The following is a 55,708-nucleotide window of genomic DNA, read 5'->3' as shown; positions in this document are numbered from 1 at the left end:
CACGCAGCCCGTCGCAGATCCCTTGGATGCGTGCATCATCCAGCATCAAGCGATCCATCATCGCAGGGCTCAGCCCTTTGTCGCGGCCGAAATCTAGGTCTTTTGCATTCGCTTCAACAATCTCAGCGCGACGCGCCCAAACCGTGTCAGCCGCCACCATAAGCGCTTTTTCCTTGGCCTCGGCCGGGGCAAAGGCCAGCTCTGCGCTTGCGGCTTTGGCGCGTAGGCCAATGTCGTTCATCAGGGCGGGTATATCTGCGATATCTTTCATCAGATTTTTCCTTTGCAAGGGTTACGAGGCCAGATGCTTCTGGCAGAGAGTAAGTAATAGTTAGATTGCCATGTCGTCGCGATGGATCAAGGCCGTGCGCCCAACATACCCAAGGATCGACTCAACAGCGGTGCTGTGCTGACCCATGATATTTAGAGCCTCCGCCGCCGTATAGGCACACAATCCTTGCCCAAGCTTCCGCCCATCCGTGGCGTGTATTTCAACCGGGTCACCGCGCTCAAATTGACCAGACACAGCCGTCACACCCGCAGGCAACAGGCTGTTGCCACGCGACAACGCCGCCTCGGCGCCGGCATCAATCGTCAGGATACCCTGCGGCTTCATCGAGCTGATCCAACGTTTGCGCGCCTGTTGTGGCGTCACTTGCGCTGTAAACCAAGTGGCCCGCGCACCGTTTTCCAATGCTTGCAAAGGACGCTCAACAGACCCTTCGGTGATCGCCATCGCACAACCGCCAGCCGTCGCCGTTTTGGCCGCCAATAGCTTGGTGATCATGCCACCTTTGGAAAGCCCCGATACACCCTCGCCCGCCATCGCTTCGATCTCGGGTGTAATCGTATCAATGACATCAAAATATTGCGCATCTGGATTTGTATGCGGATTGTCTGAATAGAACCCGTCCACATCCGACAACAGAACCAACTGATCTGCGCCGGTCGTCAACGCGATCTGCGCCGCCAAACGGTCGTTGTCGCCATAGCGAATTTCATCCGTGGCAACGGTGTCATTCTCGTTCACGATGGGCACAACGCCTAATTTCAACAAATGCCCCAACGTGGCCCGTGAATTCAAATACCTGCGCCGGTTCGCGCTGTCTTCTAGCGTCACCAGCACCTGTGCTGTCGTGATCCCATGAGGTGTTAACGCTTCTTCGTATGCGCGCGCCAACCGGATCTGCCCAACAGCCGCCGCCGCTTGTGATTGCTCAAGCGGCAAGTTGTTTGTGGGCAAACCCAAAACACCGCGCCCCAAAGCAATCGAACCAGAGGACACGATTACAACATCCGTGCCGCGCGATTTCAGCCATGCCACATCCAGCGCCAAAGCTTGCAACCAATCCTTCCGCAACGCCCCGGTCGTCCGATCCACCAGTAAGGCAGACCCGATTTTGACAACCAGACGTTTTGCAGAACTTAAGGTTGCCAAGGGGTTACGTCCTCATCCTGAGTCTTTAGGCGAACTCGATTGTCGTCGATTTGCGCGCGCAACGCCCGCAACACATCAACAACATTCTCTTGGCTCGCCCCAGACATCATCATGACTGGGCCGCCAACAACGGCTTCTAATTCTTCTTTCAAGAACTTGCGCTCTTCGGGATCCATCGTGTCGATTTTGTTCAACACGGTGATGCGCGGTGTATCCGCCAGAACCCCACCATAGGCTTCTAGCTCGCCAATGATGGTCTGATAATCCTTCGCCGGATCACCAGATGTCCCGTCAACCAAATGCAACAAGACGGCACAACGCTCAACGTGCCCCAGGAACAAGTCACCAAGCCCCCGGCCCTCGGATGCACCTTCGATCAGGCCCGGAATATCAGCCACAACAAATTCCACACCATCAACGCCAACGACGCCTAGGTTTGGATACAGCGTGGTAAACGGATAATCCGCGATCTTGGGCCGTGCATTGGATGTAGACGCCAAGAATGTGGATTTACCGGCATTCGGCAAGCCAAGCAGACCAACATCAGCAATCAGCTTCAACCGCAGCCACAGCGTACGCTCTACGCCCTCTTGGCCCGGATTGGCGCGCCGTGGCGCTTGGTTGGTCGAGGATTTAAAGTGGAGGTTACCAAAACCGCCGTTACCGCCCTTGGCCAACAACACGCGCTGCCCAACCTCGGTGATGTCAGCGATCAGCGTTTCCTGATCTTCGTCCAGAATTTCGGTTCCGACAGGAACGCGCAGAACAATATCATCGCCGCGCGCACCGGTACGCCCACTGCCCATGCCTGCTTGGCCGGAGCGTGCGAAAAAGTGCTGCTGATAGCGGAAATCAATCAACGTGTTCAAACCGTCAACGGCTTCGGCCCAAACGTAACCGCCATTGCCGCCATCGCCGCCGTCAGGTCCACCGTATTCGATGAACTTCTCACGTCGGAATGACACACAGCCACCGCCGCCGCCGCCGGAACGGATGTAGACCTTTGTCAGATCGAGGAATTTCATGTGGCCGGTCCTTTCAGGCGGTGATTATCCCGCCTGATACAGCAAAGACGGGGGGAGTCTCAATCCAGTTTTAGACTATATGTCCAAGTTGGTACCGGAGCGTTACGCGCAACAGAGAAAGTTTCAGCATCTCCAAGGTATTGGAAGCCGGAGTTCGTCAAAACTCGTGCCGATGCTGGGTTGTCCTGAAACACGCTGGCGTACATAGTTTTGCTCTGCAACGGGTTTTTCGCAATCAAGGCGCGAACCGCTTCGGATGCAATACCCGTATTCCAATACGGTGGCGCAACCCAATAACCGATCTCGGACTTACCGTCATCAATCCGATCAAGCGAGATGATGCCCATCAGCTCAGCAGCATTATCCTTTGTGCCATCCATCGCCCAAACATCAGCAATCCGCTGCGCATTCAAAGAACGCGCTATAAATGCGTCCGTCGCACCAGGCGGCAAAGGATGAGGAATGACAGAGGTCATGCGTGCCAATTGGCGATCACTTGCATAGTGGTCAATCAAACCCTGATCTGAACGGCGCAAAGACCGCAAGTCAAAGCGTTGCGATTCTATCACCGGCTGGTTCACGATCGTATCGTGCATCATCAAAGTATCCCTCCAAACTTTTCGTCACCATTGTGAGTGAAACCACTCTAACAACGGCCTGTAACTCTTTCGCAATGCAGGAACTCCTGCCATTTACATTTCAATCTGACCTCCTCCCAAAGACCAAATTGTACCTACTACCGAGCTATCCATAGCGATATGGAATGGCCCCACCACGCTTACAAGTCTTACACACACGATGTGGCGCGATTGTGTAAACGTGAAAAGGGACCGGCCCCAAAGCCGATCCCCTAATGTCTTAAAAACCTTTAGGTCGGCTTACTCTGCGGCCTCCGCCACAGGGAGAACCGAAATAAACGTGCGGCCTTTCAGGCCTTTGTGGAACTTTACGTTGCCTTCGACAGTTGCAAAGATTGTGTGATCTTTACCCATGCCAACGCCTGCGCCCGGCCACATCTTAGTACCACGCTGACGCATGATGATGTTACCAGCCAAAACAGCTTCGCCACCGTATTTTTTGACGCCCAAACGACGACCCGCGGAGTCGCGACCGTTACGGGAACTACCACCAGCTTTTTTATGTGCCATATCGTTAGTCTCCTATACGTCTCTTACTTCGCCAACTCGGCAGCTTGTGCTACCCAGCCTTCGCGCTCGATGCGGCCTTTGAACGACAGTTTTTCGTCGAACTCAGCAATATCAGCTTCGCCCCATGCCGCGATTTGCGCGAATGTGGTTACGCCATTTTCAAGCAACTTCTTCTCAAGTGCCGGACCAACGCCAGACAGCTTTTTCAGATCGTCTGCGCCTTCGACTGCAGCCGCTTTAGGCGCTGCTTTCTTAGGTGCTGCTTTTTTCGCTGCTGGTGCCGCCGCAACTGCCGCAGCAGAAACAGAACCGGAACCGATAGCCGCTTTAACGCCAGACTTGTCTGCGCCAGATGCCAAGATGTCTGTTACGCGAACCAAAGTCAGTTTCTGACGGTGGCCAACAGTACGCTTAGAGCTGTGCTTACGACGACGTTTTACGAATTTGATCAGCTTTTCGCCTTTGATCTGGTCGATCACGTCGGCTTGAACAGCTGCACCGTCAACAAGTGGTGCGCCAACAACGGTTTTTTCACCGCCAAGCATCAGCACTTCGTTGAATTGAATTTTCTCGCCAGCGTCTGCAGCCAGTTTTTCGACACGCAGGATATCACCTGCCTGTACTTTATACTGTTTGCCGCCGGTCTTTAGGACTGCGAACATGCCCCAACTTCCTTCGAATTGATCGCGTTCTGTGGCCATCCGATTGGATGTTGTGGCAAAGCCGCCTCGAACTGCGCGTCCTGGTACGGACGTAATTACAACAAAACACGGCGCAAGGAGGTCCCTACGCCGATGCGCGCTTATGTTCCCATCACTATATCAAGTCAAGCCGTACTTAGGTGAAAACCCAATTTTCTTTGACGATTTTATCGATTACAGGTCTTCGCTGGGGCGCAATTTGTCCAAATGTTTGGCCAGATCGTCAAAACGGTCGCCCATGATCTTATAATGCACCGCATTCATCAGCTCATAAACCGTCTGCATTTTCGGATCTTCCAATGCCACCGCATAGATCTCCAACTCATCAGCCGAGAAGTCCTGATAGGTATAAGCCGCGCCCGCAATCGCACCCGCCTGCATTGCGCGCAGCGTCTCGGCTTCATTCTCAGCGATCTGCGCCCACAACATACCTTCATCCAAATCACGACGGATCACACCCGCCCGCGATGCCGCCAACAAGAACCGCACCTGAATTTGCTGAATGGCCTTTAGCCCCCAGCCCTCTGGATCAATCGCCGCATTCATGCGCTGGAAATACTCGATCTTTGGATCGCCATCTTTGACCATCCCCGCCACGATCTGACGGCCAGCAATCTGTTTCAGCTCATCATCATCAAAATGCGCGAGGTTTTCAGCCTGCACCAACCGCTGACCTAAATCGCTTTCGTAAAAGCCAACCGCATGATCCAGTAAATCTTGCTCAAGCTTTTCCTCAAGAATATCAACCGCTTGCTCTACCATCTCCGGCACAAGAAACGTCGCCGCTGATAGGTCAGTCCAGGTTTTACCAAACGCATCCTCTTCTAATCCCAGCATACTGGGTGCCCCACCTGCCCCAAGCGCGATGGATTCCACCGCAACATCAAAACCGGTGATCTTTAAAAAGTTCTCGACATCCGCCCGCTCCGCCGCTTGCGCCGAAAACGTCAAAGACGCCAATGACAAAACCGCAAGAATGGGCGTGAAAAGTTTAACCTTTGAAAGCTGTGGCACGAAGATCTCCCTATCGTCGATGGTGCACATTTCAACTTAGGGTCTTTGCGCTGACAAACAATGCAAATCATCCTTGCACCAGTCAATTTTCCGCTATACATCCCCGCCACCAGACCCCCGCGGAGAGGTGCCGGAGTGGTCGAACGGGGCGGTCTCGAAAACCGTTGTCCCTGCAAGGGGACCCAGGGTTCGAATCCCTGTCTCTCCGCCATTAGGCACCAAGCCCTTCGCATTCTAGCTGTCTGTCAATTTCCCAATCGCCGCTTTGATGCAAGGTCGGACAACTCCATCGCGTGTTTGGTCAACGAGAGATGAAAGCCAGTTCTCAGGCGGCTTCGCAACTGAAGGCCATTGGTTCACTTTATCAATGATCTGCTGTTCATCCGAGATTGGAGGCTCATCAACTGGATCACGGTCATTCAACACACACCAAATGCCCGCCCAACATCGGGCCACCGCCCAGGGATTATATCCTCCCCCACCCGTTACCCAAATGCGAGGTGCTAAGTTGCGAAGTGCATCTATTGTTTTAAAGTAGGCGCGATTTGAAAGCCCTAATTTCATCATGAGATCGTCCTCAAGTGAATCGGCTCCTGCTTGGATGACAATCGCCTCTGGGGCGAATTTCTCCACAATAGGAAGCAAGGCATTCTCGACAACATATGACATTTCGCTGTCGTTGAACCTTTCCGGGACGCAAAGATTGTATACCCCGTAATGTGGGTCACTTTCAGTGCCGGTGTGTGGCCAACAGTTTTCCTCATGAATCGAAAACGTCAGGACGTTTGGGTCATAGGCAAAAGCTGCTTCGACACCATCGCCGTGATGTGCGTCAAGGTCAATATAGGCGATGCGCCTCAGGCCCCTGTCCTGCATTGCCAACATCCCGATGGCAAGGTCGTTGAAATATCCAAACCCGGCGGCTCTTGCCGGATGAACATGATGGGCTCCTCCAAGCGGAGAATGTACGATACCGCCATCCGTTAGTAGCTCGGCCGCTTTCAATGCGGCACCACATGCTGTGGCAGCCCGCTCAATGACGCTTGGAAAAATAGGGTTGTCACCAGTTCCAAGTCCATATTTCTGGCGAATAAGAGGTGAGACACATTGTTCTGCCTCGGCCGTATATGCGGCATCAATGTAGGCTTGATCATGAAACGAGCGTAGCCTTCGTGGATGGACTTTGGTGCATTCGATTTGGCAACTGTCATCAAACCACTCTAGTCGCTGAATGATATCAAGTGCAGGCACAGTCTTTGGCCATGACAGGGGATGGGCTGATGCCTGTCCTGTGCGACCATAAATATCACTGCTTAAAAGGATCGGTTTGGCTGCCATAATTGTTCCGTTTGTCTTGTGAGGTTAAAAGGCTCTCGGACGGTACGAAGACTGAAAATTTATGTTCCTTCTTGCGATGCGCATCGTCAGCACGCAATCATTTCAATCTGCACATTCATTGAGGTACGTCCACCTTAACAGGACATATGCACGCCGTGCAGTATCGGTTGTGATGGGCTCAAAGTGGACATTAGCGCCTATGCCAAAGACATTCGGTTCTTCGCCTCTGCTCATACCGCAACATCATATTCATTTCGCTACCAAACCATTCCCAAACGTACGTTTCAACGCGGGAATCGTACGAATTTCCACAATGAACGCAGCGCGCGCCTTAAACGCAACGCGTTTCGCGGCGAAACCTAGGCATACCGAAACAACGAAGTTGTGTTGAATTAATTACGTCTCAAGCAGCAAGTTAACCCGCCGGTTCTGACGGCCTTTGTTCTCAATCTTGCCCAACCGAACCCGTCCAATTTCCGACGTACGCGCAACATGCGTGCCGCCACAGGGTTGCAAATCAACCTGCTCATCACCCTGCCCGATTTGCACCAAACGGATACGGCCAGATCCTCTAGGGGGTTGAACAGACATGGTTTTTACCAAGCCGGGGTTCGCATCAAGCTCTGCATCCGTAATCCAGCTTTCAGACACTTGCAGGTCGCGATCAATCAACTCGTTCAGCAGGTCTTCAAGCGCATCTTTGTCCGTCAGCGCATCGGGCATGTTAAAATCCAACCGACCTTTCTCTGCACCAATAGAACCACCCGTAACAGGTAAAGGAATGACCACAGACAAAAGGTGTAATGCGGTGTGAATCCGCATATGACGATGACGTCGATCCCAGTCAAGTTGTTGAATCACATCGGTTCCTACCGGTGGCAACGCCGCTGGCTCTGCTGGCACCAGCGCAATATCACCACCATCAACTTTGACTGCAGTCGCAATTTTCAGCGTGCCTGTATCCCACACTAAATTCCCACTATCGCCGGGCTGACCGCCACTTGTGGCATAGAAAATTGTTCCATCCAAAATAACGCCACCCTCTTGGGTGTGGCCAACCACTTTGCCAGTGGTTTCCCGCAAATATGCGTCTTCTAGAAACAACAATTCAGTCATTCAGAGCTCTCCTCGGAAGTATGCGGCGCACGTAAAGCCTCGGCATTGCGAAGCCAAATATCTGTTTGGGCAAATGGAATTTCGATGCCTTCATCCATAAAGCGTTTGGCAATTTCGTAGTTCAGTTCAGACCTAACAGTGAGCGACCAATTCACATCTCGAATGATGGCGCGAATTTCGAAATCCAACGAACTGGCGCCAAAGCCTTGGAACACAATGCTTGGGGCTGGGTTTTCCAAAACCATGGGGTGGGCTTTGGCAATCTCTAGCAAGATCGCCTCAATCCGGCGCGGATCAGTGCCATAGGCGACGCCCACGGGCGCAATGACACGGCCAATGGTATTGCCACGGGTAAAGTTAGTCACCGTACCGCTAACAAGGTCAGAGTTCGGTACAATGACATCGGTCCGATCAAAGGTTTCGATGCGCGTGGACCGTACAGAGATACCGCGGACATACCCCATGTTGCCGCCAACTTCGATCCAATCCCCTTCAGAGATCGGACGTTCGATCAACAGAATGATCCCGCTGACAAAGTTCGAAACAACGTTCTGCAGACCGAAACCAATACCAACAGACAGCGCACCGGCGACCAAGGCAATTGAACTTAGGTCAATGCCTGCGGTCGTGATAGCAATCAAGGCAGCAAGGAAAATCCCGACGTAACCTAGCCCAGACACCAATGCATTTTGACCACCAATGTCGATCTTGGTCTTTGGCAGGATGGTGTTTTTCATCGTGCCTTGCAGCAAGCGGGTCACTGTTAGGCCGGCAACAAACACCAATACAAACATGAAGAAGTCAGTTGGCGAAATGCGCGTGTCACCAATCGACACACCTTTGGAAAACTGCGCCCACAGCTCGGTCAGATCAGAAGCTCGAGCCCCCCAAATGAGCGCCAGAATGGGCAGCGATGCGATGACCAGTAAGATGCCTAAGAAAACTGGAACAAGGCTATCATTGGCATTCTCTTCACCGCCTATGGCAACGGCATAGATCGCAGAGAAAATACGTTGCAGAACAAGGATAACAGCCAAGATCTGCATTGTGCTGATCGCTGGAAAGAACAACCGTTGTGCGGCGCTAAAGTAACCTATCGCAGCAAGCGAAAGTCCAATCAGTGCAACGGCCATAATCAGGCGGCCCCAAATGGTGACCAAACGATCCCCATAGCCAACCTCTGAAGAGTGGCGATTATGATGGCTTAACAACACCGCCAAGCGCCAGAACACCAATGCGGTTACAGCAAAGAGTGGAAAATAGACGACAGCCTGTGCTTCGTCAGACCATGTGTCGTATCGCGCCAATTCCGTTAATATCAGGTCTATGGCCAAGATTAGCCCTAAAAGCCCTGCATAAACGCGAGCTTCACGGCGTTCTTCGAATGGCAGTTTGATAAAGGGCTCAACCTGATCCAGTTTCGGGAACACGCGGCTTGCCAACCAAACAGAGACCAAGATTGCAAAGCCTGCATCGGGCAATACCAAGAGAATGCGCTCACCACGCAATCCGGCAAGTTCAGTCGCAAGAGCGGCTTCGATCAATGCCACAAGGCCGATAAATGGTACGATAATTTGCCCTAAAGACACGGCAGACGCTGCCAACCAGCGCCATAGCGTTGCAGAGCGCCTTTGGATTACCGTTGCCAGATATTCAAACCAACGACGTCCTCGCAAAAGCAACAACATCGCAACCGTCAAAAGCAGTAAAACTTCAGGAAGATTCTTGCGAAACTCTGCATTTTGAATGGGGTTCGACCAGGCTGTACCAACTTCAAAGCCCACACTCGCCAAAGAGTTTTGCAGGGCTTCTAATCCCGTAGGCCAAATGATCGGGTTGATTGGCGTTGGCCCAAGCTCTAACAGCTCTTCGGTTTGACGGTTTCGAATGATCCCGTCGATACCGCGGATCAGGCCATCGGCTTCTGTATAAGCGATTTCAGCCGTCTTTACGGGAACTTGCAACCCGGCAAGCCTGTCCGTCAGTGCCTGTCTTTGCCGACTAATATCAGCCAGCTCGATCTCACCTTCTGGGACTGGACCCAAAGCCGCAAGTTGGTTTTCGATAATCCGGATTGCAGTGGCGTTTGTCGCCTGTGCATTCCCAAGTGTTTCGCGCCATTCGACCAGCTGCGCGCGCAGTTCTTCTAGTGCAATATCAGAGGCACGTCCTGCTTCGACAGAGGCTTCGGCGCGTGTAGCAATCACACGCCATGCATCGTAATCAGGCCCGGAATTTGTTTGAGCCGAAAGAAAAACCGTGCCGCTTAACAGCAGCACGGTTGCAAAAATCACTCGGATCAAGTGGCGCATAGGGGGTTACACGTCCTCAAATACGCCAGGGATGCTTCCCGGTGCGTCGGTCAACCAACCGGGAACAGGTAAACCTTTTTCGCGAAGGAATTCCGGGTTGAACAGTTTTGATTGATAGCGTGTGCCGTAGTCGCACAGCATGGTTACAATTGTATGGCCCGGACCCATTTCCTTGGCCATCTTGATAGCGCCAGCCACGTTGATACCGCTTGACCCACCAAGGCACAGGCCTTCGTGTTCCAGCATGTCATACACAACTGGCAACGCTTCGTGGTCCGTGACCTGATACAGCATATCCGGCGTGAACCCTTCGAGGTTGGCCGTGATACGCCCCTGCCCGATGCCTTCGGTGATCGAGCCACCTTCGGCAGCAGCAGCGCCATCGCGATAGATGGTGAACATCCCAGAGCCCATTGGATCAGCCAGCGCAACTTTTACGCCTTTTGGCTGCAACGCTTGGCCAACGCCGGCCAACGTGCCGCCAGAGCCAACGGCACAGACAAAGCCGTCGACCTTGCCACCAGTTTGTTCCCAAATCTCAGGGCCCGTTGTTTCGATATGCGCCTGACGGTTGGCCACGTTATCAAACTGGTTCGCCCAAATGACGCCCTCGTTTGACTCCCGTGCCATTTTTTCGGCCAAACGACCGGAGTAGCGCACATAGTTGTTTGGGTTTTTATACGGAGCAGCCGGTACCTGAACCAATTCAGCACCAGCCAGACGGATCATGTCTTTCTTTTCCTGGCTCTGCGTCTCAGGAATAACAATCACGGTCTTAAAGCCCATTGAGGCGCCAACCAAAGCAAGACCGATACCGGTGTTACCTGCTGTGCCTTCAACGATTGTGCCACCGGGGCGAAGCTCGCCGCGCGCGATGGCGTCTTTGATGATGTAAAGCGCGGCCCGGTCTTTAACGGATTGGCCGGGGTTCATGAACTCTGCCTTGCCGAGAATCTCACAGCCGGTTTCTTCGCTGGCTTTGTTCAGCCGGATCAAAGGAGTGTTGCCAATGGCATCTGCCAGATCTCGTACAATACGCATCGGTGCGCCTTTCCTTACATCGTCTTTAAGTCGTCTATCGCATGTCTAGGGTGCATACGGCTGGAACTCAAGCCATGGAACGCAAGCGATCACGGTGACGTGCTAACCAAAGCCCAGCCAAAACCAGCGGTGTATTGGCTGCTTGTTGCGTGTCGATCATGGTCATGAGCTCGTCAAATGAGAATAAATAGGATTTGATGTCTTCTGCTTCAGACTCCAATCCATTGATCCCAACAATATCATCCGGTAAATCCGCGGCCCCTACGAATATGTTAAAATACTCGGTGCTGCATCCCGGCGAGGCGTAAGCTTTTGCGACAACGTGCAGATCGCTTAAAGTGATCCCAGCCTCTTCTTCAGCTTCGCGATATGCGGTTTCTTCGGGTGTTTCACCTGCATCGACGCGCCCAGCGATGGGTTCCAGCATCCACGGTGTCGCGTCATTACGGGCATAAGGACCAGGTCGGAATTGCTCGACCAACATAACGCGATCTCTGATGGGATCATACGGCAAAACGATAGAGGCATCCGTGCCCGCAAATATTTCCCGCTTAACAGGTGCGCTTTGCTTGCCATCATATTGGCGAAACGTAAAATTGTGCTCTTCAATTCCGAAAAAGCCTGTGAATGGTCTTTGAGTGCCAAGATCCGTCACATCATCGCGCGTAAAGCCACTTGGGCTGTAGGCCGGGTTATCCGCCGCAGCGTTCACTTTAGCAGCGGCGCGTACGCGTATCATTGGAAACATGAAATCAAATTCAGCATCCGTGCGAGTGCCAAAATATGTCATGGCTTCTTTAGCTGCAAAACAGGTCAGCGAACCCCATTTTTCCTGCCAAGAAGTAAGCGACCACTGATCCACCGGTGTCCACTTTCCCGGCTCCGGGAAATAGACCTGTGCCTGCTCGGTTCCAAGATCACTTTGGACAGCTATTTGCCGCAATTGGTAGTCAAAGCCGCCCTCGTAGAAGTTCAGACGCGCAACATCTACTTCTGACAAATCACGTAAAATCAATCCCTCTGCTTGGTTTGCGGAGTCATCTTGAATGATAATTGGAAAATCTTCGTTCTGAACATTTCGGACGCTGAAACCTTGCACCATTGCTTTGGACATTTCGCCGGCAGCCAGCGCGCGGCCCAAGACGATTTCAAGCAACGGAACATGCCGAAGGGTTCCGTAAAAAAACAATGTCGACAAAATTTATCTCCAGCGTCGAGACGTCGCCTCGGTCATGAGACCAGAGATCAATGCGCCGACGAGCAAGGTTGTGAGTATTTGTGGAGTCAGCAATAACAACCCGTATTCCAGCATCATACCAAAAATTGATTGAATAGCCTCAGCTGTGCTGTCGTAGCGCAGATTAAGTGAATTGTAGAACATCAACCGGCTGGAATGCGCGAACAGCAAAACCAGAACCATCGCAAGCATGCCTGTGATGCCATTGTTGATGCCGCGCATAATGCCTTCGCCAGCACGGCTGCCAATAATCTTCCAGCCCAGCACCGCAGCAAAGGCCATGTTTACATAGCTGAAATAACCAAATGCAAAACCTTCTGGCATTTGCGGCTTGAACAATTCAGATACGATCGCCGCAAGTAATGCGAGGGTAATAGCTGCAGTCAATTTAGCGGCGGTTGGCATCTTGGGCGCTCGTATTGAGGAATCTCTGGCTCAATTCTAGCGGGCGCACCGGATTAGATGCAAGTCTTTGCAATTTCTTAACCGCAAGTTGTGCTCTCCGGGCCTAAAGCGTTTCTTCCAGTGCGTTCAAAAGCTTATCGACCTCTGCTTTTGTTGTGTAGTGAACAAAACTAAGTCGTAGCACTCCGGGCATTGGTGCTACGTTCTGCGCCTGTAGGGCGCGGACCGCATAAAAATCCCCAGCGCCAGCCATGATCCCCTTGTCAGCTAAAGACAGCGCAATTGCATGTGGGTCCTTCTGCGTTGCAATGGCAACTGTGGGCGCGCGCAGTTTTGCGTCGTTCGGGCCAAGCAGTCGAACGGTGTTCTTTTCGGATAGGTAATCCAATAGCGGCTGCAACGCCTCGATTTCATGCGTGCGCATCAGGGCATTCACATCCTGTGCAATTTCATCCGGGCTACCGCTAAGATCATGATGCGCCGCCAGTGCTTCAAAATAGTCGATCATGCCAGCGCAAGCAGCGACCTGTGCGTGATCTGGGCCAGCAGGTGTAAACCGTTTGTACAAAACATCGCCGTTAAAGAAATGCCCTTGGTTCGGTAAAAGTTGACCCAAAGTCCGGCGGATTGCCATCACCCCTTGGTGCGGGCCATAGGTTTTATAGCTTGAAAACAGATAGATATCTGCCCCTAGCGCGCCAACATTCGGGATGCCATGCGATGCATAACTTACGCCATCCACGCAGACAAATGCCCCTGCTGCATGGGCCAGTGAAGTAATCTCTGCCACCGGGTTAATTTCGCCGACTATGTTGGAACAATGCGGAAAACACACCAATCGCACACTATCATCTAGCAAATTCGCCAGTGTTTCTGGATTCAGATGACCGGTTTCCGGATCAATCGCCCATTCGCGTATCGTAATGCCCGCATCAGCTAAACGGCGCCATGGGCCTGTGTTGGCCTCATGATCTTGGTTCGTCACGATGATGGTATCGCCCGGTTTCAGCCAGTGGCGAAAGGCTTGCGCCAATACATATGTGTTTTGCGTCGTTGAGGGGCCAAAGCTGATTTCATCAGTATCAACACCCATCCATGCTGCCATGCGCGCGCGGGCCTCGTCCATCTCAGCTCCGGCGGCTTCGCTTGCCGCATAAGGCGCATAGGGCTGTACTTTGCGTTGATGATAATACCGCGTCAGCCGATCAATCACGTGTTTGCAGGTATAGGATCCGCCAGCGTTTTCAAAAAAGGCCTGATCTTTCAGGCTGGCCTCCTGAAATGCGGGGAATTGATTGCGCACAAACTCGAGATCTAAAGTCATGGAGAATCCTTTCTCCGATGACTGAAAGCCATATTCCGTTTAAATTCAATTACTGGATTATCTGCGTCAGAAATTATTTCATTTCAGGTGAATGAAGTAGAAGTTTTTTTCACTGCTGCAAAACGAAACCGGCACCTCATTTAATGAAACGAAGTGCCGGAAAATCAGTCTATATTCAATTATTTACAGAAATAAGTGGAAGCGATGGTTAAGCTAGCGCTGCGCGGATTTTATCCGCCTGATCTTTCAGCACATCGAAATCTGCCATTGTTCCCGGTGGGCGCATTGGTAGGCCTTCTCGGCGTGGCAGAACGTGGTAATGCAGGTGAAACACTTCTTGTCCACCGGCGGCTTCATTGAACTGCTGAATGGTCACACCTTCGGCATCAAATGCTTTCATGACAGCATGGCCCATTTTCTGAACGGTCGCGATGCACGCGGCCAGTTGTTCGGGGCTGGCGTCCAGCATGTTACGGGCAGGAGTCTTTGGGATGACAAGGCAATGCCCGTCGGCGCGTGGCATAATATCCATGAAAACATAGGTATGATCGTCTTCATACAGTTTCTCGTTTGGAATTTCCGCACGTAGAATTTTAGCAAAGATGTTCTCTGGATCGTATTGCATCGTTTTGGCCTTTCAGAATCGCAGGCAGCACTTGCCGCCTGCCCGATTAATACACCAGCCGTCAGGCATTCACATCCACGACAACGCGGCCCTGTACCTGTCCGGCCAAAATATCGCGGCCAAGGTTCGGTAAATCGGCCAAGGTTGCTGGATGGATCATGCTTTCCAACTTATCTAGTGGCAAATCGCGCGCTAACCGCTGCCATGCCCGTTCGCGTTTCTCAAAGGGCTGCATGACTGAATCAATACCCAGCAAGTTCACGCCGCGCAGTAAAAATGGGACAACGGTCGCCGGTAAATTCGCGCCACCCGCTAAACCAATTGCTGCGACGGAACCACCGTAGCAAATCTGCCCAAGGACCCGTGCCAGCATCGCACCACCAACCGCATCAATACAGCCGGACCAAGTTTCTTTCTCAAGTGGACGCTTTGTTGTTTCGCTAAGCTCTTCCCGTGGCACAATCTGTGTCGCGCCAAGGCTACGGATGTAATCAGCGCTATCAGGCCGGCCTGTGACGCCCGCCACCTCATATCCAAGGTTCGCCAAAATTGCCGTTGCAACGGAACCTACACCGCCAGCGGCACCTGTCACCAAAACTGGGGAAGTTCCGGGTTTTAGCCCGTGATCTTCAAGTGCTAGAATAGCCAGCATCGCGGTGAAGCCAGCTGTACCAATGGCCATCGCCAGTCGAGTGGATAAACTATCGGGCAAAGGAACCAGCCAATCGGCCTTGACCCGTGCCTGTTGCGCATAGCCGCCCCAGTGGATTTCACCGACACGCCAGCCGGTTAGGACAACCTTATCGCCCTTGGAATAACGCTCATCCTGGCTTTCCAGTACCGTGCCCGCAAAATCAATGCCGGGCACATGTGGATAGGTTCGCACGAGGCCGCCGCCTGCCCCTAGGCACAGGCCATCTTTGTAATTCACCGTGGAATACTCGACAGCAACAAGAACATCGCCGTCAGGCAAGTCAGCCTGCGTTAACGTTTCAATCCGCGCATTGGTTTTACCGTCTGCTTCGTCTTTACGAACGACAAGTGCTTTGAATGTATCAGACATGTTATCCTCCCTCTTCAGCGTTGCTGAATGACCCTCAAAGATATCCTAACCGTTCAATTTTCTAACTACGAGCATGCTAACAGGCGACGTTGGGTAAGATGTCAAAATCTTTTGGATAATTCGGCGAGCTTAGTGAATTTTTTCACTGAAAACGCAAGCATTTCCCAGACATGTGCTTGCAAATCTTCCTCGGGCCGCCTATCTCAGATGTGCTCCTTCGGGGGCTATGAACATAAACGCGCTCATAATAAGCGGATCGGACCCGGGGGCGGTACCCGGCGTCTCCACCAATCAACCTTCATTTGGGGTCGGATGGGGACGAAATAGGATCGACGAACGTCTAAAGGGGTTAGCTTTGTTTCGGCTGTCTGCCACCGTTATCGGCGAAACTTGTACAATTGCAAATGACAATCGTGCTCCAGTAGCAATGGCCGCGTAAGCGGTCGGAGATACTGAAACTTAAGTCCTATCGCTAGCTGCTTTAGGCGGGGTTTGCAGGTACCTGGCAACAGAAACCTGCGCTTTCACATGAATTTCTGTTTTGTTTACCTGATCTCCATCAGTTTCAGCTTTCCTTTGTCTCAAAGTGAGCTTTGAAAGGGAGAGCTTTGATGACCAAAGAGCAAGACTTGCTGATTGAGTGGTTTCAAAGGGTCTGGAATGAATATGATCTAGACGCAGTTGACGAAATGTTTGAACCGGAAACCGAGGCGAATGGCCTTATGCCAGATATGGCGCTTGGCTCAGGTGATTTTAAAGACTTTGTACCTATGGTGAACGAGTTGATCGAAGATATCGATTTTTCACTGGTAAAGATGACGCAAACGGGTGACTGGGTTCAGGGGCTGTATCGCGTGAAAGCACGTGCGGCACACAATAGCGCGCCGATCAATGTGATGGGCCAAGTCTGCGTTCGGTACGAAGGCGATAAAATGGTCGAAGCCTATAACAACTTTGACTTTTTCGGTTTTTTTGAACAACTCGGTCAATTGCCAGAAATGTCGTTGGCATTGTGCCTTTCCGGGCAAAGTCTTTCCTAGCGTGCCCTTGACGCAATCTGAAAATCGTGGCACCCAAAGACCTATGGGGGCCGCGATTTCCCCGTGAGGCTAAGGCCACTAATCGCATCCTCTTAACGTTTGGAAGGATGCCCTATGCCTGGCTTTAACGAAATTTCCCCAGAAAAACTGATGCGTTTGGTGGGGACACCTGACTGCCCTGCCCTTGTGGATGTACGCATTGACGAAGATGTCGATGCTGACCCAAGTTTTGTACCAACCTCGTTTCGGCATTCCCATACAGAGTTGCCTGCATTAGCGGCCAAATTGACAGGCCAAAAAGCGGTTATCATCTGCCAAAAAGGTAAAAAACTTAGCTTTGGCGTTACGGCTTGGCTGTTGTCCCAAGGTATTGATGCAGAAGTTTTGGCAGGCGGGCATCTCGCGTGGCAGGCGGCGCAATTGCCTGCTGTGCCTACCGCTATGGCGCCCCTGCCATCATCGCTTTGGGTGACTAGACATCGTCCAAAAATCGATCGGATCGCTTGTCCTTGGCTGATCCGGCGCTTTGTTGATCCCGCGGCACAGTTTCTTTTTGTCCCGCCATCCGAAGTGACCGCTGTCGCAGAACGCTTTGATGCCACACCGTTTGACACCGACGCTGGGCCTTGGACGCATGATGGCGAGCTTTGCACCTTTGATACTATGATCCGCCGATTTGGTATTGCGCACGAGGCGTTAGATCGACTTGCGCTGGTGGTGCGTGCCGCCGATACCAATCGCCATGACTTAGCGCCCCAAGCCGCTGGATTGCTGGCCATTTCAACAGGGTTATCGCGGCAATATAAGAATGACACGCAGCAGCTAGAGGCTGGCCTTTCTATCTACGATGCGCTTTATCGTTGGGCGCGAGATGCCTTTAGCGAAAGTCACGATTGGCCCGTGTCAAACGGAGATAAGTAATGTCCCCTTCAATGGCTGAAATTTGGCGCGTCTTTGGGCGCATTGGAATGTTGTCGTTCGGTGGTCCGGCCGCGCAAATTGCGTTGATGCACAAGGAGTTGGTCGAAGATCGCCCTTGGATGAGCGAAAAACAATTCTTAGGCGCTTTGTCTTTTTGCATGTTGCTGCCGGGGCCTGAGGCCATGCAGCTTGCCACCTATTCCGGGTGGCGGATGAAGGGTATATTGGGCGGTTTGATCGCGGGTTTGCTCTTTGTCGTTCCCGGTGCAGTTGTCATCCTTCTACTTGCAATACTTTACGTGAATTACGGCACGTTACCCGCTGTTCAAGCGGCGTTTATTGGGATCAAGGCAGCTGTCGTGATCGTCGTTTTACAAGCGCTTTGGAAGGTCTCCAACAAAGCGCTTAAAAGACCGTCTAGTTGGGTGCTGGCCGCGCTCGCCTTTGTTGCGATTTATGTCGCCCAAGTGCCGTTTCCCTTGATTGTCGCAGCAGCGGCGCTGTTTGGCGCCATGATTGGCCCGGCGCAGGCTGCAACACAGTCGTCAATCGCTTTGCCACGCAAGGAAAACACCTTACCAACATTAGCCATCTGGCTCGCCCTTTGGGCCGCGCCTGTTGCTGTTGTGGCCCTTATAGATCACAGTTTTCTAACGGACATCGCGCTGTTTTTCTCAAAGCTCGCGGTTGTCACCTTTGGCGGCGCGTACGCCGTTCTGGCCTATATGACGCAAACGGTCAGTGTGGAGCATGGTTGGATCACAACGGCCCAGATGATCGACGCGCTCGGCCTTGCCGAAACCACCCCCGGCCCGCTGATCCTTGTGACAGAATTTGTGGGTCTCTTGGCGGGCTACCAACAAGGCGGCATTGGCTTGATGCTATTGGCAGGCATCCTGACGTTATGGTGCACCTTTACACCTTGTTTCCTATGGATTTTCGCAGCAGCTCCCTATGTGGAATGGTTGCTCGACCAACCCCGGCTCAAGGGCGCGCTCGAGGCGATCACCTCTGCTGTGGTTGGTGTTATTCTAAATCTATCTATTTGGTTCGCGCTTCATGTCTTGTTTGCTGAAATTTCGGTCACTCAATTCGGAGCATTGCCGGTCTGGTGCAGCTTTCAGCCAATCGCCTTTGGTTTATTGCTGATAGCGGCTGTTTTGCTGATTTGGCGCAAGATGTCTTTGCCTTTGGTTTTGCTCATCGCAGCCCTCCTCGGGCTTGGATCACATTTTCTTTGATCGAATTCTTGCCACAGCTTCTTTCGTTTCCAAACGAATCTTATATGCTGGGTCCGAAGTGAAGAAATAGGATAGCTCATGACCGGTTCAATTGATTACGGCAACCTTATGCATCGTGCGATGCGGGGGCTGATTCAAGAGGTTTTACAGGACGTTAAAGCAAACGGCCTGCCTGGTGAGCATCATTTTTTCATTACGTTTGACACCCAACACCCCGATGTAGAAATCGCGGATTGGCTGTCAGATCGCTATCCAGGTGAAATGACGGTTGTTATGCAGCATTGGTATGACAATCTGAACATCACGGACGAAGGGTTTGGCGTTACGCTTAATTTCGGCGACGCTCCAGAGCCGCTGTATATCCCATACGACGCGATCAAAACCTTTGTTGATCCATCGGTCGAGTTCGGCTTGCGGTTTGAAACCCAAGACGGCGATGACGAAGAGGAATTCGAAGCAGAAGACGAAGAAACTGCTGTCGAAGTAGCGCTAGACGCGCCCAAAGATGCCGAAGTTGTCAGCTTGGACAGTTTCCGCAAACCCTAAGCTGCGGCTTTTTTCTGCGCGACCAGTTCCGTCAGGTGGGCTTTGACGCCCTGTCCCCAAGCTTGCCAATTCAGCTGATCCTCATAGCATGTGCGCGTTGATCTTCGCAGTGATGCATAAGGTGAAGGGTCAGCCATATAGCTTTGAATAATATCTGCAAATTCCGTTTCACCCTGCCCAACTGGCAGCGCATGGCCATTTACGCCATCCCAAACCGGAATACCGCCGCGGCGTAAGCAAAGGGATGGCAGACCAAAGGCAGAAGCCTCGCAAAAAGCAAAACCATAACTTTCCAGCGATGGCTGCACCATGAAATGACTTTTGCGAAACAGGTCTTCGAATGTGGCTAATTGAGCGGGGTCTGACTTGTCCAAATTTGGATAAACATCAATCCACTGGCTTAGTTCATTCTCGGGCGGCGTTGTTCCAACCACGCTTAGCCGCGCATCGATACCACGATCACGTAATTTACGGAGCGTTTCCAACACCATTGGCCCGCCCTTGGCAAACCAATCCCGTCCAATCAGCAACAGCCGAACGCCATCTTTAAACCCCAACGACAAATCCAAACTGGCTTTATCTGGTGCCGGAATATTCGCGCCCCAAGGCAAGACAAGGGACTTTTCTGGATCAAGCCCATAACAATGATCCGCAGCCTCTTTTTGCCAATCAGATGGCCAAAAGTTTAGATCATTCGCCTCTAACGCCTTTGTTTCATGCGTCTTAACCCACCCATCCAAAACACGCCCGGGCTTGAAAAATGATCCAAAGCCCGCCCCGATTTCAGAGGTGCGATAGCTTGATTGCGTGGCATCCGACGTAAACACACGCGCCATATGCGTGGGAACGCGCAGGTTGGCCATGGAATGCAGGCTATAGACGCCCATCACCGCATCAAATGACCCCGCATGCAATTGCGCCTCTACGTGTTTGGAAATCAACGACGATAAGGCATAGTGTGCCCGCCAACGCGCCCGCATGTTCAGAGCAACGGGCAACTTATGCATTGCCCGACGCAGCAACTCTGCACGCCCCCAACCATTGTCGATGTATGTGACATTCCCAACATAGGACTGCACCGCATCATATATCCGCGCATTGCCACCAGAATATGACCAGCGCAAAGCTGGATCCATATCGCAAAGATAGGCAATTTTAAGCGGCGCATTTTGCGTCATAGAAGTAATTCCATATTCAGGTCTGGCAGGTTGTGCCGCCTCTTTTTGGCAAAGTCAGGGCGTAACTCAAGAAATCTAATTTAATTCTGAGCAATGTGGTTCTTCTTCCCCTCATTGTTAACGCAAACGTCTAAAAATCCAGCCAATCACCGTGGTATTCCATGGTATACAGCATTGCAAATCGCGCTACCCTTGATATGACTCGCCCCAACTTGAGTTACGGAGGTCATGATGACTGAAACCCGCACAGAAACCGACAGCTTTGGCCCTCTAGAGGTCCCTTCTGATAAATATTGGGGCGCTCAAACGCAGCGTTCTATCATGAACTTCCCAATCGGTTGGGAAAAACAGCCTGTCGCCATCGTGCGCGCGCTGGGTGTGATCAAAAAAGCCTGCGCCATGGCCAACAAAGCCAGCGGCGATATGGACGCCAAAATCGCAGATGCGGTGATCGAGGCTGCGGGCGAAGTGATCGAAGGCAAATTCGACGACAACTTCCCACTGGTCGTTTGGCAAACGGGTTCCGGCACCCAATCCAACATGAACTCCAACGAAGTCATCGCCAACCGTGCGATTGAAATCTTGGGCGGCGTGATTGGCTCTAAAGATCCGGTTCACCCAAATGATCACTGCAACATGGGTCAGTCGTCTAACGACACATTCCCAACAGCGATGCACATTGCCACCGCAATGACGGTACGCGACATCTTGATCCCAGGTCTGACAAAACTGGCCGAAGGTCTAGAAGCGAAGTCTGAAGAATTCAAAGACATCATCAAGATCGGCCGGACCCACACCCAAGACGCGACACCGCTGACTTTGGGCCAGGAATTCGGTGGCTACGCGCATCAAATCCGCCAAGGCATCAAGCGCGTGAACGCGACCTTGCCCGACATCTACGAATTGGCACAAGGTGGCACCGCTGTTGGCACCGGTCTGAACACCAAAAAAGGCTGGGGCGAAACCGTTGCGGCCAATATGGCAGAGATCACTGGCCTGCCATTTGTAACGGCGCCAAACAAATTCGAAGCATTGGCCGCGCATGACGCCATGGTCTTTATGTCCGGCGCTTTGGCGACTGTGGCTGGCTCCATGTACAAAATTGCCAATGATATTCGCTTCTTGGGCTCCGGTCCTCGTTCTGGTCTTGGCGAATTGATCTTGCCAGAGAATGAGCCAGGCTCGTCCATTATGCCGGGCAAAGTGAACCCAACCCAAGCCGAAGCGATGACACAAGTCGCAGCACATGTCATGGGCAACAATGCTGCGATGACATTCGCGGGCTCACAGGGTCACTTTGAGCTGAACGTTTATAACCCGATGATGTCTTACAACTTGCTGCAGTCTATCCAGTTGCTGGGTGATGTGGCGGACAGCTTTACCGAGCGTATGCTCAACGGCATCCAAGCCAACGAACCACGCATCGATAAGCTGATGAAGGAATCGCTGATGCTGGTCACAGCTCTGGCGCCAACCATCGGTTATGACAATGCAACCAAGGTTGCGAAGACGGCCCACAAAAATGGCACCACCCTCAAAGAAGAAGCCATCGCGCTTGGCTTTGTGGATGAAGCCACATTTGACGCAGTTGTGCGCCCTGAGCAAATGATCGGTCCAAAGGGCTAATGGCAGAACCGGTCAATCTTAACCGGTTTCGAAAAGAAAAAGCGCGGGCTGAGAAAAAAGCCCGCGCTGACCAAAACGCCGCGAAATTCGGGCGTAGCAAAGCTGAAAAATCTCTGGAAAAAGCGAAAGCTGAACAAGAGGCTACGCGGCTTGAAAACCACAAACGTGACGACACATGAGCCGCCCCGTTAAGCGCTCGCTCACCCTCAAAGGGCACCGCACCAGCGTTTCGCTTGAGGATGATTTCTGGCAAGCCTTTCGCGATATTGCCGCTCAGAAGTCTAAGCCAATCAACGCGCTAGCTGCTGAAATTGATGCAACGCGTGATCTTGATACTGGCCTCGCCAGCGCCATTCGCCTCTATGTGCTACAGCACTATAGAAACACGCCCTAAGGCCTTCATCTTTCTAAAGATACTCGCGCCGCAGGCATCGCCCGTTAGGGCGGTTTAGGCCTCGCTTGCCACCAAACGAATACGTTCGATCATGGCGCGCAATCCGTTTGAACGTTGTGAGGATAGGTGCTCATTCAGACCAAGCCGCTCCATCTCTGCGCGTGCATCTACGGCCAGAACATCCGCTACAGCCAAACCGTTATAAAGTTTTTGTAAGACTGCGATCAGCCCGCTGACGATCATTGCGTCAGACGCACCGACAAAGGAAAACACGCCATCTTTGATTGTTGGATGCAGCCAAACTTGGCTTGCACAGCCGTCTACCTTGGTGGCTGGCACGCGCAATGCGTCGTCTAAAACGTCCATCGTCTTGCCCTGCTCAATCACGTAGCGGTAACGATCTTCCCAATCTTCAAGAAATTCGAAATCCTCAACGATTTCTTCAAACGCGTCTGTGGCCATTTGGTATCCCTTTCCTTGCCCTTCACCTAGGATGCGCAGCGCAAAAGGTCCAGACCTGCCTTGCGGCTTTTCAATTGCGCTTCAATGCGCTAACTCAATAACAAAGCAAATGAGGCAAGCGATGCGCAATTCTATAGGTGTTCTTCTTGTGTCTGGGTTGGTCTTGACCAGCTGTGGGACCGTTCGTGACTCGCGTCTTAACCCATTCAACTGGTTCGGCCGTGCCGAAGCCGTCGAAACGACGTCAGCCAAAGAGATCAATCCACTGATCCCGCGTGAAAAAGAAAGCATTTTCCGCCGCGGTGAAACGGAATACGCCGGTACCCCCGTTTCAACAATCAATGGTCTTGTGATTGAGCGCGTCTCAGGCGGTGCGATCCTGCGCGTCAGGGCGACTGCTGCCCTTCAAGGCGCATTCGAAGTTGTTCTTGAACCAGAGAACGAAGATGAACTGCCTGTAGATGGTGTTCTGACATACCGCGTTTTAGCCATTCAGCCGACAGGCTTTCGCCAAGGCACCGTGCAATCGCGCGAAATCAATGCCGCGCGCTTCCGCACCGACCAAGAATTGGCTGGTGTTCGGACCATCCGCGTTATGGCTGCGGACAATGCCCTGCAGGTGCGCCGCCGTTAATTACGGCAGGTGCACAATTTTAATGGAATTACCCTTGGCGGACAGCGCAATCTGACCGTCACATAGACGCAGCGCATCCTCACCAAACACTTCACGGCGCCAGCCAGACAAGGCCGCTACATCGCGGTCGCCAGATGCAATGGCATCAAGGTCGGATGCTGTCGCGATAAGCTTGCTGGCAACGCCAGAGCTTTCGGTTTTTGACTTTAGCAAAACACGCAGCAAATCCGCCAAAGCTGGGTTCACTTGCTGGTTGTCCTTCGCATTCGCCACACGTGGCATTGCAGAAGGTTCACATGCAATCCCAGCCTTAACAGCAGCCAAAATGCCGTCAGCAATGTCACCTTTGCGCGCTTCGCGCAGCAATAGGCGTGACCGGCCCAAATCACCCGCATTTGCAGGCTTGGTCGAGGCCAGCTCGATCAGAGCGTCATCTTTGAAAACACGATTGCGCGGGATATTCCGAGTTTGCGCATAGCTTTCACGAAACCGCGCAAGTTCCCGCACTATCGCCAAAAACTTTGGTGCAGTGGTCCGCGTTTTCACACGCTTCCATGCATCCTCTGGCTCGGTCACATAGGTGCCCGGAGTGGTCAGAATCTTTAGCTCTTCGTGCACCCAGCGCTCACGCCCAGTTTCTTTCAACTTAGATGCAAGGAATTCATAGATTTTGCGCAGATGCGTTACGTCAGCAATGGCATATTTGCTCTGCGCATCGGTCAACGGGCGGCGTGACCAATCGGTGAAACGGCTTGATTTATCAAGGCCTTGCTTGGCGATCTTACGCACCAAGGTTTCATAACCGACTTGTTCGCCAAATCCGCAAACCATCGCAGCAACCTGTGTGTCAAACAATGGATCAGGGATCACGCCCTCTTCGACAAAGAAGATTTCCAGATCCTGACGCGCGGCATGGAACACTTTGACAACATTGGTGTCGCGAAACAGCTCATACAAAGGCTCAAGCGATAGACCATCAACAAGCGGATCAACCAAAACAGCATCAACGTCATCATCCGAACCGGGAACAGCCATTTGAATCAGGCAAAGCTTGGAATAATACGTCCGTTCCCGAAGGAACTCAGTGTCGATGGTGACATAAGGATAGCGGCGAGCGTTTTCGCAATATTGCGCCAGCTCTTCCGTCGTTGTCAGTGTTTTCATAAAATCGGTCGTCTTCGTTTGTTTGTTATCTCGTGCCCGCGAGAACAGGACTACGAGGAAAAGAGCAAAATTGCAAACGTAGGCGGCCACTCGCTGCCAGACAGCTATTTAACGTCGCAAATTACAGCGAAATGGGCAGATTATCTCCAGCCGCGAAACGGCGCAGCACCGCAGGATACAGCAAATGTTCTTTCACCAAAACACGCGCCGCTAGGTCGTCAGGCGTATCACCCTCTAAAACCGGAACTGTCGCCTGTCCCAGAATTGGCCCGTCATCCAGCGCAGGTGTCACAAGATGTACTGAACAGCCGTGTTCCGTATCCCCCGCCTCAAGTGCGCGTGCGTGGGTGTGCAAGCCTTTGTACTTTGGCAGCAATGATGGGTGGATGTTCAGCATCCGCCCTTCCCAAGGGGCAACAAAGCTTTCGGTCAAAACACGCATAAAGCCTGCGAGACATAAAATATCTGGTGAAACCTTGTCTAACTCGCCTTGTAGAGCCGATTCAAATGCCTGCCGATCACCTTTAAACGGTCGATGGTCTACAGCAACTGTCGGAACACCCATCGCTTCGGCTTTCTTCAAGCCACCCGCGTCGGCGCTATTGGCCAGAACCAAAACAGGTTCCGCCATATGGTCGCCCGATTGCATATCCTCAACGAGGCGGACCATATTTGATCCGCCACCAGAGATAAAAATCGCGACGCGTTTCTTCACAGGAGAGACCCTGTGTAACGCATGCCTTCACCCTCGGTGACTGTACCAATGGTATAAACGTCTTCGCCTGCTGCTTTCAGTAGGTCTGCCAAAGCTTCGGCGCGATCAGCTTCTACTGACAAGATCATGCCAATCCCGCTGTTAAAGGTTTTAAGGATTTCAGCCTGATCCATTTGTCCGGTTTTGGCCAACCATTGGAATACAGGTGGCAATTCCCAAGTATCCAGATCCACATCAGCACCCAAACCTTCTGGCAGAACGCGAGGTAGGTTTTCGGTCAAACCACCGCCAGTGATATGGGCCAGTGCGTGAACACCCCCTGCCCGCACGGCTTCTAGCGCTTGCTTCACATACAGACGTGTTGGCTTCAGCAATGCTGCGCCCAATGTGCCGTCTTCCCATGGGCAATCATCGGCCCAAGTCAAACCTGACACCTCAACCAACTTACGCACCAGCGAATAACCGTTGGAATGCACGCCGTTAGACGCAAGGCCCAGCAATACGTCACCAGCCTTTACACCCGCGGGCAAATCAGCCCCACGTTCCATCGCACCTACAGAGAAACCAGCGAGATCGAAATCGCCCGCTTCATACATGCCAGGCATTTCGGCGGTCTCACCACCGATCAACGCACAACCAGATTGGAAACAACCCTCTGCGATACCTTCGATGATCCGCGCTGCAGTCTCGGTCTCTAGCTTGCCGGTTGCAAAGTAATCCAAGAAGAACAGCGGTTCTGCACCCTGACACACAAGGTCATTCACGCACATCGCAACCAGATCGATGCCAACGCCATCCACATTGCCCGTATCAATCGCAATCCGTAGCTTGGTGCCAACACCGTCCGTTGCCGCGACGAGGATCGGATCAACATAGCCCGCGCCCTTTAGATCAAACAGCGCGCCAAAGCCGCCCAGCCCGGCCATCACACCAGAGCGTTGCGTCCGCTTTGCAGCAGGTTTGATGCGTTCCACCAAAGCGTTGCCCGCGTCGATATCAACGCCTGCGTCTGCATAGGTAATGCCGTTCTTACCATCGGTCATGAGGGTCTCCATTTCCTTGTTGCGTCGGCCCTAAACCAAAGCTGTGCAAAGGGCAACGGTTCGGAGCCTTGTTCAACAGGCTAACGCAAAAAATCCTGAAAATTTCTGGAGGAATACCACCCGAAATCCGCTTGACCACCGCATCGGTTGTGCTAGCAATGCCCTCACGGTGGGCCTGTAGCTCAACTGGTTAGAGCAGAGCGCTCATAACGCTTTGGTTGCGGGTTCAAGTCCTGCCGGGCCTACCAATTTTCCACCAAAATCGTTGTTTTTCCGCTACTTGGAAATGATCAAATCAGCCTGTAGCCCGCCCAGGGTCGAGCTTTGTCCCAGTCGCAATACCCCACCATGTGCACGCGCTGCGTCTGCTGCAATTGACATCCCAAGGCCGACGCCACTGCCCTTGTTTTGATTCCGTGCAGGTTCAAGGCGCGCAAAGGGTTTTAGCGCCTCTTCGCGCTGGTCTTCTGGGATACCGGGACCATCATCTTCAATCCGAATGATGATCGACTTCTTGATTTGCAACACAGACACCTGCACCGTCTGACCATAGCGCAGGGCATTGTTGATCAAATTTTCCAAGGCCCGCTGAATAACCATCTTGCGGATCACAACTGTGCCGTGAACGTCACAGCGTTCTAAATGCGTTCCTGTCTTCCCACGCGAAGCTGTTGCCACAATCTCTTGAATAAACGCGCAAAATTCGACTGGCTCTGGCGTGACATCGGCTGTACTGCGCGCGAAACTCAGGAATTCATCCAGCATCCGCTGCATATCTTCTACGTCACGCTCCATCGGTTCGCGCTCTTCGTCTGTTAGAAACGAAAGCCCCAGCCGCAACCGCGTTAGCGGTGTTCGCAAATCATGGCTGACCCCCGACAGTAACATCGTGCGCTGTTCAATCTGCCGTTCAATACGCGCCCTCATGTCCAAAAACGCACTACCGGCAGCGCGCACCTCGACTGCACCAGCGGGCGAATAGTCCACATGCCGCCCGCGCCCAAAGGCATCTGCCGCCGCAGCGAGTCGCGTGATTGGGCGCAGTTGATTGCGTAAATAGATAAAGGCAATCAGCGTCATCAGTACCCCAAAGAACGCCATGTTTACCAACAATTGATGCGGGTTAGACGCCGAAACACGTCTGCGGTTGAATTCAACTGTGACCAACCCAGTGGGGAGGTCGGCAATCACCCGCACCAAATTGTTGTCAGGCAGTTGCACCACTGAAATTATAGGAATCGCACTATGCAATTCTCGCATCACAACGGTACCGGAAAAATCATACCATCTTCGTTGCGCGCTAAGATCATCCACGTCGCCAAAGGCAACAACCATCTCCAAGCTGTCTGAAATATTGCTGATCCGCGCCTGCGCCTCTGTAAGATCGGCGGACTTTTCAATTTCTGAAAACACCAACTGCAATTCATGCGACAAAGATCGCGTCATTTGCGTCGTGACACCTTCAAAGTGGCGCTGAATAAACACAACAGACACAACCAGTTGCAAAGTCACAACCGGTAGTACCAAAATCAAAGCAGCACGCCCATAAAGGCCGCGCGGCACATATTTTTTGAGCCACTTAAAGTTCATGCGCTAGACATTGCCGTGTCAGCCTCAGGAAGGAAACCCCAGATGCATCCCGAATCCATCGATTCTCGCCCCACACCCGGCGAAGCGATTCAGCTAGAGCCCGGCCTGCGCGTGATCCTTGCTGATAACCCCTCGCCGATGACCCATTGGGGCACCAATACCTACCTGTTGGGCACCGAAGAGTTGCTGGTGATAGACCCCGGCCCCAACGACACAGCGCATCTGACGGCGATCATGCGCGCCATAGGCCCTGCAAAACTCGCTAAAATCGTCGTAACCCACGCGCATCTGGATCATTCTCCGCTTTCTAAAGCACTGAAAGAAAAAACAAACGCAGAAATCTACGCTTTCGGAGATGCGCTTTCTGGGCGTAGTAAAATTATGGACCAACTGGCGAAATCGGGCCTGATGGGTGGTGGAGAAGGCCTTGATTTGGCATTCCAGCCAGATCACCTGCTCGCCCATAACGACACAATCGACTTTGGCAATGAAACCTTGCGGGTGCTTCACACGCCCGGCCATCTGGGTAACCATATTTCGCTCGCATGGAACGATGTTTGTTTTACCGGTGATCATATCATGGGCTGGGCCAGCTCGCTGGTCTCGCCCCCTGATGGCGACTTGACCGATTTTATGCGCTCCTGCGATCTTTTGGCGGAATCGCCATGGCGGGTTTTCTACGCAGGCCATGGCGCGCCTATCACAAACCCTAAAGAGCGACTTGAATGGCTGATCGCACACCGTAAGTCGCGCGAAGCAGAGATATTAACGCTACTTGCCCAACAGCCAGCCACCGCGGCCGACTTGGCCGAAACGATCTATATCGACGTCAATCCAAAGCTATTAGGCGCAGCAACCCGGAACGTCCTTGCACATTTGGTTGACCTTTATGGCCGCAACCTTGTGCGCCCACAGCAACAATTTGATTCCAAAGCGATTTTTGAACTCATCTGAAAAAAGCACCGGAAAACGAAAAAAATGTAACAGCCCCTCTGGACGCCAGAAAATTCGTTGGCTATACGATGCCTCGTTGATCCGGCGTAGCTCAGCGGTAGAGCAGTTGACTGTTAATCAATTGGTCGTAGGTTCGATCCCTACCGCCGGAGCCAACGAAAAAGATACCGTATTTGTTCCGACGTAGCTCAGCGGTAGAGCAGTTGACTGTTAATCAATTGGTCGTAGGTTCGATCCCTACCGTCGGAGCCAAATCTCTCAAAAATTCAACGGATTTGGCCCCTTATATGGGTAAGCTCGCATATTGCGCGAAGTTCGCCCGCTAAATCACGTTAACTTTGTATAGTCTCACCAGACGCACACTTTTGTATGCGTCTGATCGTGTCTAAATGGCCTTACAGGCTCATTTTCCCTTTTTCATGGCGTTCATCAGGGCATCACCAAATGCCCCTTGTCCGCCAGAATTTTGGGTTTTCGGAGCAGATTTGTAGTTGCGTTGCGCAGCCTGTGGTTTCGGCTTCTGATCTTGCCGTTTTTCACGCTGATTAGGCGCGCCACCATCGCTGGATTTCCGCATACTTAGGCCAATGCGTTTACGTGGTACATCAACTTCGGTCACGCGCACTTTTACGATTTGTCCCGTACTGACGACGTCATGCGGGTCCTTAACAAAGCGATCTGCCAGCTGTGACACATGCACCAAACCATCCTGATGCACCCCCACATCCACAAAGGCGCCAAAGGCTGCGACATTGGTTACTGTGCCTTCCAACATCATCCCGGGTTTCAGGTCATTGATCGTTTCAACGCCATCCGTAAAGGTTGCTGTTTTGAATTCTGGCCGCGGGTCACGTCCGGGTTTTTCTAGCTCAGATAAGATGTCCTTTACCGTAAGCACACCAAAGGAATCCGTTGCAAAATCAGCAGCTTCCAATCGTTTCACCGGTGTCGGGTCCTGCATCAAACTGCGCAAATCCCGACCACAAGCGGCCACGATATTACGTGCAACACTGTAAGCTTCTGGGTGAACCGCTGACGCATCCAGTGGCTCCGCCCCATCACGAATACGCAAGAACCCCGCGCATTGCTCAAAGGTTTTCTGCCCCATTCGTGCGACCTTCAACAGGTCCTGCCGCGTCTGAAACGCCCCATGCGCATCGCGATGCGCAACGATGGTTTCAGCCAAGGTTGACCCAAGCCCAGACACCCGCGCCAGCAACGGCGCCGAGGCCATATTCAGATCAACACCAACCGCGTTCACCGCATCTTCAACCACGCCTTCTAGCGCTTTGGCCAATCGCGACTGATCCACATCATGCTGATACTGACCTACACCAATCGACTTTGGGTCAATCTTCACCAGTTCCGCCAACGGGTCTTGTAAGCGCCGGGCAATGGAAACCGCACCACGCAAAGACACATCCAAATCCGGGAACTCACGCGCCGCCAACTCAGATGCCGAATAAACAGAAGCCCCGGCCTCTGACACAACAACCGTGGCAGGCTTCGCGCCCTTCAAGCTCTTGATCACATCACCAACCAACCGCTCAGACTCCCGGCTGGCCGTCCCATTCCCAACGGCCATCAATGCAACATTATGCTTTGCAATCAAATGTGACAGTGTCGCCATAGACCCCTGAACATCGCGCCGTGGCTCAAATGGATAGATCGTATCTGTTTCCAAAACCTTACCGGTCTCATCCACAACAGCGATCTTACAGCCCGTCCGAATACCTGGATCAAGCCCTAGAACTGCTTTAGGTCCTGCAGGAGCTGCGAGTAGCAAGTCTTTCAAATTGCGAGAGAATACCAAAATGGCCTCATCCTGTGATCGCGCCCGTAAGTCACCCATCAAATCCAGCATCATGGTTAGGCTCAGCTTAACGCGCCAAGTCCATTTCGCCGTTTTGCGCAGCCAATCATTGCCCGCGCCCGGGCCAGATACCTCGAGACAAGCCGCTGCCATATCTTCGATGCGTTGAATGGCGTCATCGTCAGCTGGCCCGATATCAAGGCTCAATACCTTCTCGTTGCTCGCCCGCATCATTGCCAGCGCACGGTGGCTCGGCACATCCGCCCAGTTTTCGCGATGATCAAAGTAATCGGAATACTTCGCCCCAGCCTGCTCTTGCCCGTCAATCACTTTGGCCGTCAAAACGGCGTTTTGCTGCAAATACAAACGCAACTTGCCCAGCAAGCCCGCGTTTTCAGTCAGCGACTCCGCCACAATATCCCGCGCCCCATTCAGCGCAGTTTTCACATCGGGCACAGCCTCGCTCACATAACCCGTGGCCAACGCCTCAGGGTCCGCCGTACGATCCGCCAAAATGGCATCTACCAATGGCCCTAACCCATTTTCACGCGCAATCTGCGCCCGTGTCCGGCGTTTCGGTTTATACGGTAAGTACAGGTCTTCTAACGAAGATTTCGTCTGCGCCGCCGCAATATCACGCGCCAAAGCATCCGTCATCTTATCCTGCTCGGTGATGCTCTTGTGAATCGCCACACGCCGCGTCTCAAGCTCGCGCAAATAGCCCAGCCGTTCGGCCAAGGTCCGCAATTGCGTGTCATCCAGCCCGCCAGTCGCTTCTTTTCGATAGCGCGCCACAAAAGGCACCGTGGCACCTTCATCCAGCAGCCCAATCGCTGCCGTTGCTTGTGTCACAGAGGCATTAATATCTGCCGCGATTGCCTGCGCAATGCGGGTTTCACTTTGTGTCGTCATAATCGTCTGCTTCGTTCTTTGTTATTGCCCAACCCAATGGGTGTTCATTCAGCGGCCCTTAAATAGCCCGCCCAAAAGCCCGCGCACAATGCGCCGACCTGTTGTGCCTGTTAGTTCTTTCACCACCATCTTGCGCATCTGCGTACCAAAACTCGCATCCCGCGCACTGCGGCTTCGTTTGCTGGTTGATCGCGCCACACGTGAACCACTATACCGCCGCGCCGAGGAATACTCGCGCGCACTCACCGCCATCTCTTCTTCCTGTTCTTCCAACCGAGCCGCTTCGGCAGCAGCCGTTTCAGCGCGCGATTGCAGGATTTCATAGGCGGATTTTCGATCAACCGTTACATCATATTTGGATGACAAGTCGCTGGTATTCATGACCATTTTTCGATCAGCATCCGTGATTGGTCCCAGCTTTGAAGACGGCGGCCTAATCAACGTCCGTTCAACCATGCTGGGCACACCTTTTTTCAGCAAGGTAGAGGTCACGGCCTCGCCCACACCGACGTCACGAATGGCATCTTCGGTCGAGAACCGCGGGTTCTCGCGATAGGTTTCCGCCGCCATACGCAGGTTCTTGCGATCCCGCGCGGTAAAGGCCCGCAAGGCGTGCTGCACACGATTGCCGAGCTGGCCCAAGATGTCCTCTGGCACATCAGCCGGGTTCTGGGTGATGAAATACACACCCACGCCCTTTGATCGGATCAACCGCGCAACCTGTTCTACCTTATCAACCAAGGCCTTAGGCGCGTCTTCAAATAGCAAATGCGCTTCGTCAAAAAAGAACACCAGCTTTGGCTTATCCGGGTCACCGACCTCTGGCAGGTCCTCAAACAGCTCTGACAGCAACCACAACAAAAACGTCGCATACAGCCGAGGCGACGACATCAGCGTGTCCGCCGCCAAAACGTTGATCTGCCCCCGGCCTGTTTCGTCAACGCGCATCAGGTCTTGCAGGTCTAGCGCCGGCTCCCCAAAAAACTGCGCCGCCCCTTGGTTTTCCAAAACCATCAAACGCCGTTGAATGGCGCCAATAGATTGCACCGAAATATTGCCATAGCGCAGTGATAGGTCTTTGCGGCTTTCACCAATCCAAACCAACAGCGCTTGCAAATCCTTCAGGTCAAGCAACGGCAGGCCTTCTGAGTCTGCCAAACGGAACGCAATGTTCAGGATACCCTCTTGCGCCTCGCTTAGTTCCAGCAAGCGCGCAATCAGCAATGGCCCCATCTCGGAAACCGTGGTGCGTACTGGATGACCTTGCTTACCAAATAAGTCCCAGAACGTGACGGGAAAGCTCTCATAGATGTAATCATCAAAGCCGATGGTCGTCGCGCGCTTGGTAAAGGCGTCATGCAACTTGAAATCAGCCGAACCAGCGGCAGCAAGCCCAGACAGATCGCCTTTGACATCGGCCATAAAGACCGGCACGCCCGCCTTGGAAAACCCTTCTGCAAGGATTTGCAACGTCACAGTCTTACCCGTACCCGTCGCGCCGGCAATCAAACCGTGCCGGTTGGCATATTTCAAATTCAGGAATTGTTTCGTGGCATAGTCTTCGCCACCGCCGCCCAGGAAAATAGAATTTTCCACAAATACACCTCTCAAAGCTGGGCCACAGCGGCCATTCGAAATTGCACGTTAATATCTATCCGGCATCCTGCCAATGCCCAGTTGTTAGGATCTGAACTGGGCAATCCTCCCTGTTAGACTGGCCTGCCTTTTGGCAGGCCTTTTTTTATGAAGTTTTTTTGTCAAAACCCGTTGACGGAGAAAAGTTTTCGCCCTAGCGTTCATGACAATAATAAGTCGGCCAGTCCGACGGGGAGTGTAAGTTTAAAAAGGGGCCGTTTGGCCCCTTTTTTCTTTTAGGGCCAAACGACAGTTGAATTCAGCTATTGGCGGGAATTCGCGGATTGGTGCAATCCTTTGCAAATTCCAAACTGACTCTCTTTGATCAACATGATATGCGATCTGAAAGCAGTCACATTTTTGGGGGCAATATGCTCAAAAATATACAAAAAATCGTCCTAGCCGCAGCATTCGCCGCTGCCACACCTGTCATCGCACAAGAGGCCACCACAGCCGATCCTGGGCTTTCCACTGGCGAAGATCTAAAAAATCCGGCACCCGAGGTGCGCAGCGAAACCATTGGTGATTGGACCGTAAACTGCCAAATCTTGGCAGAAGGCGAAAATTGCCAAATGACGCAACTGCTGCTTGATTCCTCTGAAACACCAGTGATCGAGGTGAACTTCTTCCCAGTTCCTGCTTCAGAGCAAGTTTTTGCAGGTGGTTCCATCATGGCTCCATTGCAAACGCTTCTGACATCGCAAATGACCATCGCCATCGATGATGCGCTGGCCAAACGCTATCCTTTTGCCTTCTGCATGCCAGCAGGCTGTGTGGCGCGCGTGGGTCTGACAAAAGAAGACGTGGCAGCCTATAAAAAGGGCAACGAGGCGAACGTGACCATCGTTCCAGCGGGGGCCCCTGACAAACAAGTTAGACTTAAGATGTCTCTGACCGGCTTCACCAAAGCTTTCGACACAATGTCTGGGAAAAAGTAACCCACCGACATAATCCTAAAACGCAAACAGGCTTCCCATTTCTGGGAAGCCTGATTTGTTTAAGAGACATAGTAATAAAGGGTTACGCCGCTTTCTTAAGCGCAATCACCGCATTCAACCCACCAAAGGCAAATGCGTTTGACAATACAACGTCCACTTTGGCCTCACGTGCTTCGTTTGGCACAACGTCCAACGCGCACTCTGGGTCAGGCTCTTCGTAGTTAATGGTTGGGGCAATCACGCCCTCACGTAGCGCCATGATGCAGGCCAACAGTTCCACTGCGCCAGTACCGCCAATCAAATGCCCATGCATCGACTTGGTCGAGCTGATCATCAAGCGATCTGCATGAATGCCAAACACATCCGCAACCGCCGCGCATTCCGTTTTGTCGTTCGCTGCTGTGCCGGTGCCATGTGCGTTGATATAGCCCACGTCTTCTGGGTTGATCTGCCCATCCGTCAATGCGCCTTTAATCGCGCGCGCAGCACCCTGTTTGGACGGCATCACAATATCACTCGCGTCAGAGCTCATGGCAAAACCCGCGACCTCTGCCAGAATTTCAGCACCGCGCGCCTTTGCATGTTCGTATTCTTCAAACACGAACACCCCAGCGCCCTCGCCCTGCACCATACCGTTACGATTGGCCGAAAACGGACGGCAGCCATCTTTGGACATCACGCGCAGACCTTCCCAGGCCTTTACTCCGCCAAAGCACAACATGCTTTCCGATCCGCCCGACACCATAACCGGCGCCATGCCAGAGCGAACCATCTGAAACGCTTGGCTCATCGCATGGTTGGAACTGGCACAGGCCGTTGCCACCGTAAATGACGGGCCTTTTAGGTTAAATTCCATAGACACATGGCTAGCGGCCGCGTTGTTCATCAGTTTTGGCACAACAAACGGATGCACGCGGTTTTTGCCATCTTCGTAAACCGTGCGGTAGTTCTCATCCAGCGTCTGCATCCCACCACCAGAGGTTCCAAGGATCACGCCAGATTTCGCTGCCAACTCACCGCTAAATTCTAATCCGGATTGCGCAACCGCCTGCCGTGCAGCCTGCAAAGCAAACTGCGTAAAACGATCATACAGTGCCATTTGCTGACGGTTGAACAGCCCTTCGGTCTCAAACCCATGCACCTGCCCCCCAATTCGGATAGACAGACGTTCCACATCACGAAACTCCAGCGGTCCAATGCCACTACGCCCTTCTTTCATGGCGTCCCATGTGTCTTGCACGTTGTGGCCAAGGGCATTGATCGTCCCGGCTCCGGTAATGACGACACGCTTCATGATGTTCTACTTTCAGGTAAACTTAGGATGTGACCCGAGCAGGCTTATGCCTGCTCTGCCACCAATTTATCAATGCCAGCTACGATTGTCGCGACGGAGGAGATGTCAAAGTCGCTCTCCGATGGTTCATTCGCATTAAATGGCACTGTGATGTCAAACGCCTCTTCGATTGCAAAGATGCTTTCCACCAAACCCAGGCTATCAATACCCAGATCCTCAAGTGTGCTTTCCATCGTGACGTCAGAGGTTTCTAGCACTGCTTGCTCAGCAATGATCTCGATCACCTTGTCTTTGACGCTCATGTTCGTATCCTTTTGTCAGACTTGTGCAGAGATTTAGTCATTCGTAGTCAACTTTGAAACAGCTTTCTTCAAAGCTGCCACATCTTTAAACAACCTTGGTAGCCGTCTTAGGCCTTTATAGGTCTCAATCTGCGCATCCATCTTCATCGCAGGCGATCCCAACATCGCACGACCTTTCGGTACACTAGATAGTACAGTTGTTCCGCCACCGGTAATAACATTGTCGCCAATCGTCAGGTTATCCCCAACGCCGGTCTGACCGCCCAGCACAACATTATTCCCGATTTGTGTAGATCCTGCGACACCAGATTGCGCGCACAACAAACAGTTGTTCCCAACTTGGGCGTTGTGACCAACCTGCACAAGGTTATCAATCTTTGTACCGTTACCAATACGAGTGTCGCGGATCGTGCCACGGTCAACCGTCGAATTCGCACCGATTTCCACGTCGTCACCGATGGTCACAGATCCAACGCTATGAATACGTGACCAGCTTTGGCTGTCTTGTTGCACAGTCTTGCCTAGGCTTTCCCGGGCCGCTTCAACATGGCTCTTTTCAGAGGTTACAAACGAAAACCCATCGCCCCCAATCCGCGCACCGGATTGGCACCAAAAGTTGTCACCCACCACGACCCGCGCCATTAAGCTTACATGGTTATGCAGCATCGCATTTGCGCCAAGCCGCGCATCAACACCAATAAAGCACTGCGGCCCAACTACAGAATTGTCGCCAATAACGGCTCCCGCCTCGATTACCGTCAAAGCCCCAATCGACACGTTCTCTCCCAATGTCGCATCAGGATGCACAACCGCACTTGGGTGAATGCCAACAGCCGTGCCGTGGCCCAGATCAAACATCTGCGTCAAACCAGACATGGCATAGCGTGGACGTGGCACTGTAATCGCCGCCTCAAGTCCAAAGCTTTCCCAATCAGCGCCGTCCCACATAACCGCGACACGGGCTTTGCCGTCAGACAGACCGCCTGCAAATTTTGGATTAAGCGCCAGTGCAATATCGCAGGATCGCGCCTCGGCCGGTTCTGCCACACGATCAACCAAAATATCAATGGCTCCGAAGGCTTGCGCCCCCAGAGCCGTAGCTATGTCACGTACTGAATGTGCCATTTTATCCCCTAAACGTCGGGGATTGTTTATCCGCGAACCGCTCGCAAGGCCACCCCTTGCTTTGCCAAGGCACGCCAGATCTTTGCGTCACGACCGTAAACATCACGGCGATACTGCATGTGACCTTTGGCTTTGGTGAATGCGGTCCGGTAAACGATGTGAACTGGAACATGCTGTTTTAGTGGCACAGTTGTTTCACGACCAGAATCCAACTTAGCGTGGAAGAACCCTTTAGGATTGCTTTCCTGCTTTGAAAGCAGCTCATAGGCAAAATCAAACGGATCAGCCAAGCGGATGCAGCCATGGCTATAGGCGCGCACTTCGCGAGAGAACAGGTTCTTTGCCGGCGTATCGTGCAGATAGATATTGTGCCGGTTTGGGAACATGAACTTCACCAAACCCAAAGCATTGGTCTTGCTTGGTGGTTGCTTGATGTTGAACGGAAAGCTCGCCTTTGTGTACTGTGAAAAGTCCACGTTGCCACGGTTCACCGTGCGCCCACGTGAATCAACCAGCCGCAGATGGCTAACCGCATTCCGGTTCTTCTTCAGCATCGGCAGATATTCTTTGGTCGCGATAGAGCGTGGAACGTTCCACGTTGGGTTGATGACCAGATGTTCCATTACGTCAGAAAACTCTGGGCTCACCCGATCGCTGACGTTCTTGCCAATGACAGAACGCGTGCGGAAGGTTTCTTTGCCATTGTCCATAATGACAGCGGAGAAATCCGTCAGGTTCACCCAAACATGGCGCTTACCGCGTGGCATATTGGTCCAACGCTCACGTTCCATTGAAACAATAACAGATTGAAGCCGCGCCTCAGCAGGTTGGTTGATCTCTTTGATCGTACCCGCACCAGCCACCCCATCCGGGTTTAGGCCATGCGCCAACTGGAACTGCTGAACCGCTTTTTGGATAGATGAGTCATAGGTCTTGGTCGCGCTGCGTTTCAGGAATTTCATACGGATCAAACGATTGCGCAATTGCGCCACGGCTGGTCCTGTGCTGCCCGGTTCTAGCTTCTTTGATGCAACCTTTTCACCGAAACCACCTTTGGCCAGCAGTTTCTCAAGATTCATCTTCTCTTTCATCAGGCGCGCATATTCAGGCGTCTCTGGCGCAAGAGATTTCAAAAACCGAGATGGCGAGCTTTTAGAGAAGTTCGTCAGATACTGCACCCGATCACGATACGGAACCTTCCGAACGATTCCAGAATCGATCTTCGACGGCTTCAACATTCCGGTCTGAACGTCGCGCGCATAGGTCAAAAAGGTCTTGGACAACGCAACTTCGATCTTTCCCAGATCCCGCGAACTCTTGGCAGCTTTCAGCGATGCTTTCAGATTCTCAATGTCGTAACGCGCCTCAGAAAGCCCATGATCAGCGGCTGAATCCAGCGCCCCAAAAAGCGCTTTTCGGCGGTCCCGAAATTTGTTGCCTTTGCCAGTCCAGACAGGTGCATAAGCTGTAGATTTGTAAAAGTTTGCGACATCTTTATCGCGCGCAGCAGCTTCTGCCACAGCTTGCTTAAACGCCGTAACTTGTGCCTGAGCTAAAGTCGCACCACCAAATGTTGCGACAATAACCATCCACATCACTGCGATTTTTTTCGACAGTCCTGGAATACCCACCATGAAGTTAACCCCTATTCGACCAATTAATTGGGTGCCGTATTTTTTCTCATATATAGCGTGGTGAAGTCCATTCACGTTTTGCTCATCTGGTATATGAACCACTAAGTGATGCAACTCCGCATCGTTTAAGCCGATCTTAAAACAATCGAAACGATTTAAGCAGGTTTTCGCCCAAAACCCTTGATCTATCGTTCGATTATAAATCTTCGCTTGGTCATAGAATCATCCTGTGCAATAAAACCATCACATCTGGGGATAACATACCGATACCACATAACAATGTGGGGCAGGAAAAGCGACGGGACAGGCGCGAGACTATGACGACCGAGAGCTCTTCGAGCATTTCGCGGCGTGGCATCTTAGGTGCATTCGCTGCAACCGCTGTACTAGCAGCACCAACATTCTCCAATGCAGCTGGCTTTTTGCGCGGCGCTGGCGACATTCGCCGCCTGCGTATGTTCTCCGGACGGACCGGGGAAAACATCGATACAATTTATTGGATCGAAGGCGACTACATCAAAGAAGCAGTCAGCGAAATCAATCACTTCATGCGCGATTGGCGCACGAATGGCGTAAAACAAATCGACACACGCACAATCGACATTTTGGCAGCGTCTCATAACCTGCTGAATATCGACGAACCTTATATGTTGCTGTCAGGCTACCGTAGCCCACAAACCAACAACATGTTGCGCAGCCGCTCGCGCGGTGTGGCAAAGAACTCTTTGCACATGAAAGGCCAAGCCACTGATCTTCGCCTGAAAACGCGCTCGGTTGGACAGTTGGCAAAAGCTGCAACAGCCTGCCGTTCTGGCGGTGTGGGTCGCTACTCTGGTTCCAACTTTGTCCACGTAGATTGCGGACCGGTTCGGACATGGGGCCGATAACCTAATCAAACGATTAATCAAATTTAGGCGCAACACAGCGCCTTTTTTTGTGCCTGATGCTTTCTAATTGAAAATTCTATCGGTAAGCTTTTCCCAATAAGCGGCAAAAAGCCGTATTCCGAGCAGCAAAGTACCCGTTATGAGTAATTCACCCTATAAAGACGTGCCCGACCAAGGATTTTGGCGCAGCGGCGTGGCCGAACAAAACCCGCTCGATATTCAAAACCTCTACAAACGCAAATTCCGCATCGCGCGTAGTCAAACCATTGCGACCGCCGGCAGTTGCTTTGCCCAGCACATCGCGCGCCATCTGAAACAGCGCAAATTCAAAGTGCTCAACTATGAACCTGCCCCGCGCGGGATGAGCGCCAAGCTAGCGCAAAAGTACCAGTTCGGCACCTATAGCTGCCGCTTCGGTAATATCTACACCGCGGCCCAGTTACTTCAACTCGCCCGCGAAGCCTTTGGCCAAATCACTCCGTCAGATCCCGTTTGGGAAAAAGAGGGCCGTTATTTTGATTCCCAACGGCCAAACGTAGAGCCTAACGGCTTCCCTACCCCCGATGACGTTCTGCGCGCACGGCAAACTCATTTGAAACATGTGCGCCAGATGCTGCTGGATATGGATGTGTTCGTGTTCACCTTTGGCCTGACAGAGGCTTGGGTGCACCGCGAAAGCCAAACTGTCTTTCCAACGGCGCCCGGTACAATCGCCGGCACCTTTGATCCAGACTTGTACGAATTCAAAAACTTCACGCATTCCGAAACGCTTCAGGCTTTTGTGAAATTCAAACGCCTGCTCAAACGCGAGCGCGAAAAGAAACTGCGCTATATCGTTTCCGTGTCGCCCGTTCCGTTGACGGCAACCATGTCTGGCCAACACGTGCTTGCGGCCTCGACCTATTCAAAATCAGTGCTGCGCGCAGTTGCCGGCGAATTATTCCAAACGCATCGCGATGTGGACTACTTCCCGTCCTATGAAATCATCACCGCACCACAAACACGCGGCGTGTTTTTTCAAGCAAATCAACGCAGTGTCACGGATACCGGTGTGGAAACAGCCATGCGCACCTTCCTCGCGCAGCATGATCCAAACCCCGTCAAACAGGACGGTCCAAAACCAAAGGCTGCAAAACAAGCACCCAAACCAAGCACAGATGACCTGATCTGCGAAGAAGCCTTTCTAGAGGTATTCTCCAAATGACCCGCAAAATTTGTGTTCTCGGCAATTCACATATCGCAGCCCTCAAAGGCGGTTGGGCCGACGGCGGCGCCCATGACAAATTCACACCCGATTTCTTTGGCGCATTATCCAAAGGCATGGCCAGTCTTGCGTTCATTGACGGTAAGATCATCCCACAGGATGCCGAAGCCGCTGAATTCTTCTGTAATATCTCTGGCAAAGAAAACGGCGCTGATCCGCACGACTACGATGCGTTTTTGCTTTGTGGAATGGGCATGAACTTGTCCCCCATCTTTAACAACTACGGTGGTTTTGGCACCCCCGACGCGCATCATTCAAATCCTGACCACTTTGTCAGCGACACCTGTTTACAGGACCTGCTTTGGGACCACATTGATCATTCCATGATGATGCATTGTGCCCGCCTCGTCCGTCGTATCACCGATGCACCTGTGTATTTGGTCTGGCAGGCCTTCTTTGCTGAGAACCTTTTTGATATTGAATGGCGCGCAGCGCAGATCGGGCCAATTCTAGAAAACAACGACCAAGAGTACGTGGTGAATCAGATGCGCTTAGTGAGCGATCGTCTCAGCACCGAGGGTTTCCAGATTTTACATCAACCGCCCGAAACCATCGCCCAAGGCATCATGACAAAATCAGAGTTCTCCCGTGGCTCCGTTCTCTTCCGCGAAGGCCTCGACAAACCACATCGCGAAAATGATGTTTTCCATATGAACAGCCAATACGGCGTTCAGTGCTGGCAAAACTGGGACATCTAAGCGTTTCGGGAATCGTACGTTTCAGCACGTGAAACGTACGAATTTCCACAATGAACGTAGCGTACGCTATCAAAGCAACGCGTTTCGCCGCGAAACCTAGCCGTAAATTTAAGAGAAATGGCGCACCCGAGAGGATTCGAACCTCTGGCCTCTGCCTTCGGAGGGCAGCGCTCTATCCAGCTGAGCTACGGGTGCTTAAGTGTCGTTATACCTTGCGGAAATTTCCTCGCAAGCGAGAAAATCTCCGATTGTTCGGTTTACGCCAAAAGCTCATGTGCCAATTCTAGCGCATCAACCAGAACGTCAACTTCCTCGGTTGTATTATACAAACCAAAAGATGCCCGGCACGTCGCGCTTACCCCCATATGCTCCATCAAAGGCCCAGCACAGTGATGCCCGGCCCGAACCGCAACGCCGCGTTTGTCCAGAATGGTGGAAATATCATGCGCATGCGCCGCACCGTCTAAGGTCATGCTAAAGATCGCGGCCTTACCCGGTGCATTGCCTTGAATGTTCAACCAATTCAGTCCCTTAAACTTGGCATTCGCATAATCGCGCAGGCTCGCCTCATGGGCTGCGACGTTCTCCATACCCAAATTCATCAGGTATTCCAGACCAACACCCATCCCAATCGTTTGCACGATTCCGGGTGTCCCTGCTTCGAACATCATCGGAGGATCATTGTAGATCACGCCGTCTTTCGTGACCTCTTTGATCATATCCCCGCCGCCAATAAATGGCTGCATCTCTGCCATGCGCTCTTTTTTGACGTAAATCGCACCGGAACCCGACGGACCATACAGCTTGTGACCAGTGATCGCATAGAAATCACAATCAATGTCCTGCACATTCACCGGCGCATGCACAGACCCTTGTGATCCATCAACCATCACAGGAACACCACGTTCATGCGCTTCGGCACAAATGGTCTTCACATCAACCATCGTGCCTAAAACGTTGGAACATTGGGTAATTGCGATCAACTTCGTCTTTGGCCCAATCGCATCAATCACCGCTTGCGGATCCAAACTGCCGTCTGCCGCAACATCAACCCACTTTAGAACAACACCTTGGCGTTCCCGCAGAAAATGCCAAGGCACGATGTTTGCGTGATGCTCCATAACCGACAGGATGATCTCATCGCCCGCCTCAAGTCGCGGCATCGCCCAACCATAGGCGACCAGATTGATGCCTTCGGTGGTGCCGGAATTCAGCACGATCTCATTCTCATCCGCCGCGCCAAGGAACCGCGCAACCGTGCCACGCACAGCTTCGTATTTGTCCGTCGCGAGGTTGGACAAGAAATGCAAACCGCGATGAACATTGGCATATTCCATTGAATAGGCCTGCGTAATGGCGTCAATCACAACCTGTGGCTTCTGCGCCGAGGCGCCATTGTCCAGATAGGTTAGTGGCTTACCATTCACTTCGCGTGCCAGGATTGGAAAGTCTTTGCGGATGGATTGAACGTCGTACATGAGATTATCCGAGTGAAGCCACGCCGACCAGCGAGAGCAGGATTGAGAGAACGACCGTCAGGCCAACGAAGGACAGGGCCAGCGTCATGGCTGATCGTCCCAAAGACGCGAACCCTTGCGCCACATTCAAAAAGTTAAGCAAGATCCAAACACCGTAAAGGCCGGCGAGCATCATCACTAAATTGGCTAAACCAGGTAGGAAGATCGACAAGACAAAACCCGCAACTTGCAGTGCAAACCGCATGAACTGCAGCCAAGCGATCATGCTAAGTATGTCGCTAAATTCTGCGACACCCTTTAGCGCTTGGCCGGACCAGTACAATACAAGCGCCGATCCACCCATGATCACAAAAAGCATAACTGCCATTGAAATCGGGCTGATCAGATTGGTGAATGGCAACGCTTGTACTGGCGGGAAGACGATCAGCATCATGAAAAACGCAAATGCGTTTAAGCAACATGCGGCCGCCAACGCCAATCCGCTTTCTGACAGCGAAAGCCGAAGGTTTAGAATGGTTTGTGCTGCGTCTGCTGGACGATAGATTGTGTCCAGAAACAAGGGTTTAAGCCATTGCATTAGGCAGCCTCTTTTTGCGCAGTTGCAAGCCCTGCGTACCAGAACCAGAAAAAGCAGGTGAACCCGATCAGACCGACCACGTCATAGGCACCGCCCTGCCCGACAAAACCGCCAACCAAACCGCGAAACAACACGATTGGTGTCGTTGCCAGCAAAGACCAAAACAGCGCAACGCGGCTGGCGTATCCTGTAATGGGACGTGACAACAGTTTCATAACGCCCTGAGCAAGAATGCTAAGAATGTAGAAAAACAAAGGCATGATAAAAACCCACAACAGCAACTGAGCGCCCAATAGTGGGTTCAGTTCTTGTTGTAGAATATGTGCCTCACGCGACAGTTTTGGCCATTGCGCGACAAAGATCACAACGCAAGCCGCCATGAGAATTGCAAGCGCACGATCTTCACGCGGACCACCTGGAAGGCGCCGCGCGAAGACTTTGCGAGGACCACGATACGTGGCCACTATGTCAAGAATGATCGACATTAGCCGCGACGACGCTCCAGCCAACCTTCGAGGCGACCAAGGATTTCGCCAGCAAGATCAGCATCTTCGATCTCATCAACCGCTTCGGCCAAAAAGGCCAAGGTCAGCAAATCAGTTGCGATGTCCTTTGGAACGCCACGCGCACGAAGATAGAACAATCCCTCTTCATCAATCGCGCCAGAGGTCGAACCGTGTGAACACGCAACATCGTCCGCATAGATTTCAAGCTCTGGCTTTGCCAAGAACTGGCTGTCGCCATCTAGCAAAAGCGATTGGCTGATCTGATAACCATCGGTTTTCTGAGCGCCGGCTTTTACAAGGATCTTCCCTTGGAAAACACCAGTCGCGCCATTGCGTAGCACCTTTTTGAAAACCTGCCGGCTTTCGCAAGCCACAGCATCATGCGTGATGAACACTGTGTCATCGTGATGGAAATCGCCATCACCCACACAAGCACCTGCAACATGCGCAATCGCATCGTCGCCTGTCAGTTCGATCACACAGTCATTGCGTGTCAGAACGCCATTCACTGTCAGTGTGAAGGATTTGAAGACGCTTTCGGTGCCAAGCCGTGTGAACATATGCGTCGCTGCGCGGCGCTCATGGTCACGGCCTTGTGCCCGGACGTGGTGGAATTCTGCTTTGTCTGCGATCTCTACTTCAAGCACATTGTTGAAACGCGCCGCTGCTGGACCGTTTTCAAGCAAAGTGACTTTTCCGCCTTCTTCGACCTTTACAACATGATGCAATACAACGTCAGAAACATCAGATTCATGTTTGTAAATCAAGTTGATAGGACGCGATACTTCACCCGTTACGCGAATAACAACACCATCGGTTGCCATTGCTGTGTTATAGGCCGCCAATGGGCGATCTACAGGTGTTTGGCCTTTGGTTTCCAAAGCACCATAGATGTCTTTGGCCCAATGAATGTCCGCTTGTGCAACGTCTGCAAGGCGTTCAATCGTTAGATTTTCACCGGGCAGATCGTCTGATGCATCCGCATCAAACACACCGTCGACAAAGACAATTTTCAAACGGTTGATTTCGTCAAACAGCGGTGCTTCGTCATGCTTAAACGGAGCTGCTGGTTTAACAGCTGCTTCAACCAGAGTTTCTGGGCGCGTATATTTCCAATATTCGTCGCGACGCGTTGGTAATCCCATCTGGCGAACACGCGCCAAAGCGTCCTCGCGCAGCGAGGTGATCCACCCTGCCCCAGCCGGAACGGTAGTGCCGCTCAGCTGGGCGGCGGTCGCCTCTTGTTTTGCTTGTAGAAGGCTCATTATACGGCCTCCGCCAGAATGTCGGCGTAACCGTTTTGCTCTACTTCAAGCGCCAGCTCTGGGCCGCCTGTCTTAACGATACGGCCGTTTGCCATGATGTGCACAACGTCTGGTTTGATGTGGTCCAGCAAACGCTGATAGTGCGTGATCACAAGAAAGCCACGACCTTCGCTACGTAGCGCGTTTACGCCTTCGGACACCAGTTTCATCGCATCAACGTCCAGACCGGAATCTGTTTCATCCAAGATGCACATCTTTGGCTCAAGCATTGCCATCTGTAGGATTTCGTTACGCTTTTTCTCACCACCAGAGAAACCAACGTTGACTGGGCGCTTCAGCATGTCTGCGTCGATCTTGAGTGTCTTCGCTTTGGCGCGAATAACTTTCAAGAAGTCTGCCGCTGACATTTCATCTTCGCCACGTGCCTTGCGCTGTGCATTCACTGCAGTGCGAAGGAACGTCATGTTGCCAACGCCAGGAATTTCAACCGGGTATTGGAACGCTAGGAACAGGCCAAGTGCGGCGCGCTCTTCTGCTTCGAGATCTAGCAGATCTTCGCCTTCGAGAGTCGCGGACCCTTCTGTCACTTCGTATCCGTCACGACCGGACAGAACGTAAGACAGTGTGGATTTACCAGAACCGTTCGGGCCCATGATGGCGTGTACTTTGCCAGCTTCGACTTTCAGATCGACGCCTTTAAGAATTTGCTTGTCTTCGTCTTCAAGTTTGACCTTTAGGCCTTTGATTTCCAACATCATTAATTCCTTCGTATTCCTACGTATCTTTGTTTCGTTATGCTCAAAACGCTTAGCTAAGCGTGAGCAGATCATTCTGTTTCTGGTCAGCGGTTAGGCGGACCAATCTAAATTCTTGCGTGTTATTCGTCCTTTGATCTGCCTAGGATCATCCACGCGACGAGCGATCCAAGGAAACCACTGACGAAACTGGTCAGCAAAACTTGTGTATTCGAAAGCATTGGCGCGACCTGGCTGATCGTAAATGCAAACCCGGCGCAGAAAACGCCCGTTGTGCAAGCCGCGGAAAATGCTCTCTGCCACATCAATCCAAAACCACCGCTGTTCCTGATGCAGAAACCATCAACATTGACTGGCCAACCACTTCGTAATCAAGGTCCACACCAATCACGGCGTTTGCCCCTTTTGCAACGGCGCGTTCTTCAAGCTCGCGCAAGGCCGTGTCGCGGGCATCCTGCAGCTTGCTTTCATATGCGCCAGAGCGGCCACCCACGATGTCTGTGATTGATGCAAATACATCGCGCACAACATTGGCGCCCATAATGGCTTCGCCAACGACGATGCCCTTATAATCAACGACCTTGCGGCCTTCGACAGAGTTGGTTGTTGTGATGATCATCTACAATCTCCCATTTACCCTAAAGCTGCGCCGCTTAGCGCTAAGCTGTTAATGACCAAGCCAATGAAAAACGCAGGCACCAGAACATTTTGAAGCCGACCTTTTTTGAAGTCGAACATCATGATAGCGGCCAATGCACCAAATACTGCGATCAACAAAACGCTGAATGCAGCTGCGATGAACACGGTCAATACAAAGCTTGGTTGGTTGATGAGTTCCGACTTTAAAAAGTCGAAATTCACCATCGTATAATGTGTGGTAAAGCTCGAAAACAGTCCAAGTACACCGCTTAGTGGCGCTAAGATGGTGTTGGTTATCCACGCCAATGAATCGGAATTCAGCCCGCTACTCTGCTTTGACCCCGCAGATTGTTGTTTCGCGTCATGCAATGCAAGGCGGCGGCTGAAATCCGATTGAGACATGATTAACCTACTGAACCTTCAAGAGAAATCGCAACCAACTGTTGCGCTTCCATTGCGAATTCCATCGGCAATGCTTGTAGCACTTCTTTGGCGAAACCGTTCACGATCAAGGCTACGGCTTCTTCCTCGTCCATACCACGCTGGCGGCAATAGAACATTTGCTCGTCATCCACTTTGGATGTTGTCGCTTCGTGTTCTACGCGGCTGCTGTTGTTCTTCACCTCGATATACGGAACGGTATGCGCCCCACATTTATCGCCAATCAGCAAACTATCGCACTGTGTGTAGTTCCGAGAGTTCTTTGCTTTCGGGTGCATAGACACCAGACCACGATAGGTGTTTTGCGCCACACCTGCAGAGATACCTTTGGACACGATGCGCGACTTGGTGTTTTTGCCCAAGTGGATCATCTTTGTGCCAGTGTCGGCCTGCTGGTGGTTGTTGGCAATCGCGATTGAGTAGAATTCGCCTTGGCTGTCATCACCACGCAAAATGCAGGATGGGTATTTCCAAGTCACGGCAGAACCAGTTTCAACCTGTGTCCACATCACCTTGGCACGATCACCGCGACAATCCGCACGTTTGGTGACGAAGTTGTAGATACCACCCTTGCCGTTTTCATCACCGGGGTACCAGTTTTGAACGGTGGAGTATTTCACTTCGGCGTCTTCTTCGATGATGATCTCAACGACGGCTGCGTGTAGCTGTGATGTATCACGTTGTGGCGCAGTACAGCCCTCTAAGTAGCTGACATAGCTGCCTTTATCCGCGATGATTAATGTACGTTCGAACTGGCCTGTGTTTTCCGCGTTGATGCGGAAATAGGTGGACAGTTCCATCGGGCAACGAACGCCCGGTGGGATGTAAACAAACGAACCATCTGAGAACACAGCGCTGTTCAACGTCGCGTAGTAGTTGTCAGACACTGGAACAACTGTGCCAAGGTATTTTTTGACCAGTTCAGGGTGATCTTTGATCGCTTCTGAGATTGAGCAGAAGATTACGCCAGCTTTTTTCAGCTCTGCTTGGAATGTTGTCCCAACAGAAACAGAGTCAAACACCGCATCAACCGCGACTTTGCGGCCTTCTGCTGGCATGTCTTCGGCACCTTCGACGCCCGCCAAGATCATTTGCTCTTTCAGTGGAATACCAAGTTTCTTGTATGTATCCAGAAGCTTAGGGTCCACCTCGTCCAAAGACTTTGGCTTCACTTCCATAGATTTCGGACGCGCATAGTAATACTGGTCTTGGAAGTCGATCTCTGGATAATCGACCATTGCCCAATCAGGCTCTTCCTTGGTCAACCAACGTTTGTACGCCTCAAGGCGCCATTCGGTCATCCACTCTGGTTCTTCGTTTTTCTCAGAGATGAGACGAACGATATCTTCGTTCAGCCCTTTTGGGGCATATTCCATCTCAATGTCGGTTTCCCAACCGTATTTGTATTTGCCACCAACTTCGCGGACTGCGTCGACCGTTTCCTGATCGACGCCTTCCTTGACGTCTGTATGTTCCATAGTGGTCATCTGCGTCTCCTTATTCACGCCGCGCGGGCGCGGAATTTATTCCTTTGGGTCAACCACTTATCGGCAAAACCCAATATGTCCTGTTCGCTCGTATCTGGGCCAAGGCTGACCCGTATTGCACTTGACGCGGTTTGCGCGTCGTATCCCATGGCCGTTAAAACGGCGCTGTTTTTAACTTTTCCAGAAGAACACGCGGATCCTGCAGAGATGGCGTAGCCTGCCAAATCCATCTGCATGACCTGTGTTTCGCCCTTCCATCCAGGTGTCGCGACACAGGATGTATTTGGTAGCCGGGTCACTGATTTACCAGCGATGATTGCATCTGGTGCGCGATCTAGAACAATTTCTTCGAAAAGATCGCGTAAACGAGCAACCTCTTGCCAGACACCGGATTCTAAATCGTGCAATGCCGCCTGAGCAGCTGCAGCAAAACCTGCAGCGCCAATGACATTTTCTGTCCCTGCGCGTCGGCCCATTTCCTGACCGCCGCCTATTAGGCGCGCTTTTACGTCTGTGCCGCGTTTTACAACCAACGCGCCAATCCCCTTTGGCCCGCCCAGTTTGTGGGCCGAGACAAGCGCCATTTCTGCACCGATCCAGTTGAACGATATAGGCAGCTTGCCAAAGGCCTGTGTTACGTCGGAGACAGCAAGCCCTTGAGGCAAATCAGGTTGAATAACGCCCGTCTCGGAGTTGGCGAATTGAACCGTCGACGTTTCTGGTGAATCGATACGGACAATGCCGTTTTCGTCTGTTGCTAAACTCGTTTTAATCCAAGATCTTACGGCGTCATGTTCAACTTCTGAACCAACAATGCCTTTGCCTTCTAACGCGAGTGCGGCAGCCTCTGTCGCGCTTGATGTAAAGATCACATCAGCGCCGTCTGCACCTAGAGCTGTGGCAATGGTTTGGCGTGACTTTTCCAACAACGACTTTGCCGCACGCCCCTCTGCGTGAACAGACGATGGATTACCGGCAATATCCATTGCGGCAATCATTGCATCGCGTGCCTCGGCGCGTAGTGGCGTCGTTGCGTTATGATCCAAGTAGGTTCTCATGCGCAGTCATCTACAACCGAGAAGAGCGAGGGTACAGCCGGACATGGTGCTAGGCCGTTCTCGATGACGTCTGATAGGCGTGTTTGATGTAAATATACGTATACGTGGGCGGACAGGCCTTCCCACAAGCGGTTGGCCATAGATTGTGCGCGCGAGCCACATTGTGCACCAGATGCTCCAGCACCTGTGTGTAATGCGGAAACGGTTTCATCGACGGCTGACAGAATATCGAGCACGCGAATCTCTGCCGGTGATCGCGCCAAACGGTAGCCACCACCCGGACCGCGAACAGATTCAACCAATTCTGCACGCCGCAGTTTGACAAAAAGCTGTTCTAGATAAGCCAGTGATATGTCCTGCCGCTCAGATACTTCTGATAAAGTCACAAGCTTTTCAACGGGTTGCAAGGCAATATCCGCAAGGGCTACAACCGCATACCGGCCTTTGGTCGATAGTTTCATAACCTTCGCCCCTTTCGCGAATTGATTGACCTGAGACGCTACAATGCTTAGATCGCTAACAGCGCTGTTGGACCATTCGTCCAATCATATTTATTAGAACCGTTCTAAGGTGACCAAGCAAAATCGTCAAGAAATTGCTTTCATCTAAATGTAGGAGCAGGGACACATATGCCCGAGGTCATTTTTCCAGGACCCGAAGGCCGCCTCGAAGGCCGCTACCACCCACAAAAAGACCGTGACGCACCAATTGCCATTGTTTTGCATCCGCATCCGCAGTTTGGCGGGACGATGAACAACAAGGTTGTCTACAACCTGCACTACGCTTTTTATAATATGGGCTTTACTGTTCTGCGGTTTAACTTCCGCGGCGTTGGCCGAAGCCAAGGTGAATATGACCAAGGTGTTGGCGAGCTTTCTGATGCGGCAAGCGCGTTGGATTACTTGCAATCTATGAACACAAACTCAAAACATTGCTGGGTTGCTGGCTTTAGTTTTGGGGCGTGGATAGGCATGCAGCTGTTGATGCGTCGCCCGGAAATCACTGGTTTCATTAGTGTTTCTCCGCCTGCAAACATGTATGACTTTAGCTTCTTGGCGCCCTGCCCGTCATCTGGTCTAGTTATCAATGGTACGTCTGATCGTGTTGCACCGCCGTCTGATACGACGGCTTTGGTGAACAAGTTGCACGAACAAAAAGGCATCACCATTACGCACAATCAAATTGAAGGTGCGGGCCATTTCTTTGAAGAGCCGCATATGGATACGATGATTGGTGATGTTTCAAGCTATGTGAAACGCCGCCTGACTGAAACATCACGGTAAAACAAAGAGTTACGAGATATGAGTTACGTCGAGAACCTTGGTGAAAAACTGGCGCGGGATGTGTTGGAGGTGCAAGCCGAAACCAACGATCTGAATCTTATTCAGGATATTGCCAAAGTTCTTGATGCATCTTCATCAACATTGCACGAAGCGTTTGTAACAGCGGTTCGTGTTTACGACGCCGAGAAACGGGCACGTAAAATGCTTGAATCAAAGGTGAATGACGCCATTAAGGCTGCGGAAAATAAATGAGCGATGCGCAGTTAGAACAGCAGCTCGCCTTTCTTACCGAAATTGATAAGTTAAAATCCGTAGATCGTTCGACACTGGTGACAGATGGATCGCGGCCGGAAAATTCTGCTGAGCATAGCTGGCACCTTGCGGTCTATGCACTGATCTTGGCACCTTATGCCTCTGATAATGTTGATGTATTCCTCGCCATCAAAATGCTTTTGCTGCATGACATCGTTGAAATTGATGTTGGGGATCATCCGATTGATGTCGCCACGAATTGGAGTGATGTCGCTGCGAAAGAGTTAATAGCGGCGCAGCGTCTCTTTTCTTTGTTGCCGGAAGAGCAATCAGCAGCTTTGCTGGATGTTTGGAGTGAGTTCGAAGCAGCGGAGACTGCGACTGCGCGGTTTGCGAAGTGTTTGGATTGGTGCCAGCCCATCTTTATGACCATGGCGTGTGACGCGGCACCTGCTGAACATTTTCAGGTGGTCAAAGATAATTTGAGCACTGGGCGCGCCTCTGTTTTGAAGGGTGAATTCCCCGAGGCTTATGCCTTTGCGACACATAAATTGGGATGGAATACGACGGTTCAGCCGGAAGAATTTGCCGCGCGACACGCGTTTTTAACAGAGGTCGATAAGCTAAAGACCGTCTACCGCGCGACCACATTGTGTGATGCGTCTCGGCGTGAGAATTCAGGCGAGCATTCGTGGCATATTGCGATGTACGCGTTGATTTTGGCAGAGCATTCTAGCCGCAAGATTGACATTGAGCGCGTCGTGAAAATGCTTTTGATTCATGATCTTGTGGAAATTGACGCCGGTGATAATCCGATCCACGGTGATCATGATCCAGCAGAGATGGAAGCGGTTGAGCAAGCTGCGGCTGATCGCATTTTCGGATTGCTGCCGGCGGGACAGCGCACTGATTTACGTGCGCTTTGGGAAGAGTTTGAAGCGGCGGACAGCGATGATGCGGTCTTTGCCAAGTCTGTTGATCGTGTGCAGCCGGTGATAGCCAATTTGGAAACCGGTGGCGGCAGTTGGATTGAATACAACGTGTCGCGCGAACAGCTTGAGGATCGTGTTGGTTGGAAGGTTGAAAAAGGCGCGCCTGCACTTTGGGGATACCTGCAGGCACGCATTCGTAGTTGGTTCAGTGAACGCGTCTAATACGTGAATGCTATTCTGTTCAAACTGGGTCATTCGCACCTGTTGCGCGTATTCTGACCGGTCCATTATCAATGAGAAAATGTGGAAATTCGTACGTTTCACGGGCTGAAACGTACGATTCCTTTTTGGCGTTTAACAGTCTGGTACGAAATCGGTCACAACGGCGCTGTCACCGGTCAGAGCCAACATTTTTCCCGGCGCCAAACTTTGCCAGCCCTCTTCGTTACGCTCCAGAGGTTCGGAGACCACGGCCCATCCATTTCGCGAATTGCTGTGCCGGTAGTAAACAGAGGGCGCAATCGAGTCGCTGCTGTAACGATATGCATACAAAGTTGTGCCGTCGCTGATCGCCGCAGAGAGCCGCATATGGGGCGTGACGCCGGTTCGGCGGCTTAGAGTTACCAGCTCTCCCACGGCCTTTTCCATCGCGCCACAGGGGTCGTTTTCTAATCCGTAACCGAGCGCGAGCAGAAACAACACTTCGGAATCTGTACTGCCGCGGCGGAAACCATAGTAGTCGTCGGGAATGGCCATATCCGCGGCTTTGCGAACCTGTTCAAACCCGCCAACTTGTCCGTTGTGCATGAACGTCCAATTGCGCGCAGCGAAGGGATGGCAATTGTTGCGGCTGATGCAGGATCCTGTTGAGGCACGCACATGGCTGAGGAACACCCCTGCCCGTACTTGATGCGCGACGCTGCGCAGGTTTGGATCGCTCCATGCTGGATAGACATCGCGGAACAAACCGGGCTCTGGGCGTTCGTTATACCAGGCCACGCCAAAGCCATCGGCATTTGTTGTGGTTTTGCATTCATCGGCCTCTATGCTTTGGGCAACCAATGAATGTCCGGGCAATGTAATGATGTCTTCTAAAAATATCGGCGCACCGATATAAGCGGCCCAACGGCACATATTCTAAAACTCCTGCTCTTTGAGGAATATTATTCTTTGTGAGGATGGCGCGTCTATCGCAAGGATCGCACATCTTCGAGGGCACTTTCGCACAGAACGCAGTTTCCGCTGGTGTTTTCCGGCTAGTCGCGTTACGGCGCGCGTGAACAGACATGAGGCAGGGCAATGGACCTTCGCAATATCGCGATTATCGCGCACGTTGACCACGGTAAAACTACACTGGTTGACGAGCTACTGAAACAATCTGGTGCCTTCCGGGCAAACCAGGACGTGGCCGAGCGTGCCATGGACAGCAACGACCTAGAACGTGAACGTGGTATTACCATTTTCGCGAAGCCAACCAGCGTTGAGTGGAAAGGCACACGTATCAATATCGTTGATACGCCGGGCCACGCCGACTTTGGTGGCGAAGTTGAGCGTATTCTGTCTATGGTTGACGGTGTTGTGCTGTTGGTTGACGCGGCCGAAGGCCCAATGCCACAGACCAAGTTCGTGACCTCTAAGGCGCTTGCGCTGGGTCTGCGTCCGATTGTTGTTTTGAACAAAGTCGACAAACAAGACGCTGAGCCTGATCGCGCATTGGACGAATGCTTTGACTTGTTTGCGTCACTGGATGCGACTGAGGATCAGCTGGACTTCCCACATATGTATGCCTCTGGCCGTAACGGCTGGTGCGACAATGAGCTGGATGGCCCACGCAAAGACCTGGACGCGTTGTTCAAGCTGATTGTGAACCATGTTCCTGAGCCTAAGCAGATCAAGCAGCAAGGCGATGATTTCCGCATGCTGGCCACCACTTTGGGTTCTGACCCGTTTGTGGGCCGTTTGCTCACTGGTCGTGTTGAATCCGGTACGCTGAAAGTGGGCGCAACCGTGCAAGCGCTTTCTCGTATTGGCCAAAAGATCGAGCAATTCCGCGTGACACGTATTCAAGCGTTCCGTGGTTTGAGCGAGCAGGACATCGACGAAGCGCAAGCGGGTGACATTGTGTCTATCGCGGGCATGTCTAAGGCGACTGTTGCGGACACAATCTGTGCCTTGGCCGTTGAAGAGCCGCTGGATGCGCAGCCGATTGATCCGCCAACCATCACAGTGACTTTCGGCATCAACGACAGCCCATTGGCTGGCCGCGATGGTAAGAAAGTTCAGTCGCGGGTTATTCGTGACCGTTTGATGAAAGAAGCTGAATCCAACGTGGCGATTAAAATCGCTGATACGCCGGGTGGCGAAGCGTTTGAGGTTTCTGGTCGTGGCGAACTTCAGATGGGTGTTCTGATTGAGAACATGCGTCGTGAGGGCTTTGAATTGTCGATCTCTCGTCCGCAGGTGATCATGCGCGAAGAAGATGGCCAGAAGATCGAGCCAATCGAAGAAGCAACAATTGACGTTGATGACGAGTACTCTGGTGCGGTTATCGAAAAGCTGACAGGTTCCCGTAAGGGTGAGCTGGTTGAGATGCGTCAAGCGGGTGCTGGCAAAACGCGTATCATCGCGCATGTGCCGTCTCGTGGCTTGATCGGTTATCACGGCGAGTTCTTGACTGACACACGCGGTACCGGCGTTCTGAACCGTGTTTTCCATGGTTGGGCCCCCTACAAAGGATCTATCCCTGGTCGCCGCGCAGGTGTTCTGATTTCAATGGAGAACGGCACGTCTGTTGCCTACGCTCTGTGGAACCTGGAAGAGCGCGGCAAGATGATGATTGGTGCGCAGGCTGATGTGTACACCGGCATGATCATTGGTGAGCATTCTCGTGAAAACGATCTAGAAGTGAACCCGCTGAAAGGTAAAAAACTGACCAACGTTCGTGCGTCAGGTACCGATGATGCAGTTCGTTTGACAACGCCGATCACCTTGTCATTGGAAGAGGCGATTGCCTATATCAACGACGACGAATTGGTTGAAGTTACACCAAACAACGTGCGTTTACGTAAGCGTTACCTTGACCCGCATGAGCGGAAGCGTCACGCGAAGTCATTCGCGTAAGGGTTTCGGGGGGGGGGGGGGGGGGGGGGGGGGGGGGGGGGGGGGGGGGGGGGGGGGGTGGGGGGGGGGGGTGGGTGGTTGGGTTTGTTGGGGGTGGTGTGGTGTGGTGTGGGGTTGT

The 55,708-nt window shown here is 52.2% G+C and carries 56 protein-coding genes, 5 tRNA genes and 1 other RNA gene (1 of these 62 cut by a window edge); 22 read left to right on the top strand and 40 right to left on the bottom strand.

Annotation, left to right across the window (positions count from 1 at the left end):
• The 7 genes from Q4544_RS00310 to Q4544_RS00280 form a co-directional block, all read right to left on the bottom strand.
• Window positions 1-271 carry the 5' portion of a glutamate-5-semialdehyde dehydrogenase gene (locus Q4544_RS00310; RefSeq protein ID WP_303503079.1) on the bottom strand. 995 nt of this gene lie to the left of the window's left edge, so 271 of the gene's 1,266 nt are visible here — the first part of the coding sequence; it begins with the start codon at window positions 269-271; the stop codon falls past the left edge of the window.
• Between the two features lie 60 nt (window positions 272-331).
• A complete protein-coding gene (gene proB / locus Q4544_RS00305; RefSeq protein WP_303503078.1) occupies window positions 332-1,438 on the bottom strand; it encodes a glutamate 5-kinase in 1,107 nt (368 codons plus the stop codon).
• Window positions 1,426-2,463 carry a GTPase ObgE gene (gene obgE, locus Q4544_RS00300; RefSeq protein ID WP_303503076.1) on the bottom strand — a complete coding sequence of 346 codons (1,038 nt, stop codon included), beginning with the start codon at window positions 2,461-2,463 and terminating at the stop codon, window positions 1,426-1,428. Before obgE ends, proB begins: the two co-directional genes overlap by 13 nt.
• Window positions 2,464-2,522: 59 nt before the next feature.
• Entirely contained in the window at window positions 2,523-3,062 is a 540-nt protein-coding gene (locus tag Q4544_RS00295; RefSeq protein WP_303503074.1) for a GNAT family N-acetyltransferase, read from the bottom strand.
• A 279-nt stretch (window positions 3,063-3,341) separates the two neighbouring features.
• The gene (gene rpmA, locus Q4544_RS00290; RefSeq protein ID WP_303503073.1) at window positions 3,342-3,611 is read right to left on the bottom strand and encodes a 50S ribosomal protein L27; all 270 of its coding nucleotides are present in this window, start codon (window positions 3,609-3,611) and stop codon (window positions 3,342-3,344) included.
• A 23-nt stretch (window positions 3,612-3,634) separates the two neighbouring features.
• Window positions 3,635-4,273, bottom strand: coding sequence for a 50S ribosomal protein L21 (locus Q4544_RS00285; protein WP_303503071.1), 639 nt, complete (start codon window positions 4,271-4,273; stop codon window positions 3,635-3,637).
• 213 nt (window positions 4,274-4,486) lie between these two features.
• Window positions 4,487-5,326 carry a DUF2059 domain-containing protein gene (locus Q4544_RS00280; RefSeq protein WP_303503070.1) on the bottom strand — a complete coding sequence of 280 codons (840 nt, stop codon included), beginning with the start codon at window positions 5,324-5,326 and terminating at the stop codon, window positions 4,487-4,489.
• A 121-nt stretch (window positions 5,327-5,447) separates the two neighbouring features.
• Between Q4544_RS00280 and Q4544_RS00275 the strand changes: the two genes are divergently transcribed.
• Window positions 5,448-5,537 (top strand) — tRNA-Ser (locus Q4544_RS00275).
• Between the two features lie 23 nt (window positions 5,538-5,560).
• Here the strand turns inward: Q4544_RS00275 and Q4544_RS00270 are convergent.
• From Q4544_RS00270 to Q4544_RS00230, 9 genes are all read right to left on the bottom strand, one after another.
• On the bottom strand, window positions 5,561-6,664 hold the full coding sequence (locus tag Q4544_RS00270) for an acetoin utilization protein AcuC (RefSeq protein ID WP_303503068.1): 1,104 nt from the start codon (window positions 6,662-6,664) through the stop codon (window positions 5,561-5,563).
• A 396-nt stretch (window positions 6,665-7,060) separates the two neighbouring features.
• A complete protein-coding gene (locus tag Q4544_RS00265) occupies window positions 7,061-7,780 on the bottom strand; it encodes an alanyl-tRNA editing protein (RefSeq protein ID WP_303503066.1) in 720 nt (239 codons plus the stop codon).
• Window positions 7,777-10,092: a DUF3772 domain-containing protein gene (locus Q4544_RS00260; RefSeq protein ID WP_303503064.1), complete on the bottom strand. Its 2,316-nt coding sequence runs from the start codon at window positions 10,090-10,092 to the stop codon at window positions 7,777-7,779. Before Q4544_RS00260 ends, Q4544_RS00265 begins: the two co-directional genes overlap by 4 nt.
• Before the next feature lie 6 nt (window positions 10,093-10,098).
• Window positions 10,099-11,133, bottom strand: coding sequence for a cysteine synthase A (locus tag Q4544_RS00255; protein ID WP_303503062.1), 1,035 nt, complete (start codon window positions 11,131-11,133; stop codon window positions 10,099-10,101).
• 67 nt (window positions 11,134-11,200) lie between these two features.
• A complete protein-coding gene (locus Q4544_RS00250) occupies window positions 11,201-12,331 on the bottom strand; it encodes an NUDIX domain-containing protein (protein WP_303503061.1) in 1,131 nt (376 codons plus the stop codon).
• 3 nt (window positions 12,332-12,334) lie between these two features.
• Window positions 12,335-12,775 carry a TrgA family protein gene (locus Q4544_RS00245; RefSeq protein ID WP_303503059.1) on the bottom strand — a complete coding sequence of 147 codons (441 nt, stop codon included), beginning with the start codon at window positions 12,773-12,775 and terminating at the stop codon, window positions 12,335-12,337.
• A gap of 103 nt (window positions 12,776-12,878) precedes the next feature.
• On the bottom strand, window positions 12,879-14,099 hold the full coding sequence (locus Q4544_RS00240; protein ID WP_303503057.1) for an aminotransferase class V-fold PLP-dependent enzyme: 1,221 nt from the start codon (window positions 14,097-14,099) through the stop codon (window positions 12,879-12,881).
• Window positions 14,100-14,307: 208 nt separating this feature from the next.
• The gene (locus tag Q4544_RS00235) at window positions 14,308-14,724 is read right to left on the bottom strand and encodes an HIT family protein (protein ID WP_303503055.1); all 417 of its coding nucleotides are present in this window, start codon (window positions 14,722-14,724) and stop codon (window positions 14,308-14,310) included.
• 61 nt (window positions 14,725-14,785) lie between these two features.
• Window positions 14,786-15,787, bottom strand: a complete 1,002-nt coding sequence (locus Q4544_RS00230; protein ID WP_303503053.1) for an MDR family oxidoreductase — start codon at window positions 15,785-15,787, stop codon at window positions 14,786-14,788.
• 172 nt (window positions 15,788-15,959) lie between these two features.
• On the opposite strand from Q4544_RS00230, the gene ssrA reads away from it, so the two are divergent.
• The 5 genes from ssrA to Q4544_RS00205 all read left to right on the top strand — a co-directional run bounded on the left by ssrA (window position 15,960) and on the right by Q4544_RS00205 (window position 19,535).
• Window positions 15,960-16,310, top strand: a transfer-messenger RNA (tmRNA) gene (gene ssrA / locus Q4544_RS00225).
• A gap of 88 nt (window positions 16,311-16,398) precedes the next feature.
• A complete protein-coding gene (locus Q4544_RS00220) occupies window positions 16,399-16,827 on the top strand; it encodes an ester cyclase (protein ID WP_303503051.1) in 429 nt (142 codons plus the stop codon).
• A 114-nt stretch (window positions 16,828-16,941) separates the two neighbouring features.
• Entirely contained in the window at window positions 16,942-17,748 is an 807-nt protein-coding gene (locus tag Q4544_RS00215) for a sulfurtransferase/chromate resistance protein (RefSeq protein ID WP_303503049.1), read from the top strand.
• Window positions 17,748-18,989, top strand: a complete 1,242-nt coding sequence (gene chrA, locus Q4544_RS00210; RefSeq protein WP_303503047.1) for a chromate efflux transporter — start codon at window positions 17,748-17,750, stop codon at window positions 18,987-18,989. Before Q4544_RS00215 ends, chrA begins: the two co-directional genes overlap by 1 nt.
• 78 nt (window positions 18,990-19,067) lie before the next feature.
• The gene (locus tag Q4544_RS00205; RefSeq protein ID WP_303503045.1) at window positions 19,068-19,535 is read left to right on the top strand and encodes an SspB family protein; all 468 of its coding nucleotides are present in this window, start codon (window positions 19,068-19,070) and stop codon (window positions 19,533-19,535) included.
• Here the strand turns inward: Q4544_RS00205 and Q4544_RS00200 are convergent.
• On the bottom strand, window positions 19,532-20,713 hold the full coding sequence (locus Q4544_RS00200; protein ID WP_303503043.1) for a glycosyltransferase family 4 protein: 1,182 nt from the start codon (window positions 20,711-20,713) through the stop codon (window positions 19,532-19,534). The two genes, Q4544_RS00205 and Q4544_RS00200, sit on opposite strands and share 4 nt — an antisense overlap.
• Window positions 20,714-20,944: 231 nt before the next feature.
• Here Q4544_RS00200 and fumC point away from each other — a divergent pair, with 231 nt between their 5' ends.
• From fumC to Q4544_RS00185, 3 genes are read left to right on the top strand one after another with little or no spacing between them, the layout of a single operon-like run.
• Window positions 20,945-22,339 carry a class II fumarate hydratase gene (gene fumC, locus Q4544_RS00195; RefSeq protein WP_303503041.1) on the top strand — a complete coding sequence of 465 codons (1,395 nt, stop codon included), beginning with the start codon at window positions 20,945-20,947 and terminating at the stop codon, window positions 22,337-22,339.
• A complete protein-coding gene (locus Q4544_RS00190; RefSeq protein WP_303503039.1) occupies window positions 22,339-22,518 on the top strand; it encodes a DUF4169 family protein in 180 nt (59 codons plus the stop codon). Before fumC ends, Q4544_RS00190 begins: the two co-directional genes overlap by 1 nt.
• On the top strand, window positions 22,515-22,733 hold the full coding sequence (locus Q4544_RS00185; protein ID WP_303503036.1) for a ribbon-helix-helix domain-containing protein: 219 nt from the start codon (window positions 22,515-22,517) through the stop codon (window positions 22,731-22,733). The genes Q4544_RS00190 and Q4544_RS00185 overlap by 4 nt, the downstream gene beginning before the upstream one ends.
• A 54-nt stretch (window positions 22,734-22,787) precedes the next feature.
• On the opposite strand, the gene Q4544_RS00180 is transcribed toward Q4544_RS00185, so the two are convergent.
• Window positions 22,788-23,195, bottom strand: coding sequence for a SufE family protein (locus tag Q4544_RS00180; RefSeq protein ID WP_303503034.1), 408 nt, complete (start codon window positions 23,193-23,195; stop codon window positions 22,788-22,790).
• A 121-nt stretch (window positions 23,196-23,316) separates the two neighbouring features.
• Here Q4544_RS00180 and Q4544_RS00175 point away from each other — a divergent pair, with 121 nt between their 5' ends.
• Complete coding sequence (locus Q4544_RS00175; protein ID WP_303503032.1) at window positions 23,317-23,829, top strand: hypothetical protein; 513 nt, start codon at window positions 23,317-23,319, stop codon at window positions 23,827-23,829.
• On the opposite strand, the gene rnd is transcribed toward Q4544_RS00175, so the two are convergent.
• The 3 genes from rnd to purM form a co-directional block, all read right to left on the bottom strand.
• Window positions 23,830-24,993, bottom strand: a complete 1,164-nt coding sequence (rnd, locus tag Q4544_RS00170; protein ID WP_303503031.1) for a ribonuclease D — start codon at window positions 24,991-24,993, stop codon at window positions 23,830-23,832.
• Window positions 24,994-25,114: 121 nt separating this feature from the next.
• Window positions 25,115-25,708 (bottom strand): phosphoribosylglycinamide formyltransferase, encoded by a 594-nt coding sequence (gene purN, locus Q4544_RS00165; protein WP_303503029.1) that lies wholly within the window; start codon window positions 25,706-25,708, stop codon window positions 25,115-25,117.
• On the bottom strand, window positions 25,705-26,751 hold the full coding sequence (gene purM, locus Q4544_RS00160) for a phosphoribosylformylglycinamidine cyclo-ligase (RefSeq protein ID WP_303503027.1): 1,047 nt from the start codon (window positions 26,749-26,751) through the stop codon (window positions 25,705-25,707). Before purM ends, purN begins: the two co-directional genes overlap by 4 nt.
• Before the next feature lie 171 nt (window positions 26,752-26,922).
• Here purM and Q4544_RS00155 point away from each other — a divergent pair.
• Window positions 26,923-26,999: transfer RNA gene (locus tag Q4544_RS00155), tRNA-Ile, on the top strand.
• A 28-nt stretch (window positions 27,000-27,027) separates the two neighbouring features.
• Here the strand turns inward: Q4544_RS00155 and Q4544_RS00150 are convergent.
• Complete coding sequence (locus Q4544_RS00150; protein WP_303503025.1) at window positions 27,028-28,341, bottom strand: ATP-binding protein; 1,314 nt, start codon at window positions 28,339-28,341, stop codon at window positions 27,028-27,030.
• 42 nt (window positions 28,342-28,383) lie between these two features.
• Between Q4544_RS00150 and Q4544_RS00145 the strand changes: the two genes are divergently transcribed.
• The 3 genes from Q4544_RS00145 to Q4544_RS00135 all read left to right on the top strand — a co-directional run bounded on the left by Q4544_RS00145 (window position 28,384) and on the right by Q4544_RS00135 (window position 29,547).
• Window positions 28,384-29,295: an MBL fold metallo-hydrolase gene (locus Q4544_RS00145; RefSeq protein ID WP_303503023.1), complete on the top strand. Its 912-nt coding sequence runs from the start codon at window positions 28,384-28,386 to the stop codon at window positions 29,293-29,295.
• Window positions 29,296-29,375: 80 nt separating this feature from the next.
• A tRNA-Asn gene (locus Q4544_RS00140) sits at window positions 29,376-29,450 on the top strand.
• A 22-nt stretch (window positions 29,451-29,472) separates the two neighbouring features.
• Window positions 29,473-29,547 (top strand) — tRNA-Asn (locus Q4544_RS00135).
• A 151-nt stretch (window positions 29,548-29,698) separates the two neighbouring features.
• Here Q4544_RS00135 and Q4544_RS00130 read toward each other — a convergent pair.
• Together Q4544_RS00130 and Q4544_RS00125 are read right to left on the bottom strand one after the other, a co-directional pair.
• Window positions 29,699-32,020, bottom strand: coding sequence for a Tex family protein (locus Q4544_RS00130; RefSeq protein WP_303503022.1), 2,322 nt, complete (start codon window positions 32,018-32,020; stop codon window positions 29,699-29,701).
• Between the two features lie 48 nt (window positions 32,021-32,068).
• Entirely contained in the window at window positions 32,069-33,616 is a 1,548-nt protein-coding gene (locus Q4544_RS00125; RefSeq protein WP_303503020.1) for a helicase HerA-like domain-containing protein, read from the bottom strand.
• A 410-nt stretch (window positions 33,617-34,026) separates the two neighbouring features.
• On the opposite strand from Q4544_RS00125, the gene Q4544_RS00120 reads away from it, so the two are divergent.
• Entirely contained in the window at window positions 34,027-34,593 is a 567-nt protein-coding gene (locus Q4544_RS00120) for an invasion associated locus B family protein (RefSeq protein ID WP_303503018.1), read from the top strand.
• 82 nt (window positions 34,594-34,675) lie between these two features.
• Here the strand turns inward: Q4544_RS00120 and Q4544_RS00115 are convergent, their stop codons facing one another.
• Genes Q4544_RS00115 through Q4544_RS00100 form a run of 4 tightly spaced genes read right to left on the bottom strand, consistent with a single transcriptional unit; the run spans window position 34,676 to window position 38,948 of the window.
• Window positions 34,676-35,887 (bottom strand): beta-ketoacyl synthase, encoded by a 1,212-nt coding sequence (locus Q4544_RS00115; protein ID WP_303503016.1) that lies wholly within the window; start codon window positions 35,885-35,887, stop codon window positions 34,676-34,678.
• A gap of 44 nt (window positions 35,888-35,931) precedes the next feature.
• Window positions 35,932-36,189, bottom strand: a complete 258-nt coding sequence (locus Q4544_RS00110) for an acyl carrier protein (protein ID WP_303503014.1) — start codon at window positions 36,187-36,189, stop codon at window positions 35,932-35,934.
• Window positions 36,190-36,222: 33 nt separating this feature from the next.
• Window positions 36,223-37,314: a UDP-3-O-(3-hydroxymyristoyl)glucosamine N-acyltransferase gene (gene lpxD, locus Q4544_RS00105; RefSeq protein WP_303503012.1), complete on the bottom strand. Its 1,092-nt coding sequence runs from the start codon at window positions 37,312-37,314 to the stop codon at window positions 36,223-36,225.
• Between the two features lie 26 nt (window positions 37,315-37,340).
• A complete protein-coding gene (locus Q4544_RS00100) occupies window positions 37,341-38,948 on the bottom strand; it encodes a murein L,D-transpeptidase (protein ID WP_407063017.1) in 1,608 nt (535 codons plus the stop codon).
• A gap of 317 nt (window positions 38,949-39,265) precedes the next feature.
• On the opposite strand from Q4544_RS00100, the gene Q4544_RS00095 reads away from it, so the two are divergent.
• The 3 genes from Q4544_RS00095 (at window position 39,266) to Q4544_RS00085 (ending at window position 41,797) form a co-directional block, all read left to right on the top strand.
• Entirely contained in the window at window positions 39,266-39,835 is a 570-nt protein-coding gene (locus Q4544_RS00095; protein ID WP_303503010.1) for a DUF882 domain-containing protein, read from the top strand.
• A gap of 139 nt (window positions 39,836-39,974) precedes the next feature.
• The gene (locus Q4544_RS00090; protein ID WP_303503008.1) at window positions 39,975-41,039 is read left to right on the top strand and encodes a GSCFA domain-containing protein; all 1,065 of its coding nucleotides are present in this window, start codon (window positions 39,975-39,977) and stop codon (window positions 41,037-41,039) included.
• Entirely contained in the window at window positions 41,036-41,797 is a 762-nt protein-coding gene (locus tag Q4544_RS00085) for a hypothetical protein (protein ID WP_303503007.1), read from the top strand. The genes Q4544_RS00090 and Q4544_RS00085 overlap by 4 nt, the downstream gene beginning before the upstream one ends.
• A 118-nt stretch (window positions 41,798-41,915) precedes the next feature.
• Here Q4544_RS00085 and Q4544_RS00080 read toward each other — a convergent pair.
• From Q4544_RS00080 to Q4544_RS00030, 11 genes are all read right to left on the bottom strand, one after another.
• Window positions 41,916-41,992, bottom strand: a tRNA-Arg gene (locus tag Q4544_RS00080).
• 62 nt (window positions 41,993-42,054) lie between these two features.
• Entirely contained in the window at window positions 42,055-43,275 is a 1,221-nt protein-coding gene (locus tag Q4544_RS00075) for a cysteine desulfurase (protein ID WP_303503006.1), read from the bottom strand.
• A gap of 4 nt (window positions 43,276-43,279) precedes the next feature.
• Window positions 43,280-43,852: a YIP1 family protein gene (locus Q4544_RS00070; RefSeq protein ID WP_303503004.1), complete on the bottom strand. Its 573-nt coding sequence runs from the start codon at window positions 43,850-43,852 to the stop codon at window positions 43,280-43,282.
• Entirely contained in the window at window positions 43,852-44,337 is a 486-nt protein-coding gene (locus Q4544_RS00065; RefSeq protein WP_303503002.1) for a YIP1 family protein, read from the bottom strand. The genes Q4544_RS00070 and Q4544_RS00065 overlap by 1 nt, the downstream gene beginning before the upstream one ends.
• Window positions 44,337-45,623: a SufD family Fe-S cluster assembly protein gene (locus Q4544_RS00060; protein WP_303503000.1), complete on the bottom strand. Its 1,287-nt coding sequence runs from the start codon at window positions 45,621-45,623 to the stop codon at window positions 44,337-44,339. The genes Q4544_RS00065 and Q4544_RS00060 overlap by 1 nt, the downstream gene beginning before the upstream one ends.
• On the bottom strand, window positions 45,623-46,378 hold the full coding sequence (gene sufC, locus Q4544_RS00055) for a Fe-S cluster assembly ATPase SufC (RefSeq protein ID WP_303502998.1): 756 nt from the start codon (window positions 46,376-46,378) through the stop codon (window positions 45,623-45,625). The genes Q4544_RS00060 and sufC overlap by 1 nt, the downstream gene beginning before the upstream one ends.
• A gap of 304 nt (window positions 46,379-46,682) precedes the next feature.
• Window positions 46,683-46,997, bottom strand: a complete 315-nt coding sequence (locus Q4544_RS00050; RefSeq protein ID WP_303502996.1) for a YbjQ family protein — start codon at window positions 46,995-46,997, stop codon at window positions 46,683-46,685.
• A 14-nt stretch (window positions 46,998-47,011) separates the two neighbouring features.
• The gene (locus tag Q4544_RS00045) at window positions 47,012-47,419 is read right to left on the bottom strand and encodes a hypothetical protein (RefSeq protein ID WP_303502994.1); all 408 of its coding nucleotides are present in this window, start codon (window positions 47,417-47,419) and stop codon (window positions 47,012-47,014) included.
• Between the two features lie 2 nt (window positions 47,420-47,421).
• Window positions 47,422-48,945 carry a Fe-S cluster assembly protein SufB gene (gene sufB, locus Q4544_RS00040; RefSeq protein ID WP_303502992.1) on the bottom strand — a complete coding sequence of 508 codons (1,524 nt, stop codon included), beginning with the start codon at window positions 48,943-48,945 and terminating at the stop codon, window positions 47,422-47,424.
• Window positions 48,946-48,959: 14 nt separating this feature from the next.
• Window positions 48,960-50,003 (bottom strand): cysteine desulfurase family protein, encoded by a 1,044-nt coding sequence (locus Q4544_RS00035; protein WP_303502991.1) that lies wholly within the window; start codon window positions 50,001-50,003, stop codon window positions 48,960-48,962.
• Entirely contained in the window at window positions 50,000-50,464 is a 465-nt protein-coding gene (locus tag Q4544_RS00030; RefSeq protein ID WP_303502990.1) for an Rrf2 family transcriptional regulator, read from the bottom strand. Before Q4544_RS00030 ends, Q4544_RS00035 begins: the two co-directional genes overlap by 4 nt.
• Window positions 50,465-50,632: 168 nt before the next feature.
• Between Q4544_RS00030 and Q4544_RS00025 the strand changes: the two genes are divergently transcribed.
• Genes Q4544_RS00025 through Q4544_RS00015 form a run of 3 tightly spaced genes read left to right on the top strand, consistent with a single transcriptional unit; the run spans window position 50,633 to window position 52,692 of the window.
• The gene (locus Q4544_RS00025) at window positions 50,633-51,286 is read left to right on the top strand and encodes an alpha/beta hydrolase (RefSeq protein ID WP_303502989.1); all 654 of its coding nucleotides are present in this window, start codon (window positions 50,633-50,635) and stop codon (window positions 51,284-51,286) included.
• An 18-nt stretch (window positions 51,287-51,304) separates the two neighbouring features.
• Window positions 51,305-51,538 carry a hypothetical protein gene (locus Q4544_RS00020; protein ID WP_303502988.1) on the top strand — a complete coding sequence of 78 codons (234 nt, stop codon included), beginning with the start codon at window positions 51,305-51,307 and terminating at the stop codon, window positions 51,536-51,538.
• Window positions 51,535-52,692, top strand: coding sequence for an HD family hydrolase (locus Q4544_RS00015; protein WP_303502986.1), 1,158 nt, complete (start codon window positions 51,535-51,537; stop codon window positions 52,690-52,692). Before Q4544_RS00020 ends, Q4544_RS00015 begins: the two co-directional genes overlap by 4 nt.
• 132 nt (window positions 52,693-52,824) lie before the next feature.
• On the opposite strand, the gene Q4544_RS00010 is transcribed toward Q4544_RS00015, so the two are convergent.
• Window positions 52,825-53,604, bottom strand: a complete 780-nt coding sequence (locus Q4544_RS00010) for a class II glutamine amidotransferase (protein ID WP_303502984.1) — start codon at window positions 53,602-53,604, stop codon at window positions 52,825-52,827.
• 165 nt (window positions 53,605-53,769) lie between these two features.
• On the opposite strand from Q4544_RS00010, the gene typA reads away from it, so the two are divergent.
• Entirely contained in the window at window positions 53,770-55,590 is a 1,821-nt protein-coding gene (gene typA / locus Q4544_RS00005; RefSeq protein WP_303502982.1) for a translational GTPase TypA, read from the top strand.
• Window positions 55,591-55,708: the final 118 nt, after the last annotated feature.

It is taken from the genome of Cognatishimia sp. 1_MG-2023 (genome assembly GCF_030548175.1).
In the GTDB taxonomy this organism is placed as follows: domain Bacteria; phylum Pseudomonadota; class Alphaproteobacteria; order Rhodobacterales; family Rhodobacteraceae; genus Cognatishimia.
This window is presented reverse-complemented; position numbering and strand designations above follow the sequence as displayed.

Excerpts from the sequence above, each read along its gene's own strand:
- Q4544_RS00075 (WP_303503006.1), bottom strand. The coding sequence starts at position 43,275 with ATGTACGACGTTCAATCCATCCGCAAAGACTTTCCAATCCTGGCACGC.
- chrA (WP_303503047.1), top strand. The coding sequence starts at position 17,748 with ATGTCCCCTTCAATGGCTGAAATTTGGCGCGTCTTTGGGCGCATTGGA.
- Q4544_RS00180 (WP_303503034.1), bottom strand. The coding sequence starts at position 23,195 with ATGGCCACAGACGCGTTTGAAGAAATCGTTGAGGATTTCGAATTTCTT.
- sufC (WP_303502998.1), bottom strand. The coding sequence starts at position 46,378 with ATGTTGGAAATCAAAGGCCTAAAGGTCAAACTTGAAGACGAAGACAAG.
- Q4544_RS00020 (WP_303502988.1), top strand. The coding sequence starts at position 51,305 with ATGAGTTACGTCGAGAACCTTGGTGAAAAACTGGCGCGGGATGTGTTG.
- Q4544_RS00215 (WP_303503049.1), top strand. The coding sequence starts at position 16,942 with ATGCCTGGCTTTAACGAAATTTCCCCAGAAAAACTGATGCGTTTGGTG.
- Q4544_RS00255 (WP_303503062.1), bottom strand. The coding sequence starts at position 11,133 with ATGCGTATTGTACGAGATCTGGCAGATGCCATTGGCAACACTCCTTTG.
- fumC (WP_303503041.1), top strand. The coding sequence starts at position 20,945 with ATGACTGAAACCCGCACAGAAACCGACAGCTTTGGCCCTCTAGAGGTC.
- Q4544_RS00235 (WP_303503055.1), bottom strand. The coding sequence starts at position 14,724 with ATGCAATACGATCCAGAGAACATCTTTGCTAAAATTCTACGTGCGGAA.
- Q4544_RS00190 (WP_303503039.1), top strand. The coding sequence starts at position 22,339 with ATGGCAGAACCGGTCAATCTTAACCGGTTTCGAAAAGAAAAAGCGCGG.
- Q4544_RS00025 (WP_303502989.1), top strand. The coding sequence starts at position 50,633 with ATGCCCGAGGTCATTTTTCCAGGACCCGAAGGCCGCCTCGAAGGCCGC.
- Q4544_RS00030 (WP_303502990.1), bottom strand. The coding sequence starts at position 50,464 with ATGAAACTATCGACCAAAGGCCGGTATGCGGTTGTAGCCCTTGCGGAT.
- Q4544_RS00120 (WP_303503018.1), top strand. The coding sequence starts at position 34,027 with ATGCTCAAAAATATACAAAAAATCGTCCTAGCCGCAGCATTCGCCGCT.
- Q4544_RS00115 (WP_303503016.1), bottom strand. The coding sequence starts at position 35,887 with ATGAAGCGTGTCGTCATTACCGGAGCCGGGACGATCAATGCCCTTGGC.
- Q4544_RS00095 (WP_303503010.1), top strand. The coding sequence starts at position 39,266 with ATGACGACCGAGAGCTCTTCGAGCATTTCGCGGCGTGGCATCTTAGGT.
- Q4544_RS00130 (WP_303503022.1), bottom strand. The coding sequence starts at position 32,020 with ATGACGACACAAAGTGAAACCCGCATTGCGCAGGCAATCGCGGCAGAT.
- Q4544_RS00085 (WP_303503007.1), top strand. The coding sequence starts at position 41,036 with ATGACCCGCAAAATTTGTGTTCTCGGCAATTCACATATCGCAGCCCTC.
- Q4544_RS00230 (WP_303503053.1), bottom strand. The coding sequence starts at position 15,787 with ATGTCTGATACATTCAAAGCACTTGTCGTTCGTAAAGACGAAGCAGAC.
- obgE (WP_303503076.1), bottom strand. The coding sequence starts at position 2,463 with ATGAAATTCCTCGATCTGACAAAGGTCTACATCCGTTCCGGCGGCGGC.
- Q4544_RS00185 (WP_303503036.1), top strand. The coding sequence starts at position 22,515 with ATGAGCCGCCCCGTTAAGCGCTCGCTCACCCTCAAAGGGCACCGCACC.
- Q4544_RS00035 (WP_303502991.1), bottom strand. The coding sequence starts at position 50,003 with ATGAGAACCTACTTGGATCATAACGCAACGACGCCACTACGCGCCGAG.
- Q4544_RS00150 (WP_303503025.1), bottom strand. The coding sequence starts at position 28,341 with ATGAACTTTAAGTGGCTCAAAAAATATGTGCCGCGCGGCCTTTATGGG.
- Q4544_RS00270 (WP_303503068.1), bottom strand. The coding sequence starts at position 6,664 with ATGGCAGCCAAACCGATCCTTTTAAGCAGTGATATTTATGGTCGCACA.
- rpmA (WP_303503073.1), bottom strand. The coding sequence starts at position 3,611 with ATGGCACATAAAAAAGCTGGTGGTAGTTCCCGTAACGGTCGCGACTCC.
- Q4544_RS00090 (WP_303503008.1), top strand. The coding sequence starts at position 39,975 with ATGAGTAATTCACCCTATAAAGACGTGCCCGACCAAGGATTTTGGCGC.
- rnd (WP_303503031.1), bottom strand. The coding sequence starts at position 24,993 with ATGAAAACACTGACAACGACGGAAGAGCTGGCGCAATATTGCGAAAAC.
- Q4544_RS00100 (WP_407063017.1), bottom strand. The coding sequence starts at position 38,948 with ATGGTGGGTATTCCAGGACTGTCGAAAAAAATCGCAGTGATGTGGATG.
- Q4544_RS00285 (WP_303503071.1), bottom strand. The coding sequence starts at position 4,273 with ATGTTCGCAGTCCTAAAGACCGGCGGCAAACAGTATAAAGTACAGGCA.
- purM (WP_303503027.1), bottom strand. The coding sequence starts at position 26,751 with ATGACCGATGGTAAGAACGGCATTACCTATGCAGACGCAGGCGTTGAT.
- Q4544_RS00245 (WP_303503059.1), bottom strand. The coding sequence starts at position 12,775 with ATGCCAACCGCCGCTAAATTGACTGCAGCTATTACCCTCGCATTACTT.
- Q4544_RS00260 (WP_303503064.1), bottom strand. The coding sequence starts at position 10,092 with ATGCGCCACTTGATCCGAGTGATTTTTGCAACCGTGCTGCTGTTAAGC.
- Q4544_RS00065 (WP_303503002.1), bottom strand. The coding sequence starts at position 44,337 with ATGTCGATCATTCTTGACATAGTGGCCACGTATCGTGGTCCTCGCAAA.
- Q4544_RS00060 (WP_303503000.1), bottom strand. The coding sequence starts at position 45,623 with ATGAGCCTTCTACAAGCAAAACAAGAGGCGACCGCCGCCCAGCTGAGC.
- Q4544_RS00010 (WP_303502984.1), bottom strand. The coding sequence starts at position 53,604 with ATGTGCCGTTGGGCCGCTTATATCGGTGCGCCGATATTTTTAGAAGAC.
- Q4544_RS00110 (WP_303503014.1), bottom strand. The coding sequence starts at position 36,189 with ATGAGCGTCAAAGACAAGGTGATCGAGATCATTGCTGAGCAAGCAGTG.
- Q4544_RS00265 (WP_303503066.1), bottom strand. The coding sequence starts at position 7,780 with ATGACTGAATTGTTGTTTCTAGAAGACGCATATTTGCGGGAAACCACT.
- typA (WP_303502982.1), top strand. The coding sequence starts at position 53,770 with ATGGACCTTCGCAATATCGCGATTATCGCGCACGTTGACCACGGTAAA.
- Q4544_RS00015 (WP_303502986.1), top strand. The coding sequence starts at position 51,535 with ATGAGCGATGCGCAGTTAGAACAGCAGCTCGCCTTTCTTACCGAAATT.
- Q4544_RS00240 (WP_303503057.1), bottom strand. The coding sequence starts at position 14,099 with ATGACTTTAGATCTCGAGTTTGTGCGCAATCAATTCCCCGCATTTCAG.
- Q4544_RS00200 (WP_303503043.1), bottom strand. The coding sequence starts at position 20,713 with ATGACGCAAAATGCGCCGCTTAAAATTGCCTATCTTTGCGATATGGAT.
- Q4544_RS00045 (WP_303502994.1), bottom strand. The coding sequence starts at position 47,419 with ATGTCTCAATCGGATTTCAGCCGCCGCCTTGCATTGCATGACGCGAAA.
- Q4544_RS00070 (WP_303503004.1), bottom strand. The coding sequence starts at position 43,852 with ATGCAATGGCTTAAACCCTTGTTTCTGGACACAATCTATCGTCCAGCA.
- sufB (WP_303502992.1), bottom strand. The coding sequence starts at position 48,945 with ATGACCACTATGGAACATACAGACGTCAAGGAAGGCGTCGATCAGGAA.
- lpxD (WP_303503012.1), bottom strand. The coding sequence starts at position 37,314 with ATGGCACATTCAGTACGTGACATAGCTACGGCTCTGGGGGCGCAAGCC.
- Q4544_RS00050 (WP_303502996.1), bottom strand. The coding sequence starts at position 46,997 with ATGATCATCACAACAACCAACTCTGTCGAAGGCCGCAAGGTCGTTGAT.
- Q4544_RS00205 (WP_303503045.1), top strand. The coding sequence starts at position 19,068 with ATGACCGGTTCAATTGATTACGGCAACCTTATGCATCGTGCGATGCGG.
- Q4544_RS00220 (WP_303503051.1), top strand. The coding sequence starts at position 16,399 with ATGACCAAAGAGCAAGACTTGCTGATTGAGTGGTTTCAAAGGGTCTGG.
- Q4544_RS00145 (WP_303503023.1), top strand. The coding sequence starts at position 28,384 with ATGCATCCCGAATCCATCGATTCTCGCCCCACACCCGGCGAAGCGATT.
- Q4544_RS00175 (WP_303503032.1), top strand. The coding sequence starts at position 23,317 with ATGCGCAATTCTATAGGTGTTCTTCTTGTGTCTGGGTTGGTCTTGACC.
- Q4544_RS00295 (WP_303503074.1), bottom strand. The coding sequence starts at position 3,062 with ATGATGCACGATACGATCGTGAACCAGCCGGTGATAGAATCGCAACGC.